Here is a 56546-nt window from a genome sequence, read left to right as displayed (position 1 = left end):
CGTCCGGGGAGAGCTGGTCGAGCACGACCAGGAGGGCGATGCTGACCGAGTCGGCGAGCATCGCCCGCTCGGCCGGGTCCTGGGTGCCCGTGTGCAGGTTGCCGGTGTCGTCGAGCACGACCGTGGGTTCTGGCAGCCGGTCTTCGAGCGACAGCTCGCCGCGGGTCTTGCGCGAGCGGAGCATGTTGAGGGAGACCCGTGCGACCACGGTGGTCAGCCAGCCGCCGATGTTGTCGATCTCGTCGGCGTCGCTCCGGCTCAGCCGGAGCCAGGCGTCCTGGACGGCGTCCTCAGCCTCGGAGGTCGATCCGAGCATCCGGTAGGCCACCCCGAACAGGTGCCTCCGCTCCTCCTCGAAACGCTCGGCCAGCCATTCCTGCTGCATCATCGGTCCTCTCGATCGGGGCAATCTTCCTTCATGGACCCGACCCGCGAAGCAGACCAGATGTGACCGATTCGGTGAAAGAAGTTTTCTTTCACGGATCCGTCACATCCCTCCGCCTCGCCGGGTCAGGGATGGCATGAGCAACCGAATGAAGAACCCGGCAGAAGTCATCCCGCAGGCCTACAAGGGCATCGGCAACCTTCTGGCCGCCGTGGCCGACGGCGGCCTCCCCGAGACCACGACCGAGCTGATCGCGATGCGCGTCAGCTCGCTCAACGGCTGTGCGGCCTGCCTCCAGGGCCACGCCGTCCGCGTCGAGGAGGTCGGCCTCCCGATCGAGAAGATCGTCGGCCTCGCCGCCTTCCGCGAGTCGCCCTTCTTCAGCGAGGCCGAGAAGGCGGCCCTCGCGCTCGCCGACGCCGTCACCCGCCTCGCCGACTCCGAGGACGCCGTCTCGGACGAGCTCTGGCGGGAGGTCACCAAGCACTACGACGAGAAGCAGACCGCCGCCCTGGTCCTCTGCATCGCAACCCACAACCTCTTCAACCGGGTGAACGTGACGGTGCGCGAGGACGCCGAGCGCCCCTTCTGGACCCGCTGACCCGCTGACGCCGAGAAGTCAGTTGCTGACCGCGAGAGGTCGATTTCTGACGCCGAGTGGTCCACTCGGTGTCAGAAATCGACTCTTCGACGTCAGGACAGGGCGGCGGAGACGACCGCCTTGGCTTCTTCTTGGACCTTTGCCAGGTGGGCGGGGCCCTGGAAGGACTCGGCGTAGATCTTGTAGACGTCTTCCGTCCCGCTCGGACGGGCGGCGAACCAGGCCGAATCGGTAGTCACCTTGAGGCCGCCGATGGCCGCGCCGTTGCCGGGGGCCTCGGTGAGCTTGGCGGTGATCTCCTCGCCGGCCAGGGTGGTCGCGGTGACGGCGTCGGGGGAGAGCGCCGCCAGCTTGGCCTTCTCCTCGCGGGAGGCCGGGGCGTCGATGCGGGCGTACGCCGGGTCGCCGTGCTCGGCGACCAGCTCGGCGTAGCGCTCCGACGGCGACTTTCCGGTGCGCGCCAGGATCTCGGAGGCGAGCAGGGCGAGGATGATGCCGTCCTTGTCGGTGGTCCACGCGGTGCCGTCGAAGCGCAGGAACGAGGCGCCGGCAGACTCCTCACCACCGAAGCCGAACGAGCCGTCGATCAGGCCAGGCACGAACCACTTGAAGCCGACCGGCACCTCGACCAGCGGCTTGTCGAGCGCACCCGCGACCCGGTCGATCATCGAGGACGAGACCAGGGTCTTGCCGATCCGCGCGGTCGCCGGCCAGTCCGGGCGGGCGCCACCGAAGAGGTGGTCGATGGCGACCGCGAGGAAGTGGTTGGGGTTCATCAGCCCGGCGTCGCGGGTGACGATCCCGTGCCGGTCGGAGTCCGCGTCGTTGCCGGTGGCGATGTCGAACTCCGGGGTGCTCTCCAGGAAGCGCACCAGCTCGGCCATCGCGCTGGGGGAGGAGCAGTCCATCCGGATCTTGCCGTCCCAGTCCAGCGGCATGAAGCGCCAGGTCGGATCGACCAGCTCGTTGACCACGTTGAGGTTGATCTTGTGTCGCTCGGCGATCTCGCCCCAGTACGCGACCGACGCCCCACCCAGCGGGTCCGCCGCGATCCGCACCCCGGCATCGCGGATGGCGGCCAGGTCGATCACGTGGGGCAGGTCGTCGACGTAGGAGCCCAGGAAGTCGTACGCCTCGGCCTTCCGTCGCGCGGCAGCGAACGGCACTCGCTTGACGCCGGCCAGGCCGGCCCGGATCAGCTCGTTGGCGCGGGCGGCGATGACCTTGGTCGCGTCCGAGTCGGCGGGGCCGCCGTGGGGCGGGTTGTACTTGAAGCCGCCGTCGGAGGGCGGGTTGTGCGACGGGGTCACGACGATCCCGTCGGCCAGGCTTCCAACGGAGGTCGAGCCTGTCGAGACCAGGCGGCCGGCGTTGGCACGGAGGATCGCGTGCGAGACCGCCGGCGTGGGCGTGTAGCCGTCGCGGTCGTCCACCAGGACGCGTACGTCATTGGCGACCAGCACCTCCAGCGCGCTCGCCCACGCGGGCTCGGAGAGGCCGTGGGTGTCGCGTCCGATGAACAGCGGACCGTCGATTCCCTGCGAGGTCCGGTAGTCGACGATCGCCTGGGTCGTGGCCCAGATGTGCGTCTCGTTGAAGGCCGACCTGAGCGAGGATCCGCGATGCCCCGAGGTGCCGAAGACGACCTGCTGGGCCGGATCCTCCGGGTCCGGCTGCAGGTTGTAGTAGGAGGCGACCAGGTGAGGTACGTCGACCAGGTCGGCGGGCGTAGCGAGCGTTCCAGCGCGTGGGTCAGCCATGTGTCCCATCATGCCTACTGCCCCGTAATGTTCTCTCCATGCCCCTCGTCACCACCGAAATCAACGACGGCATCGCCCAGGTGCGTCTCAACCGCCCGGACAAGCTCAACGCGTTGACGCTCGAGCTGCTCCAGGAGCTGGTCGAGACCGCCAAGGTGCTCGGCAAGAACCACGACCTGCGTGCGGTGGTCATCGCCGGCGAGGGGGATGCGTTCACCGCCGGTCTCGACTTCGCCTCGGTCCTGCGTGATCCGAAGAAGATCGTCGGCGCCTTCATCCCCGTGCCCTTCCGTGGCACCAACCTCTTCCAGGAGTCGGTCTGGGCCTGGCGCCGGCTGCCGGTCCCGGTGATCGCGGCCGTCCACGGCCACTGCCTCGGTGGTGGCGTACAGATCGCGCTCGGCGCCGACTTCCGCATCGCCGAGCCCGACTCGCAGTGGTCGGTCCTCGAGGGCAAGTGGGGCATCATCCCCGACATGACCGGCATCCGGTCGCTCTCCGAGGTCGTCGGCATCGACACCGCCAAGAAGCTCACCATGACCGCCGAGCAGTTCTCCGGCGAGCGCGCCTACGAGCTGGGCCTGGTCACCGAGCTCTCCGCCGACCCGGTCGCCACCGCGACCGCCTTCGCCCGCAAGCTCTCCGAGCGTTCCCCGGACCAGCTCGCCGCCGCCAAGCGCCTCTTCAACGACACCTGGTACGCCCCCATCAAGCGCACCTTCTCCCGCGAGCGCATCGAGCAGCTCCGCCTCCTCTTCGGCGAGAACACCAAGATCGCCCGCGAGGCCGCCTTCAAGCGAGAGAAGCCGACCTACAAGCCCCGCCGCTGATCAGAATCAGCCGAGTCCGCACTTTTGGCGGCCGAGTCTTCAGTTGTGGCGGCCGAATCTGTAGTTGTGGGTGACGAAAGTCGAGTTTCGTCGCCCATTTCTGCGGTTTCGGCCGCCACTTCTGCAGTCTCGGCTCGGGCTGACGCCTCGGCGTGCTTGCGGCGGCGCTTGATCTCGCCCTGAGCGAGGACGAAGGCAAGGATGACGGGCCAGATGTACTTCAGATGGTTGGCGACCCACTTGACCCATTCGGGGACCTGTACGTCCGGCAGGTCCGGCCACGGGATCGAGGGCCACGGGATGCTGGGCAGGTCGGGAAGCGGCAGGTCGGGGAGGTCGGGGAGGTCGGGGACGTTCGGGAGCGGGATGTCGATGTTCGGCAGCGAGACCCGGGCGACGATCCACGCGACGACCGCCGCGACGACGATGCCGCCGAGCACGCCCGCGGCGCCGCCGAGGGTCTCGATGAGCGCATAGCGCTTGGGGTGGTCGATCACCCGGCGTTCGTACGCAGCGGCTCGTGACCCCGGCTCCGGGGTGAGGTCGAGGCCGCCGATGCCGGCCATCCCGGCCAGGTCCTCGCCGGGCTCGAAGTAGGTCGCCCGTCGGGGCGTACCGAGCGCGGAGTGGATCACGAGCAGGCTCCCGTGATCCTTGCTCTCGAGCCGGGCCCGGTCGTCGGCGGTCTTCTTGGTGAGGACCTCCTCGGCGTCGACCGTCCACACGAACCTACGGACGATGTCGCCGGTCACCTCGAGATGGTGGGTGTGCCCGGAGATCGCCCGCGACCAGATCTGGACCTTCTTGCTCACCCTGCTGAATCTAGGATCAGACGCACTGCCGGGGCATCGGCCGGAGGTAGCGACCGGAGTCAGACTTTGGTCAGGGGTAGGCGATGCCCGTGGTCTGCTCGGAGAGCTCCCACAGCGCCCGGGCCGCCTCGGGATCGCGGGCGAGGCGCGACGGGGAGACCGGCTTCGGCACGCCGCGAGCCTCGAAGGCGTCGCTGGGCCCGACGTACGTCCCGGGCTCCAGCCCCGGCTGGGTCGCCGCCATCAGGGCAGGCCAGGCGCCCGCCTCGGGGGTCTGCGCCATGGCATGGACGGCGGCCTCGCTGATGCTTGCGATCGGCGCGATCAGCCTCCTGGACGTACCGTTCGCCATCAGACGTGTCGAGGCGAGCCCCGGGTGGGCGGCGTACGCAGCGATCGGCAGCCCCGCCTTCTCGAGGCGTCGCTGGAGCTCGAAGGTGAAGAGCAGGTTGGCGAGCTTGGACTGCGAGTAGACGTTCCAGGGCGAGTAGCGCCCGACCTGCACGGTCGGGAACCCGAGCGGTGCCTTGCGAGCCAGCTTGTGCATCATGCTCGACATGGTCACGATCCGGCCCTCGCCGCTCTCGGCCAGCGGCTCGAGCAGGAGCCCGGTCAGCAGGAACGGCCCGTAGTGGTTGGTCGCCATCTGCAGGTCGAGGTCGTCCACGGTCCGCGACTGCGGCGTGGCCATCACGCCGGCGTTGTTGACCAGCAGGTGCAGCGGCCCGCCGCCCTCGAAGGTCGCCGCCGCGATCGCCTCGGCCCCGGCGCGCACCGCCTGGAGTGAGGAGAGGTCGAGCGCGACCCGGTCGAGGCTGGCGCCCGGAACCTCCTCGGTGAGCGACGCGGCGGCCGCGTCGAGCTTCTCCCACGAGCGCCCCGCCAGGATCACCCGCGCTCCCGCGGCTGCGAGACCGCGCGCGACGAAGTACCCGATCCCGCCGAGCGTCGGGCCGGTCACCACGGCGTTCTTGCCGGTCAGGTCAGGAATGTCGGAGGTCGTCCACGGCATGCGGCCACACTAGGCCGCCGGTCAACACAATGGACGGATTTGAAAGTCGGCCGGGCCGATCAGCCCAGTCCGCCCAGCGCGAGCCCACCGGCGATCGCGAGCATCGTGCACCCGATCAGACTGTCGAGCACCTGCCAGGCCCGCCGGCTGGCAAGGAGCGGCCCGAGGAGCCGGGCGCCGTAGCCGAGCCCGGCGAACCAGATGATGCTGGCCAGGCACCCACCGATGGCGAACCCCCACCGAGCCGAGCCGTACGTCGCCGCGATCGACCCGTGGAGCACAAGTGTGTCGATGTAAACATGCGGGTTGAGCCAGGTGAAGGCGGCAGTCTTGGCGATCACGCGGGGGAGCGCCTCCCGAGGCGCATCCGCGGCATCCAGCCCCGAGGGTCGCAGCGCCCGCCGGAACGAGCCGATGCCGTACCAGCCGAGGAAGACCACCCCGAACCAGCGCAGCACCTCCACCACCCACCCGGCGCTCTCGACGACCGCCCCCATCCCGGCGACCCCGGCGCAGATGAGGAGGAGGTCGGAGACCGCGCACACGGTCACCACGGCGAGCACGTGCGAGCGCAGGATGCCCTGCCGCAGGACGTACGCGTTCTGGGACCCGATGGCGATGATGAGGCTGAGCCCGGTCAGGAGGCCGGCGAGGCTGGCGTGGATCACACCGGCGACGCTAAGCAGCCACGAACCTGCAGACCAGCGAAAGAATCTTACCGAAGATGAGCCACACTTAAGTCATGCCCGCTCTCGACCCGACCCAGCTCGAGACGCTCGTCGTGATCGCCGAGGAAGGCACCTTCGACGCCGCGGCGCGACGTCTCCACATCACCCCGAGCGCCGTCAGCCAGCGGATCCGGGCGCTCGAGCGCGCGGCCGGGCAGGTGCTGGTGCGGCGTACGACTCCCTGCACGCCCACCGAGGCCGGCGAGCCGCTGATCAGGCACGGCCGCCGGCTCCGCCTGCTCCTCGCCGAGGCCGCAGCGACCCTGAGCACGGGCGACACGGACGACGACACCGTCGTCGACCTCTCGGTCGTGGTCAACGCGGACACCCTCGCGACCTGGTTCCGTCCGGTGCTCGACGAGGTGGCGACCTGGGACCGGACGGCGCTGCGGATCACCGTGGAGGACCAGGGCTACTCGGCCGACGCGCTCAGGCGCGGCGAGGTCCTGGCGGCCGTCACCAGCGAGCCGAAACCGGTCCAGGGCTGCACGGTCGAACCGCTCGGGCGGCTCCGCTACACCCCCGGCGCGACCCCGGTGCTCGTCGAGCGCCACCGCAAGGGCAGGGGCATCGACTGGGGCGCGATCCCGATGATCGTCTTCAACGAGAAGGACCACCTCCAGGACGAGGTGCTGGCGGCGCACGGGGCCACCCGGCCGCCGGTCGTCCACCGGGTCCCGAGCAGCCACGACTTCCACGAGGCCATCAGGCGCGGCCTCGGCTGGGGGATGCTCCTCGACGCTCAGGCCGAGGCCGACCTGGCCGGCGGGACGACGGTCCCGCTACCCGGCGCGAAGCCGATCGACGTCCAGCTCTTCTGGCAGCGCTGGCGCCTCGACTCGATCGCGCTGGACGACCTGAGCGAGGCCGTACGCCGCGCCGCCCGTGACCAGCTGCGCCCGACGCGCGGCCGGCGAGCGGCTCAACCGCGCTCGGGCGGGTAGCCACCCCCGTTGGGGCCGTTGGGGTAGCCGCCCTGCGGCGGATACTGCCCCTGGGGAGGCGGGTAGTGACCCTGCGGTCCGCCCTGGTAAGGGCCGGCGTCGTACTGGCGGTGCTCGACGGCCGTGGTGTGCTGCGACCGGTTGACCGACAGGAGGACCCCGATCCCGATGGCGAGTCCGCCGGCGATGACGAGGATCCAGCCCAGCGGCTCGCTCGCGATCGCGTTGGCGACGTCGTCGGGCAGGTCGACCGCACCGGTGAGCAGGATGAGTCCGAGGACCAGCAGGATGATCCCTAGGCCGATGGTCATGAGAGAAGCTCCAGACGTGTGGGGACTGGCGCGCCACGCTACCCAGCCGATTCAGGCCCCCATACCGTCCCCCGCATCACCGCCTCGGAGCGGTCAGGACGTACGCCGCGACCCGGCCACCCCTCGAGCGGCGACCCCGAGCAGCACCAGCAGGAGCGCGCCGAAGGCGATCACGGCAGGGCCGGTCGCGACGTACTGCACCAGGATCCCCAGCAGCACCACCGGCACCGTGATCCCCACATAGGCCATCAGGAACAGCCCGGCCAACGCCTCGCCGCGGCTCTCCGCCGGTGCCACCGAGATCACCGTGGCGATCGCCGCCTTGAACGACATCCCCGAACCGGCGCCGGTGACGACGGCCCCGACGACCAGCACCCAGAACGTGCCGGACAGGAGGGCCCCGACCACGAGCAGCAGCCCGGCGGTCAGCGCGACCAGTCCGGTGACGTACAGCCGACGTCGCGGCCAGCCCCCGGCCAGCACCTGGAAGAGCGCTGCCGCCCCGAAGATGGAGAACCCGACCAGGCCCGCGACCGCGTGCGAGCGGAGGGCGAGCTCGTCGGCGAGGAACGACGGCACCAGCGAGGTGAAGAACCCGAACATCGCGAACGCCACGAAGCTCGCCATCCCCGCGGCGAAGTACGCCTCGCGCGCGTCGGCCGGCACCCGCACCCGCTGCGGCCGGTACGTCCACCCCGGCTGGTCGGTGTCGACCGTCTCCGGCGCGGCGACGACGGCGAGGAGCCCGATCACCATCAGGAAGGCGAAGACCGCGTACGGCGTGTAGAGCGGTCGCGGCGCCCACTCGGCCAGCACGCCGGCGACCAGCGGGCCCAGCCCCAGACCGCCGATGTTGGCCGCGGTCGCGACCACCTCGGCCCGGGTCGCCGGCGCCTGCGGCCGCGCGGTCCGGTGCAGCTCGGCGAGATGGGCCGTCGCGGTCGCGGTCAGCATCCCGACACCCAGCCCGGACAGCAGCCGCGCCAGCAGCAGCCAGCCCAGCTCGTGGGTCGAGAGGAAGATCAGCGCGGCGAGCACGTTGAGCAGGACCGCCGGCGCCACCACCCGTCGCCGCCCGAACCGGTCGGAGAGGTGGCCGGCGAGGAAGAGCGAGGCCGCCACCCCTGCGCCGTACGTCGCGAACACCACCGTGATCACGAACGAGCCCCACCCCTGCTCGGCGACGTAGAAGACGTAGAGCGGGGCCGGCACGGCCGCGAAGGCCATCGTCACCGCGAACAGGAACGCCACCGACCAGAACCCGCGGACGTGGTGGTGCCGCTTGGTGACGGGGGCTGCCTGCATCGTTTTCATACGTCCATGCTCGCCGATCTTCAGGATCATCTCCAACGAATCTTGTCGAAGGCAAGGATCACGATCTGCGATAGTGAGGCGCATGCAGCCGCACCAGCTGGAGTACTTCGTCGCCGTCGCCGAGACCGGCAGCTTCACCGCCGGCGCGAACCGGGTCGGTGTCGTGCAGTCCGCGGTCTCCGCAGCCATCAAGCAGCTCGAGCGCGGGCTGGGAGCGCCGCTGATCGAGCGTGGCTACCACCGCCTCGCGCTGACCGCTGAGGGTGAGGCGCTGCTCCCGCGCGCCCGCGAGGTGCTCGCCGGCATCGAGGCTGCTCGGGAGGCGGTCGACGGGGCCCGTGGCCAGGTGGTCGGCACGGTCCTCTTCGGCACGCTCTCCTACACCGGCCGCTGGAACATCGCCGAGGTCCTGCAGGGCTTCGCCGCCCGTCACCCCGGCATCACCGTGCGCCTGCGCCAGACCATCTCGGGCAGCGCCACCAGCGAAACAGACGTACGCTCCGGGGCCCTCGATCTCGCTCTGGTCTCCACAGCTGCGACCTCGCTGCCCGGGCTGACGCTGACCCGCATCCACCGTGACGAGCTCGTCTTCGTCTGCGCCCCCGGCCACCGCCTGGCGCGGGCCGGCGCGGTGGCACCCGCCGACCTCGCGGAGGAGACCTGGGTCGACTTCCCGACCGGATGGGGCAACCGTACGGTCGTGGACGCCGCGTTCGCCGCCGCCGGCGTCCCGCGGACGGTCCGCACCGAGGTCACCAGCTTCGAGCTCGCCCGCAACCTCGTCGGCCGCGGTCTGGGCGTCTCGGTCGTGCCCCGAGCGTCGATCGAGGGTGACCCCGGGGTCGTCGCCGTCCCGATCGGCCTGGAGTGGTCCTTCCAGCTCGCCGTCGCGAGCAACCGACGGATCTCTGCCGCCGCTGCCCGGCTCGCCGAGGCGGTCACGGCCTCCGCGATCTGAGCAGCGGACGACGGAACGGCCCGCCCGGAGAACCGGGCGGGCCGCAGCGTACCTGCAGATCAGAACCTGAGGATCAGAAGGCCGACTCGGGCAGGTCCATGATCGAGTTGTCGATCGCCTCGGCGATGGCCCGCTCAGCGGTCAGCTTGGGCAGGTTGTAGGAGGCGAAGAACTTCGCGGCGGCGACCTTGCCGGTGTAGAAGTCCGTGTCCTTGCCGGCGTCACCGGCCAGGGCGGCGAGAGCGATCTCGGCCTGGCGCAGCAGCAGCCACGCGACCACGACGTCGCCGACGGCGAGCAGCAGGCGCGAGGTGTTCTGGGCGACCTTGTAGATGTTGGTGATCTCCTCCTGGGAGGCCATCAGGTCGTTGAACATGTGGCCGACGATCGCGTTGACGTCCTCGAGCGCGGTCGCGAGCAGGGCACGCGACTCCTTGAGCTCGGCGGAGCCCTCGTTGTCGAGGAAGGCCTGGATCTCGCCGGCGATCTGGCCGAGCGCGGCGCCCTGGTTCTTCACGATCTTGCGGAAGAAGAAGTCCTGGCCCTGGATCGCCGTGGTGCCCTCGTAGATCGAGTCGATCTTGGCGTCGCGGACGTACTGCTCGATCGGGTACTCCTGCAGGAAGCCCGACCCGCCGAAGGTCTGCAGCGACTCGGTGCCGAGCAGCACCCAGGCGCGCTCGGAGCCGTAGCCCTTGACGATCGGCAGCAGCAGGTCGTTGACCGCGGCGGCCAGCTTGTTCTCGTCGGAGCCGTCCTCGGTGAGGACGACCTTCTCCTGCCACGAGGTCGTGTAGTAGACCAGCGCGCGCATGCCCTCGGCGAACGACTTCTGCACCAGCAGCGAGCGACGTACGTCGGGGTGGTGGGTGATCGTGACGCGCGGGTCGGTCTTCGCGGCGGCGACCAGGTCAGCGCCCTGGACGCGGGTCTTGGCGTACTCGAGCGCGTTCAGGTAGCCGGTCGAGAGGGTCGCGATCGCCTTCGTGCCGACCATCATCCGAGCGTTCTCGATGACGTCGAACATCTGGCGGATGCCGTCGTGCACCTCGCCGAGCAGCCAGCCCTTGGCGGGCTCGCCGCCGCCGACCTGCGGGTCGCCGAAGGTGAGCTCGCAGGTGTTGGACACCTTGATGCCCATCTTGTGCTCGACGTTGGTGACGTACGCACCGTTGCGCTCGCCGGTGAGCTCACCGGTCTCGTGGTCGAAGTGGTACTTCGGCACGAGGAAGAGGGAGAGGCCCTTGGTGCCCGGGCCGCCGACGCCCTCGACGCCCTTCGGGCGGGCGAGGACGAGGTGCATGATGTTCTCCTGCAGGTCCGACTCGGCGCTGGTGATGAAGCGCTTGACGCCGGTGATGTTCCAGGAGCCGTCCTCGTTGGGCGTGGCGAAGGTCTTGCCGGCGCCGACGTCGGAGCCCGCGTCGGGCTCGGTCAGCACCATCGTGGAGCCCCAGAGGCGCTCGACCATGATCTTGGCGATCTGCTTGTCGCGGTCGTTGCCGTTCTCGTAGACGACCTTCGAGAAGAACGGGCCGGCGGCGTACATCCAGATCGCCGGGTTCGCCCCGAGCAGCATCTCGGCGGTCGCCCACACGAGCGAGTTCGGGGCCACCTGGCCGCCGATCTCCTCGGGAGTGTGCAAGCTCCAGAAGCCCGAGTCCATCCACGCGTCGTACGACTTCTTGAACGCGGCCGGGACCGGAGCGGTGTTGGTCTTGGGGTCGAAGACCGGCGGGTTGCGGTCGGCCTCGACGAACGACTCGGCGAGGTCCTCACGCGAAAGACGCTCGACCTCGGCGAGGATCTCCTTCGCGGTGTCGACGTCCAGGTCCGCGAACGGACCGGTACCGAGGACCTTGTCGGTCCCGAAGACCTCGAACAGGTTGAACTCGATGTCGCGGAGATTGCTCTTGTAGTGGCTCACTGATCCACCTTCATAACCTTTGTCGGATGTACCAGTTGCGGGAGCGCCGATCGGCACGCACTACTGGCGGGTAACATCAAGAATAGGCTCGCCCTCCAGGGGTGGCAAGCCCGGGGCTACTCGCAGGTAGGGTTCTTCGTCACAACGGCACGCCAGGGAAGCAGTCCGCAGGAGAGCAGAAGTACGCCGCCGGCCACCGCGATCGCGGTCCGAGGGCTCGTCGCCGCGGCCAGTGCGCCGGCCGCCAGGACGCCGAGCGGCTGGGCGACCTTCATCGTGATCGACCACGCCGCCTGCATCCGCGCCATGTGGTCGTCGGCGGTCTCGCGCATCCGGTAGGTGGCGAAGGTCGGGTTGAAGACGCCGGCGCAGAGGATCAGCCCGAAGTTGGCCGCGGTGAACCACGTGAAGCCGAGCGGGCCGCTCGGGGTGAAGGCGATCGGGATGGTCCACAGGGTCCGCGCGACCCCGGACCCGAGCAGGACGGCCCGCTCGCCGAGCCGGTTCGTGAGGCGAGGTGCGCACATCGCGCCGAGGATGCCGCCGAGGCAGGGCACGCCCATGGCGATGCCGTACATCCACGGCTCCATGCCGAGCACGCGCAGGGTCAGCACGGTCTGCAGCGGGCTGGTCGCGATCACGCCCGAGCCGAAGAGGGCCGCGTTGAGGAAGAGTGCGCGCAGGTCGCGGCGGGCGAGGAGATAGCGCCAGCCGGCGGTCACCTCGGCCAGCCAGGGCTGCGGTTGCCGTGCCGGCGGTTGCGGTTCCGGCGTACGGATCGAGCGGATGCCGAGCGCGGAGAGCAGGTACGTCACCGCGTCGACGAGCACGGTCAGCGTCGGACCGAACGCCGAGACGAGCGCGCCACCGACCGGCGGGCCGGCGGTGAAGGTGGTCCAGAACGTCGCCTCCAGTCGGCTGGTGGCGGCCAGCCTGGCCTCCGGACCGACCAGCGCCTTCAGGTGGGCGCCGGAGGCCGTGGTGAAGGCGAGCTCACAGGTCGCGGTGAGGATGCCGACGACGCACAGCTGGGCGTAGCTGATCATCTCGAAGATCCCTGCTGCCGGGATGCTGAGCATCGCCGTGAACCGGATCAGGTCGGCGCCGATCATCGTCGGTCGCTTGTGGCGATACTCGATCCACGGCCCGAGCCGCACCCCTGCTGCCGCGGCCGCGAACCCGGACAGTGCCGCCAGCAGCGACACCTGGAAGGTCGAGGAGCCGAGCACCAGCACCGCGACCAGCGGCAGGGCGCCGTACGCGATGGTCGACCCCGCCTGGCTCGTCGCCGTCGCCAACCAGAGCCGGTCGAAGTCCCGCCCTGGTCTCGCCGTCCTTCGATCGGCCTCCGAGACGGTCACCCGGCGACCCTATCCAGGCGAGACTCGGTGACTAGGTAGAACACGTTTCAGTTTCGGCGTACGATCTGCCGCATGATCACCTCCGACGCCATCACCTGGAACGCTCCCGACGACGAACACCCCGCACGTACGGCCGGGCAGCGCTCCTATGCCGCCGTCGCCAAGGGTGACCTCGACGAGTGGCTGACGATCTACGCCGAGGACTGCGTGCTCGAGGACCCCGTCGGGCCCTCGATGTTCGACCCCGAGGGCAGGGGTCACCACGGTCACGAGGGCCTCAAGGCCTTCTGGGAGAAGGCGATCGCCTCGGTCCACAGGTTCGAGTTCGAGATCAACGACTCCTTCGCCAACCCCGAGGGCAACACCTGCGCCAACATCGGCCGCATCAAGACGAGCTTCCCCGACGGCAGCCACACCACCACCGACCTGATCATGGTCTACACCGTCAACGATGAGGGCCGCATCAAGTCCATGAAGGCCTTCTGGGAGCCCGAGCGCACGATGGCGAGCTTCACTGCGGCGGGCTGAGCGCACGAGTGGGTGGAAGCGGTAGCCGATCCAGTCCAAACCTGCCACTTTCGCCCACTCGCAGAATTGATCAGATCGTCGGATAGGCGGTGCCCACCGGCGGGTACGACTGCAGACCGCCGATGGTCACGCAGGAGTACGTGGCGCCGGCCCCGGGCTCGGGCGCGCAACGGTCCTTGCCGGACTGGCCTCTGACGACATCGGCGTCGGCCCCGCCGACAAGCTGATCCCGGTCGTCCCCGCCGAAGATGCGGTCGCGCCCTTCGCCACCCGCGATCGAGTCGCGTCCGATGCCGCCGACCACGTAGTCGCTGCCGCCGTAACCCTTGATCCAGTCCGGCCCGCTGCCACCGTAGAGACCGTCGTTGCCCGACTGGCCGCTGATGCTGTCGGGCCCGGTCCCGCCGTACGCTTGGTCGGCGCCGCTGCCGCTGTAGACGCCGTCGCTCCCGCTCCCGCCGTAGAGTCGGTCGTCGCCGCTGTCGCCGTGGACGTGATCGTTGCCGAGACCGCCGGACACGGCATCGCTCCCGGCCGAGCCGAAGACGTTGTCGGATCCGCCTTCGCCATAGACGCGGTCGTTGCCTCCCTGGCCTTCGATGAGGTCGTTGCCATCGCCACCGTAAAGCGTGTCGCCGGCGTCGGTCCCGCTGGCCGAGGAGATGCCTGGGGCGTAATGGCCATGGATTCGGTCATTGCTGCCGAGCCCCCAGATGACGTCCGAACCGGAGCCTCCGCGGAGATCGTCTCCTCCGGACGTGCCGTGGATCCGGTCGTTGCCCGATCCGCCGTCGGCCTGGCGGGACCAGATCTCATCGTTGCCGCCCTGCCCGAAGACGTAGTACGCCGCACTGATCTTGTCGTCGCCCTCGCCGCCGCAGACGACGTCGTTGGAGTCGGCGTGGATGGTGTCATTGCCCGGCGTGCCGAGGATGACGTCCTCGAAGGAGGAGGTCTGGGGCTGCTGGCCCCGGTTCATGTCGATGGTGACCGGGGAGCCGCCGCAGGTCGAGGCTGCGGTGCCGGGGCCGGCGGTCACAAGAATCGCCGGGATGATCAGGAGCGATGCTGCGCCGGCGAGGGGGATAGAGGTACGCACGGCGCACACCGTAGTGGGTATGGCGTATTCGCGTGCGGGCAATTCGCCGGTTCGTGCACATTCCCGCCATAACGGGAAGGTGCTCCGCTCCAGGTCCCGGCCCGCGCAGCTCACGCCACCGCGTGCTCGGCGATCCACTCGACCAGGGGACGTACGGCTCGCCAGTCCTTCTTCACTTCGCCGACCAGGTCGGGGGTGTGGATGATCGGCTCGAAGCCGATGGTGCGGCCGAGGTGGATCGACTTGTGGCGGAGCAGCTCGATCTTGGGGTGGTTCTTGTCGATCCCGCGAGGCGCGGTCTTGAGGCGGTCGCCGGTGACCTCGTACCCCTTCTTCTCCGCGACGGCGAGGCGCTTCTCCAGGTCGGCGCCGTAGTGGTCGTGGACGATGGCGTCGCGGAAGGCGGCCAGGCGGGGCGGCTCGAACCAGTAGCAGCCGCCGCCGGTGCGGATCCCGCGCGGGGAGACCTCGACGTAGTAGCCGGTCTGCGGCGCCACGGCCACGAAGGCTCCCTGGTGGGTCTTGTAGGGGAGCTTGTCCTTCGAGAAACGTACGTCGCGGTAGGGCCGGAAGATCTTGGCGCTGCCGAACTCCTCGGCGAGCTCGTCGGTGAGCGCCTTCATCGGCGCGTGGACCGACTCCTTGTAGATGTGTTTGTGGGCTTCCCAGAACGACTTGGTGTTGTCGACCTCGAGGTCGTCGTAGAAGTCGAGCGCTGCCACGGGGAAACCTTCGAAAGCCACGTACGCAGCCTATCGACGTCGGTGCAACGCCAGCGTCAGACGGCGGGGATCTGGATGGTGTCCGCGACTCGGCGGGCGTGCTCGGCCATGGCGCGCGCGATGTTGGCGGACTCGCCGAGGTGACGGCACGGGTCGAGCAGGTCGGCGATCTCGTCGCGGCTGAAGTGGGCCGAGACCTCGGGGGAGGCGGCGAGGAGCGAGGCGAAGTCGATGTCGTCGACCGCAGAGCGCTGGGCCAGCTCGAAGACGACGTCGTGGGCGACCTGGCGGCCGATGCGCTCGCCGAGCTCGAGCATCAGCGACTCGGAGCCGATGAGACCGCCGGACAGGGCCAGGTTGGCGCGCATCCGGTCCTCGTCGAAGGTCAGGCCGGTGAAGATGACGACCAGGCGGGCCAGGACGTCGCCCGCGAGCCGCGAGGCCTGGGCGACCGCGTCCTCGAGGATGCCGGTCATGGCGCCGTTGGCCTCGTGGTCGTGGAGCATCGACTCCATCGCCGGGGCGACGAGCCCACGCAGCTGGGTGGCGGCGGTGATGACGTCGAGGGTGAGCTGCGGGTTGCGCTTGTGGGGCATCGTCGAGGAGCCGATGGTGCCCTCGGGGATCGGCTCGAAGGCCTCGCCGAACTCGGGCTGCATCATCGAGTAGACGTCCTTGCCGATCTTGCCGGCGGTGCCACCGAGCATCCCCAGGATCGAGACCCACTCGACCATGCCGTCGTTGATCGCGCGCGAGGGGACCGGCATCGAGCCCATGTCGAGCCGGGACGCCGTCTCGGTCTCGATGGCGCGGGCGTGGGACCCGAAGGAGGCCATGGTGCCGGCGGCTCCGCCCATCAGGAGCCGGAAGACACGGTCCTCGACCGAGCGGAGCCGGTCGACGTGGGCGGCGATCTCGTCGATCCAGATCGCGACCTTGAAGCCGAAGGTGATCGGGACGGCGTGTTGGGAGTGCGTACGCCCGGGCATCGGCACCTCGGCGCCGGCCTCGGCGACCTTGGACAGCGAGCGCAGCAGGTCGCCGAGCAGGTCGAGGATCTTGTCGTGCGCCTGGCGCATCAGGATCAGGTCGGCCGTCTGGGTGATGTTCTGCGTGGTCGCGCCCCAGTGGACCCAGCCGCCGTGCTTGGTGCCGACGACCCGGGAGAGCTCCTCGACCAGCGGGGTCAGCGGGTGGCTGTGCTCGGCGGTGGCCTTCTCGATCCGGTCCAGGTCGAGCTTGTCCAGGTCTGCGGCCTCGGCGATGGCCTCGCCGGCCTCCGCCGGGATCACCTGCACGGCCGCCTCGGCCTCGGCCAGCGCCGCTTCGACGTCGAGTCGCGCCTGGAGACGTGCCTCGTAGGTGAACAGGTCTCCGATGCCGTGGTCGGGGACTCGTCCGTCGGTGAATCGGCTGCTCGAGCCCGCGGGCATGGCGCGTGATCCTTTACGTGTCGTTCACACAATAATGGGAAAACAGAAACCCAATCTTAATGGACGCACGGCGCAAACACCCGCGATCGTGTGCTGCGTCACTTGGATCGTGCAAGTGAACTGAAACAGACCGTGCCAAACGGCACGGCCCGGATCGTTGGAGCGGACGACGAGATTCGAACTCGCGACATCAACCTTGGGAAGGTTGCGCTCTACCAACTGAGCTACGTCCGCAGGTGCGACCAGGATGTTACCCCACACTGCCGGCCAGGTGTGAACCGGTTCAGGAAAGTCGTGTCATCCGGGGATAGCGGGCTGTCAGCCCGTCGCCGGCGGGGCCGCGGAGCACGCGGCGTACGGCCCAGGGGAGTGCCCGGACGGCCAGCCGCCGGACCTCGCGGATCGGGCCGGCCAAGCCGTTCGGGCCCGGCTCCTCGATCACGGCCAGCGGTTTCGGGGTGGGCAGGTGGTGGCGTACGCCGAGGGTGTCGAGGACCTTGATCGCCATCAGCTGGTGGCCGGGGGCTCCCAGGAAGCCGTGGCCGTCCCAGTAGCCCGCGTCGTCGTACTCGGTCATCCGCCAGAAGTCGACCAGCGTGGCCCCGCGCCGCTGCGCGATCTCGCGTACCGCCTCGTTGTAGACCGCGAACCGCCCGCGCATCAGTCGCCCGACGGTCGTCGCCCGCGCGCCGTAGGCGGTGAAGACCAGCACCTTCGCGCCGGTCTCGGTCAGCTCGCCGATCGCCGACTCGTAGGTCGCGAGCAGCTCGTCGATGTTCACATGTGGCCACATCAGATCGACCGACCCGCCGTAGATCGTCACCACGTCCGGCTCCAGCTCGAGCGCCGGCCCGACCTGCTCCTTGACGATCCGGTCGATCCCGCGTCCACGGACGGCGAGGTTGGCGTAGCTGAACTCGGGGGTTCGCTCGGCCATCACCTCGGCGACCCGGTCGGCCCAGCCGCGTACGCCGTTCGGGCGCCGCGCATCGCTGTCGCCGACGCCCTCGGTGAAGGAGTCGCCCAGCGCGACGTACCGGCGGTAGCCGCCGGGGATCAGCGCATCGAGTGCCATGCGCCCGATTCAACCGGGTTTGCGTCGGGACGTACGACTCTGCCGGGGAATCTGTGACGGATGGGGTAGGGGTGATCCGAGGGACGCCACCAGGGGCAACGCAGGGGCGGTGACCAGCGCCCGGCTGCGTTAGGTTTGCCTCGTGCTGCTGAGCGACAAGGATATCCTGACCGAGATCCACGACGGACGGATCGTCATCGACCCCTGGGACGAGTCGATGCTGCAGCCGTCGTCCGTCGACGTACGCCTGGACCGGTTCTTCCGGGTCTTCGACAACCACAAGTACGCCACGATCGACCCGGCCGTGGACCAGTCCGAGCTCACCCGGCAGATCGAGACCGAGGGCGACGAGCCGTTCATCCTGCACCCGGGCGAGTTCGTGCTCGGGTCGACCTACGAGACGGTCAGCCTCCCCGACGACATCGCCGCGCGCGTGGAGGGCAAGAGCTCGCTGGGGCGTCTCGGGCTGCTCACCCACGCCACCGCCGGCTTCGTCGACCCGGGCTTCTCCGGCCACGTGACCCTCGAGCTGGCCAACGTCGCGACGCTGCCGATCAAGCTCTACCCGGGCATGAAGATCGGCCAGTACTGCTTCTTCAGGCTCACCTCGCCCGCGCAGAACCCCTACGGCAGCGAGAAGTACGGCAGCCGCTACCAGGGCCAGCGCGGCCCGACCGCCTCGCGCAGCTTCCAGAGCTTCCACCGCACCAAGATCTGAGTCGGCTGTCGGTGGTCGCCGCTAGGGTCGGGTGGATGAGTGAGACACCGTTCCTGGCGCCCGATGGTCAGACGCGCTGCGCGTGGGCCGGCGGGGCGCCGGAGTTCCTGGACTACCACGACACCGAGTGGGGTTTTCCGGCCGGCGGTGACGTACGGCTCTTCGAGAAGATCTGCCTGGAAGGATTCCAGAGCGGGCTGTCGTGGCGCACGATCCTCAACAAGCGGCCCGCGTTCCGTGAGGTCTTCGCCGACTTCGACTTCTACAAGGTGGCCGAGTTCGACGAGGGCGACGTCGAGCGCCTCCTGCAGGACGCGAGGATCATCCGCCACCGCGGCAAGATCGAGGCGGCGATCAACAACGCCCGCCGCGCGGTCGACCTCGTCGAGGAGCGCGGGTCGCTGGCTGCGTACGTCTGGGGGTTCGAGCCCGAGCCGCTCAAGGTTCCGGAGGTGGTGGCCACCTCCGCCGCCTCGATCAGCCTCTCCAAGGACCTCAAGAAGCGAGGCTGGAAGTTCGTCGGGCCGACGACGATGTACGCGTTCATGCAGTCGATGGGGATCGTCAACGACCACTCGCTCGACTGCGTGATCCGGGATCGGGTCGAGGCCGAGCGGGCGGCGTTCGTCAGGCCCTGACCGTCCGCCGGGTTGTCCCAAACCTGGGGGGCCGATACCCCGTGGAAACCAGAATGTGTTTAGGCTGTCCTAACTAAGCATTGCCTAACCCGAGGTGGTCCCCACGTGATCCGTCGTCCCGTACTCATCGCAGTGAGCACCGCGCTTGCTGTCTCCGGCCTGGCTGCCTGCAGCACCGGCTCCACCGACTCCGCCGACTCCGGCCAGGAGTCCACCTCGAAGGCCGACTCGGGTGCCTTCCCGGTGACCATCGAGCACGCCTTCGGCGAGACCAAGATCGACGAGGAGCCGAAGCGCATCTCCGTCGTCGGTGTCAACGACGCCGACATGCTCCTCTCGCTGGGCGTCGTGCCCGTCAGCATCCCCAAGGTCACCTGGGGTGGCGACGAGGACGGCACCACGCCGTGGTTCGACGAGAAGCTCGAGGAGCTCGACGCCGACATGCCGGCGATCCTCGACCAGACCGACGCCATCCCGGTCGACGAGGTCGCCAAGCAGACCCCCGACCTGATCCTGGCGACCTACTCGGGCATCACCGAGGAGGAGTACAAGAAGCTCTCCGAGATCGCGCCGGTCGTCGCCTACCCGGACCAGCCGTGGGCGACCGCGTGGGAGGACTCCCTCGACATGGTCGGTCAGGCCACCGGCCGCAACGAGCTGGCCGACGAGGTCGAGGCCGACACCCAGAAGCTCTACGAGGACGCCAAGAAGGACACCCCGGAGATCCAGGGCAAGACCTTCATCTGGGCGGCGCTGTCCACCGCCGACCTCTCCCAGATCCCGTTCTACACGACCGAGGACGCCCGCCCGGACTTCCTCTCCGACCTGGGCATGAAGAACGCGCCGGTCGTCGAGGAGAACACCAAGAAGGGCGAGTTCTTCGCCCAGGTCTCCGCCGAGAAGGCCAGCGAGCTCCAGTCCGACTTCCTGTTCACCTACGCGGTGGAGGACACCGACGCCGAGACGTACGCGAAGGACAAGCTGATCGGCCAGGTCCCCGCGATCAAGGCCGGCCACATGTGGGCCTCGACCGACAACGCCGCCTCGCTCGCCGCGGGCACCCCGACGCCGCTGTCGGTGCCCTACGCCATCGATGAGTTCGTCCCGGGCATCGTCAAGGCTCTCGAGGGTCAGTGACCCTCACGACGACGCTCAACCGAGCCCCGGCCGCGGATCTGCGCGGCCGGGGCCGGTCATCGATGCTGCGGGTCGTGATCCTGCTCGCCGGCGTCCTCCTGGTCGCCGTCGTCGCCTCGATGCTGATCGGTGCGAAGCTCGTCTCCCCGCTGGATCTGTGGCGTGAGGGCAGCGTCGGCCAGGGCATCCTGGAGACCCGGATGCCGCGCACGGTCCTCGGGTTGATGGCCGGTGCCGCGCTGGCGCTCGCGGGCGCCTGCCTGCAGGGCCTGACCCGCAACCCGCTGGCCGACCCGGGACTTCTCGGGCTCAACTCCGGCGCCACGTTCGCGATGGTGCTGGCGGTCTCGGTCTTCGGCATCGGCTCGCTCAACGCCTACCTCTGGTTCGGCTTCGCCGGGGCCGCGATCGCCGCGGTTCTCGTGCACACGGTCGCCTCCTTCGGGTCGGGTGGCGCGACCCCGGCCAAGCTCGTCCTCGCCGGTGCCGCGCTCGCCGCCGGGGTCACCTCGTGGACCACCGCCGTCCTGCTCACCGACAAGGCGACCTTCGACGTGATCCGGCTGTGGCAGGTCGGCACCATCGGTGGCCGCGGCTGGGACATCGTCCTGACCGGCCTGCCCTTCCTGGCCGTCGGCGCGGTGCTGACCCTGGCCGGCGCCCGCACCCTCGACACGCTCGCCCTCGGCGACGACCTCGCCCGCGGGCTCGGACGGCGCACCGGCATCGACCGTGCCGTCATCGGTCTCGGCGTCGTGCTCCTCACCGGCACCGCCACCGCGCTGTGCGGACCGATCGGCTTCGTCGGCCTGATCGTCCCCCACATGGTCCGGGTCATGGTCGGCTCGGCCTACACCCGGGTCCTCCCTCTCTCGGCGGGCTTCGGCGCCGCCCTCACCCTCCTGGCGGACGTCGTCGGCCGGGTCGTCTGGCCGCCCTCGGAGATCCAGGTCGGTGTGATGGCAGCCGTCGTCGGCGTACCCGTCTTCGTCTTCTTCCTGCGCCGCGGACGGATGGCTGGCCTATGACCGTTCAGTCGATCAACCCCACAGGGGTCGTACGCAGAGCCCGGCGCATCCCGCAGCGGCGGCTCGTCCTGGTGGCCGGTGGCCTGGGCGCGGCGCTGTTCGGGCTGTTCGTGCTCCGCGTGCTCGCCGGCGACTACATCATCACCCTGCCGGACTTCTTCCGGATCCTGGGCGGCGAGGAGATCCCCGGCACGACCTTCATCCTGATGGAGTCGAAGCTGCCTCGAGCGGTTCTGGGTGTGCTGGCCGGAGTCGCCTTCGGTGCCGCCGGCGCGATCTTCCAGTCGACCCTGCGCAACCCGCTCGCCAGCCCCGACATGCTCGGCATCTCGCTCGGGGCGAGCGCGTCGGCTGTCTTCGCCATCGTCGTCCTCTCGCTGAACGGCTCGGCGCTCTCGCTCGCCGGGATCATCGGTGCGGTGCTCACCGCCGTCCTGATCCGGCTGGTGGCCGGCAGCGACGGTGGCTACCGCCTGGTGCTCGTCGGCGTCACCGCAGCCGCGGGCCTGGTCGCGGTGATCCAGTACCTCTTCACCCGCGCGAACGAGTACGACGCCCAGCTCGCGCTGCGCTGGATGACCGGTAGCCTCAACTCGGCCTCCTGGCCGACGATCCGGATCCTGCTCGTCGCCTTGGTGATCCTGCTCCCGCTGGTGGCCTGGACCGTGAAGTCGCAGCGCGTGCTCGAGCTCGGTCCGGACGTCGCCAACGCACTCGGCGTCACCCACCGCTACGCCGACCTGCTGCTCCTCCTCGCCGTGCTGCTGTGCGCGCTGGCGGTCGCCGCGACCGGCCCGGTCGCGTTCGTCGCGTTCGTCGCCGGGCCGATCGCCCGGGTCCTCAACGGCGGGCGTACGACGATCCTCGGTGCCGCGCTGGTCGGCGCCGTCGTGATGGTCGGGGCCGACTATGTCGCGGCCTATGGATTCCCCGACACCAACCTCCCGGTCGGTGTCGTCACCGGTGCGTTCGGGGCGCCGTTCCTGTTGTGGTTGCTCGCCAGCGGGCGGGCTGGAAGGCGATGACATGAAAGAGGCCCAGATGAGACTCGCTGCGGAGAGCGTGAGCCTCGGCTACGGCGCCGACCCCATCGTCGACGAGGTCTCCCTGGAGATCCCCGACGGCCTGACCACCGTGATCGTCGGCGCCAACGGCTGCGGGAAGTCGACCCTGCTGCGCGGGATGGCGCGGCTGCTCCGGCCCATCTCGGGGCAGGTCGTCCTGGACGGCAAGGCGGTCCACAAGCAGCCCACCCGGGCGGTGGCCAAGACGCTCGGGCTGATGCCTCAGTCGCCGATCGCGCCCGAGGGGATCACGGTCGTCGACCTCGTCGGCCGCGGTCGCCAGCCCCACCGTGGCGCGCTGCAGCGCTGGTCGCCCGCGGACGACGCCGCCGTCGCCGAGGCGCTCGAGCTGACCAACACGCTCGACCTGGCCGACCGGATCGTGGACGAGCTCTCCGGTGGTCAGCGGCAGCGGGTCTGGGTGGCGATGGCGCTCGCCCAGCAGACCGATCTGCTGCTCCTCGACGAGCCGACCACGTTCCTCGACGTCGCCCATCAGATCGACCTCCTCGACCTGCTCCACGGGCTCCGCTCGTCGCGAGGAACCACCGTCGTGATGGTGCTCCACGACCTCAACCTGGCTGCGCGCTACGCCGACCACCTGATCGCGATGAGCGGCGGCAAGATCGCCGCCACCGGCAAGCCCGCCGAGGTGGTCACCGCCGACCGCGTCGAAGAGGTCTTCGGTCTGGAGGCGCAGATCATCTCGGACCCCGTCTCGGGCACACCGCTGGTCGTCCCCATCGGACGTCACCACCGGCCCTCCGCTCACCCCCACGCACAAGGAGCCTGACATGCCCATCCTCGCCCGCGTCTCGGTGCGCTCCGTCGAACGCCTCTCCCCGTCCTTCGCCCGGATCGAGCTGGTCGGCGAGGACCTGGCCGACTTCGGCAACGACGGGCCGACCCTCGACCAGCGCATCAAGCTCCTCTTCCCGGCCACCCCGGGCGTGCTGCCCGAGCTGACGGCCGAGGACTGGTACACCGAATGGCTCGCCCTCCCCGAGGAGGAGCGCCCCCGGATGCGCACCTACACGATCCGTTCGATCGAGGGCGACGGCATCGAGAAGCGCCTGTACGTCGACTTCGTGCTGCACCCCGGCGCCCACGGCCCCGGCTCCGACTGGGCGGGCGTGGCCGAGCCGGGCGACGAGATCCTGGTCGCCGGGCCCAAGCTCGGCGAGCCCTACGGTGGGATCGAGTGGCTTCCCGGTGAGGCGACCCGGCTGCTTCTGGTCGGTGACGAGACGGCCGTCCCGGCGATCGTCTCGATTCTCGAGGCGCTGCCGGCGGACGCCACCGGATCGGCCTTCCTGGAGGTGCCGGTCGCTGGTGACGTACAGGATGTGTCTGCGCCTGAAGGGCTGCAGGTCAGCTGGCTGCCGCGTGACGGTGGGCCCGTGGGCGGTCCGTCCCTGGCCGCCGTCGGCGGTCTGCTCGGCTTCACGGCGACCCCCGAGGACGTGACCTCGGTCGAGGTCGAGGACCCCGACCTGTGGGAGACGCCCGTCTACTCCTCCTCCGGCGAGGCGGTCGCCGCGAACGGAGCCGACGGAGGCGAGGACGGGCGCTATGCCTGGATCGCCGGGGAGTCCCGGATGGTCACCGCACTGCGCCGCCATCTGGTCAACGAGCTCGAGATGCCGCGCAAGCAGGTCGCCTTCATGGGCTACTGGCGAGAAGGCGTGTCGATGAAGGGGTGACCCGGCGCTTTTTCGGGGCGTCCGCGTGGTTAAGTTTGATGCGCCCAATCAAATAGAAGGGTCTCGGAATGCAAGCAAGCATCCTGGCCGCGGACACCCTGATCCAGGCCAACGCGGTCGACTATCTCCTGATCGCGATCTACTTCGCGTTCGTTCTCGGCATCGGCTTCCTGGCCAGCCGTGGCATGTCGAGCTCGGTCGACTTCTTCCTCTCGGGTAGGTCCCTGCCCGCGTGGGTCACCGGACTCGCATTCATCTCAGCAAACCTCGGCGCCGTCGAGATCATGGGGATGTCGGCAACGGGAGCGCAGGTCGGGCTCCCCACCGTCCATTACTTCTGGATCGGTGCCATCCCGGCCATGCTGTTCCTGGGCGTCGTGATGATGCCCTTCTACTACGGCTCGAACGTGCGCTCGGTCCCCGAGTTCATGAAGCGCCGTTTCGGCACCGGTGCCCATCTGGTCAACGCGCTCTCGTTCGCGGTGGCGCAGCTGCTCATCGCCGGCATCAACCTCTACCTGCTCGGCTCCATCGTGCACGCGCTGCTCGGCTGGCCGCTGTGGGTGGCGCTGATCGTGGCCGCCGTGATCGTGCTGTCCTACATCACCCTCGGTGGACTGAAGGCCGCGATCTACAACGAGGTGCTGCAGTTCTTCGTGATCGTCGCCGGACTGCTGCCACTGACCATCCTGGGCCTCCACCGGGTGGGCGGCTGGGACGGTCTGACCTCGAAGATCGAGAAGGCCGCGGCCGCCAACCCCGACACCATCGCGCCCGCCGCCGACCAGCTCAACTCCTGGCCCGGCACCGCCCTGACCGGCTTCTCGTCCGACTTCCTCTCGGTCGTCGGCATCGTGTTCGGTCTCGGCTTCGTGCTCTCCTTCGGCTACTGGACGACCAACTTCGTCGAGGTCCAGCGGGCGATGGCCGCCGACTCGATCAGCGCGGCCCGCAAGACGCCGATCATCGGTGCGTACCCGAAGATGTTCATCCCGTTCATCACCATTCTCCCCGGCATGATCGCGGCCGTCCTGGTCACCGAGATCGCACAGACGAAGGCGGGGGAATCGATCGCAGGCGGTGCCTCGGGTGAGGGAGTGACCTACAACGACTCGCTGCTCTATCTGATGGCAGAGGTGCTGCCCAACGGTCTGCTCGGGCTGGCGATCACGGGTCTGCTGGCGGCGTTCATGGCCGGTATGGCGGCCAACGTCTCCGCCTTCAACACGGTGGTGTCCTTCGACATCGTCCAGGAGTACATCATCAAGGACCGCCCCGACGACTTCTACGTGAAGCTCGGCCGTTGGGCGACCGTCGCGGCGACGGCCATCGCGATCTTCACCGCCGTCCTGGCCTCCAGCTTCTCCAACATCATGGACTACCTGCAGACCCTGTTCGGGTTCTTCAACGCTCCGCTGTTCGCGACGTTCATCCTGGGTATGTTCTGGAAGCGGATGACCGCGACCGCCGGTTGGGCGGGTCTCGTCTCCGGCACCTTGGCGGCGGTGGGCGTCGGCATCCTCGCCGACGGCACGCTCGGCGGACTCTCCGTCGGCGTCCTGCCGCTGTCCGGCCAGGGCGCGTCGTTCGTAGCTGCTGGGGTGGCCTTCGGCGTCGACATCATCGTCAGCGTGATCGTCTCGCTGGTGACCGCGCCGAAGCCGGAAGGCTCTCTGAAGGGTCTGGTCTATTCCGAGACACCGAGGGAGGACCTGGTGGACCCGGAGGACGCCGGCCGCCCGTGGTGGCAGCGCCCGGTGCCCCTTGCCGGCCTCGCGCTGGTCCTGGTCACCATCCTGAACGCGATCTTCTGAGGAGACTGAGATGCCTAGCGAATCGAACCCGGCCAAGACCGACAAGGGGCTGCTCGGCACGCTGCTGTCGCTCTTCGACATCCGCAACGTGATCGGGTCCCTGCTCGCGGTCTACGGCCTCATCCTGCTGCTGATGGGCCTGTTCGGCGACCCCGAGGTCGACAAGACCGGCGGGCCCAACGCCAACCTCTGGGCCGGCATCGTCCTGCTCGTCGTCGGGGGCGCTTTCATCGCCTGGGGCGTGCTCCGGCCGGTCGTGCCGGACGCTCCTCACCTCAGCAAGGAGAAGTAGGCCCCTCCCGGGCTCAGAGCCCGATGAGGGTGATGTCACCACTCACGGTGGTGGTGCGGAGCTCGACGTAGGGCTCACCCGCGGCCGGTGCGCCAGCGCTCTGGACAGTGCTGGTGCACCGGCCGGTCACCGTGTTGACGTCGGTCCACACCGGGGTGCCGTTCGGGATCCCGATGCGTACGTCGGAGGAGGCCCCCTTCACCGAGATCCGGCCCGCGCCGACCGAGTGGATCGCGAAGTCGCCGGCGCCGGTCGAGTGGCTCACGTCGCCCTCGACCTCGTCGATCTCCACGCTGCCGGAGCCGGTCTTGGTCTGCAGGTCGTGGACCGTGCCGATCCGGATGTCGCCGGACCCGGACTTGATCGAGGCACGACCGTCGAGGGTGTCGGCCTCGACGTCCCCCGAGCCGGACTCGACCTGGAACTCCTCGGTGACCCGGTCGATCCGTACGTCGCCCGACCCGGTCTGGAGCCACGCTGCCCGAAGGACGCCCTGGGTGGCGATGTCGGCGCTTCCGGTGCGGACACGGAGCTGGCTGCGGGCCGGGACCGTCACGCTGATGTCGTAGCGTCTCGAGCGGCTGAACGGACCCTTGTGCGGGTCGACGATGTTGATGGTGTCGCCGCTCTGCTCGACGACGAGACTCTCGGCATCGTCGCCGTCGACCTCGACGACCGTCTCGTCCGTGTCGGTCGCCTGGACCTCGAGGTTGCCCTTGCCGAACTCGACGAACAGCTTGGCGGGGGCGGTGGACATGAAGGTGTACGTGCTCATGGTGCTGCTCCTGAAGGGTGTGGTGATCTACCGGACCGGCCGGGCGGCCGTCCGTTGCTGCTCGTGAGGTCAGGTCAGAGCCAGCCGGTCATCCGGCGGTCGGACCTGCCGCGGTTGTTCCCATGGAACGGATCGAGGCTGCTCATCGCCTCGCTGACGATGTGGGGGATGGCGGAGAGGTCGACGTCGACGTTGACCGCGCTCTCGCGGGTCGCCGCACGGACCGCGCCGACGAGCCAGGTGTTGAGCGACTGGCCGGCGTCGGCCGCCGCCTCCTCGGCCTTCGCCTTGAGCGACTCCGGGATGCGCAACGTGACCCGGGCGAGGGTGTCGTCGCCCTCCGGCTCCGGCGGGACCGGGGGAGCGGGCGGAGTCGGGGGTGCCGGCGGCGTCGGGGGGACCGGCTCGGCGAGCTCCGGAAGCGTCACTCCGAACTCCAGGTCGCGCCCACGCAGACGTACGTCCACGTTGCCAGTCGGCAGCTCCGCCGTGATCTCCGCGGCCGCCTGGCTCACCGCCTCCATCACCGCCAGCCGAGCGGCCGGGTCGAGCGCGTAGGTGAGCCGTTCCGCGGTCTCCCGCGCCTCCGGCCCGGATGCGTCGGCCGCGGCCAGCAGGTCCCGTCGCAGGCTGTCGATGTACGGCGTGATGTCCATGTGCACCACTATGACATCACAATGACGTCATTACAACCCCAATCTGACATCACGTGACGTCAAGCTCTCGACCTAAATGACGATGACACCTTGTGAATCGCTCACAAGGTGTCATCGGCTGGTGCTGCGGACCGCGGGGGTCAGAGGTCGAAGAGCGACCCTGCCTCGTGGATGTCGACGTCGGTACGCGGCGCGTGCGCCTCTCCGCTGACGGCCGGTGCCGGCTTCGGCTCCGGCGCGGCGGCGGCCTTCTCGGGCTTCGGCTCGGGCTCCGGCTCGGCCGGGATCTCATCCTCGACCGCCGCTTCCTCTGCAGGTGCGGTAGGTGCTTCGTCGACCATGGCTGCCGGGGCGGCCTCGGCCGCAGGAGCGGCAGGAGCCGCCGGAGCTGCCGCCGCGACCGCGCCCTCCGGGGCCTCGATGTCGAAGAGTGAGCCGAGGCTGTCGAAGTCGACGTCGGTCTTCGGCTCCGAGATCGTTCCCGAACCGGCCGCAGGTGCGGCAGGCGCGGGCGCAGCGGGCTCGGCCGGGGCCTCCGTGACCGCCTCGACCGGAGCCGCAGGCTCGGCGGCCTTGGCCGTTGTCGCCTCGGGCTCGCTGGCCGGGATGTCGAAGAGCGAACCACCAGCACTGAGGTCGATGCTCGACTCTTCGGCAGCCGGTGCCGGAGCCGGGGCGGGTGCCTCGGGCTCGGCGGCGGGTGCCGGTGCGGCCTCCTCGGCGGGTGTGGCCGCGATGTCGAAGAGCGAGCCGCCCCCACCGAGGTCGACAGCAGGCTCCTCGGCGGGCGCCGGAGCAGCCTTTGCCTCGGGCGCGGCAGCAGGCTCTGCCTCCTGGGCGGGTACGTCGAAGAGCGACCCACCGGTCCCGAGATCCGCAGCAGGCTCCTCAGCCGGCTTGTCGGCCGGCACGTCGAACAGCGAGCCACCCGACGCCGGGGTCTCTTCGGCGGGCACCTCCGCAGGCGTGTCGAAGAGCGACCCTCCGGAGGCCGGCTTCTCCGGCTCGGCGGCCGGAGCCGGGGTGTCGAAGAGCGACCCGCCGCCCGACGTACCTCCGGTGGCCGGCTCGGCCGGGGCGGGGGTGTCGAAGAGCGAGGACGCGTCGGCAGGAGCCTTCTCGGTCTCGGTGGTCTCGGTGGTCTCGGGGGCCGAGTCGAAGAGTGACGTGCCCGCTGCAGCGGTGGGGGCGGCCTCCTCGACGGCCGGAGCGGCCTTGGCGGCGGCACCGACCTTCGCACCCTCGCCCGGGGCCAGCTTGGTCGCCTGCTCGCCCTTCACGGATGCGAGCAGCATCTGCGCGACGTCGAGCACCTCGACCTCTTCGCGTGCGGCGCCGTTGGCCTGGGCCTTGGTCAGGCCGTCGGAGAGCATGACGCGGCAGAACGGGCAGCCGACGGCGATCTGGTCGGCACCGGTGGCGACGGCCTCGTCGGTGCGGTTCTCGTTGATCCGCGACCCGATCTTCTCCTCCATCCACATCCGGGCGCCGCCGGCGCCACAGCAGAAGGAGCGCTCGGAGTTGCGGGGCATCTCCTTGTACTCTGCCCCCGGCATGATCTGCAGCAGCTCGCGCGGCGGCTCGTAGACGCCGTTGTGGCGACCGATGTAGCACGGGTCGTGGTAGGTGATCGAACGCGTGTGGGCGCCCGCGCCGTCGGCGACCGGGGTCAGCTTGCCCTCGCGTACGAGACGGTTGAGCAGCTGGGTGTGGTGGACGACCTCGAGCTCGATGCCGAACTCCTTGTACTCGTTCTTCAACGTGTTGAAGCAGTGAGCACAGGTGGTGACGGCCTTCTTGACCTTGAACTCCTTGAACGTCTCGACGTTCTGCTGAGCCAGGCCCTGGAAGACGAACTCGTTGCCGGCGCGACGGGCGGAGTCACCGGTGCAGGTCTCGCCGTTGCCGAGTACGCCGAAGGAGACCCCGGCCATGTCGAGCAGCTCGGCCACGGCGCGGGTGGTCTTCTTGGCCCGGTCCTCGTAGGCGCCGGCACAGCCGACCCAGAACAGCCAGTCGACCTCTTCGAGCGACTCGATGTCCTTGCCGACCTCCTTGACGTCGAAGGGCAGGTCCTTGGCCCAGTCCATGCGCGCGTTGGCGTTCATGTTCCAGGGGTTGCCCTTGCCCTCGAGGCCCTTGAAGAGGCCGTTGAGCTCGGAGGGGAAGTTGGACTCGACGAGCACCTGGTAGCGGCGCATGTCCATGATGTGGTCGACGTGCTCGATGTCGACGGGGCACTGCTGGACGCAGGCACCGCAGGAGGTGCAGGACCAGAGCACGTCCTCGTCGATGACGAAGCCGCCGTCCTCGGGGTTGTAGAACCAGTCGAGCACCTCGGCGTTGCCCTCGGCACCCGCCGGGGCGCCGTCGGCCTTGCCGATGAGGGGCTTCTCCTTGAGGTCGCCGTCTGCGGCCGCGGCGTACGCGTGCTCACGCAGGCCCATCATCAGCAGCTTCGGAGAGAGCGGCTTCTCGGTGTTCCAGGCGGGGCACTGCGACTGGCAGCGTCCACACTCGGTGCAGGTGGTGAAGTCGAGGATGCCCTTCCAGGAGAAGTCCTGGATCGAGCCGACACCGAGGATGGCGTCCTCGGGGATCCGGTCCTCCTCGACGTCCTCGAGGGTGACCGGCTTGCCGTCGATGAGCATCGGCTTGATCGCGCCGAGCGCGGTGCCGAGCGGGCGGGCGCCGTCAGCAGCAGACGTACGCGACCCCGGCTCGCGCTTGAACCAGATGTTGAACCAGGCGGTGAAGCGGTGCCAGGCGACACCCATCGTCAGGTTGGACGAGATCACCATGAGCCAGATCAGCGCGGAGAGGATCTTGAAGGCCGCGATGAGGTAGATGATGTTCTCCAGCGACCCGATGGCGTCGTGGCCGGTCGGGTAGAGGCCACCGAAGAACTGCGAGATCGGGAAGTGGAAGCCGGTGGCGTGCTCGGCGTGCTCGCCGCCGTGGGCCAGGGCCAGGTTGTACTCCGCGCCGCGGATGAACAAGATCGCGATCGACTCCAGCAGCACCATCGCCTCGACGAAGAACGCCTGCCACATGACCGAGCCGTAGAACCGTGTCCCGCGGCCGAGCTTCTTCGGCTGGTGCAGCAGCCGGTAGATGATCAGCGGGATGATGCCCAGGGCGCCCAGCAGGCCCAGACCCTCGGCCACCCACTCGTAGAGGAAGAACTTCCCGATGAAGGGGATCGTCCAGTCTGCGGAGAAGAGCTGGAAGTACGCCGAGCCGACGGCGGTCGAGAGCACGATGAACGCCGCGAAGGCGAACCAGTGCAGGATGCCGACCCAGGTCCACTGCAACATCCGCGTGTGGAGGACGGTCTCTTTCAGCATCGTCAGGGTGCGGGCCAGCGGCTGGTCGACGCGGCTGATCGGCGTGCCGATCCTGATGACCGCGAGCATGGACCTGACCGCCTTCGTCGTCAGATAGACGGCGGCGACCGTTGTCGCGAGGCACACGACGATGGTGATGATCTGCAACATGCCTAGGCGCTCCTCATCAGCGGGCAGGACTGCCGGAATGCAACCGAGCCTAGTGCTTGTGGTCGGTTCGGTTGCGCAAGGGTGGGTTGATACTACCCGTGAGTAACTTCAGAATGAAGAAACGGCCCGCGACCTGGTCAGGACGCGGGCCGTTTCTTAGGACAGCCTCAGTGGATCAAGGCCTCACGCGTTCGAGTTCACCTTGAACTTGGCGTGACCGATGTTGACAACGGTCTTGGTGCCCTCGGTGGCGTCGAGGAGCGTCAGCCGCAGGGCGACGACCTCGATCAGGTTCTTGCTGCGCTCGACGACGACGTTGGTCTCGATCTTGGCCAGGCCGGGGATGTCGACGCGGGAGAGCGCCGACCCGAGCTGGGCGAGGGAGACCTTCTTGTCGTTGATGAAGATGTCGCCGAACTTGGTGCCCGAGGTGGACGTCGAGGCGCCCTTGCCCTTGACGAACTTGGCGTTCGCCTGGGCGCGGATGGCCTCGATGCGGATCGCACCGTCGCCGATGTTGACGCCGGCGACCTCGGCGAAGGTGTAGCCCTCGGCGGTGGTCTTGGTCTGGTTCGAACGCTGACCGCTGGTCAGGCCCTTGACGTCGACGACGCTGCCGGCCTCGCCCAGCGGAACGCCGGCGATGGACTTGGTCTTCAGCTTGCCCTTGGTGCCGGCGCAGGAGGCGTTGGTCAGCGGGTTCTTGCCGACCTTGGCGACACCACCGAGCGCGGAGGCGTCGACGCCGTTGGAGAAGCCACGGAAGGTCGCGGAGTAGGCCTGACCGTTGATCTCGGCGCGCGAGCGACCGACGATGACCTCGGAGTCGGTGCCGTGGAGCTTGATCCAGATGCCGTTGGCGTAAGCCTCGGCGCCGTCGGCGTTGGTCTTCTCGACGGTGTTGCCCAGACCGATGGTGGCAATGCCCGGGATGACGAGCGGCTTGTCACGGCCGGGGATCGGAAGGTCGATCTTCTGGCCGGGACCGGCCGGGTCCAGGACGACGTGAGCGATCTTGGCCTTCGAGTCGGCCTTGTAGGCCTTGCCGTCCCACCAGGCCTGCGAGACCGAGCTGAGACCCTCGACGGTGACCTTGCCCAGCGGGCTCTTGTCGAGCACCACGTCGGCGATCTTGTGCTCCGAGATGGACTTGACCGTCGCGCCGGACTTGACCGTGCGCTGCTTGGTCGTGGTCGCGCCGATCGTGCCGACACCGGGCACCTTGGCGCCGGCGGTGTTGTTGTTGACGTCGTAGCCAGCCTTACGGGTGCACCCGATGGTCTGGTATCCGAGGTCTCCCGAGTTGGCCGGGATGTTTCCACCGGTCACGCGGGTGCCGAAGCCGCTGGCGAACAGCCCGAACGAGGTGTTCGTCAGTGCGGCCTGTGAGGGCGCCGGCACAACCAGAACTGCGCCGACGACGGCGGCAGCGGCTGCGGACAGCGCGAGCGTACGGATGCTTCGCATTGTTGGTTGGACTCCGATTCTGCGGTGGGGATCCCCCAAGATCCCCGCAACGGGGTCGTGCCACCTGCCAGATCCGGGGGAACCTGGCGCGCTCCCGAGTTAAGGGGTGGCACATCGCTCAAACGAGAGAAAACCACGGAAGTTATCGGGACGGAGGTCCTATTTCTATATGGCCCGTCCTTGTCATGAGTAACCCACCCGGGCATGCGCAAACGGGCCGTGACCTCGGAGAGGTCACGGCCCGTTGTGGGTCAGTAGTCGATCAGGGGGTCAGGTCGAGCTGAATTCCGGTGAGACCGTCGACGACGCTCGTCACCGTATCGAGCACCGGGGCGACCACATTCTTGCCCAGCGACGGCTCGGTCGGCCCGGGGGTCGGCGCGGGTGCGGGCTCGGGAGCAGGCTCGGGCTCCGGCGTCGGCTCGGGAGCCGGTTCGGGAGCGGGAGCCGGTTCCTTGTGCGACAAGGTGTCGCCCTCGACCGGAGCGGAGATCGTCCCGCTGGAGGAGTGAGCGCCGCCATAGGCCTCGGCGGTGGGTGGGGCGTCGTAGTTGCCGTTGGAGTGCTTCCCTCCGGAGGTGGTGCCTGGGGCCGAAGGGGAGAACGGAGACGCCTTCTCCGGCGTGATCACGCCGGGGGCGTCGATGACCTTCTGCTCGGCGATGTCGACCACTGGTACGGCGTCGTACTGGCCGGCATGCGCCTTGACCTGCTGGGTCTCGACGTCCGGGGCGACGTTGGTCTGGGCGAAGGCGCCGATGCCGGCCGAGGCGATCGCCATCGCGGCGAGCGGTAGCAGCACGGCCTTCTTGTTGCGGGCGTGGCTCTTCGGGGCCGGGCCCACCAGGATGGGGCCGTGCCGGGTCGGTACCTGCGCGGCGGCGTACGACGGCATCGCCGGGTTGGCGAACGTCACGGGCCCTGCCGGGTGCGGCTGGTGCGCCGTGTAGGGGCTCGGCTGGTAGGCGTACTGCGGCAGCTGCGCGTGCGGAGGCATCGGGCGCTGGTGGACGGGCCGCGGCGGCGGACGGTAGCCGGCGTCGGGGTGTCGCGGGACGAGCGCCGTGCTGGGCTGCGGCTGCGGCTGCGGCTGCGGATGCGGCGTGTACGGCGTGTGGCGAGGTCGCGCCTGCTCGGCGGTCGTCCTCGGGGTGTTGAACCACGACTCGGTCGCCGGTGACAACCCCTCGAGAGCGCGGTTGGCGATCTCGAGGGGGTCGGCCGTGGTCTCGTTCTTGGTGCGCATCTGTGGGGCGTGGTGTCGAGCCGGCGTGGGCGGGACGTTCGAGTGGTCCCCCGTCGCGGGCCGACGATTCGCTTCAGTCATCTGAACGCTGTCTCCTGAGCGCGTGTCGGTTGTGTCGCGCAGCACGTACGGAACCAGAATCTCGACTACTTGTCACCTTCTTCTCAGAAAAAAGTTACTGACAAGCCCGAATGCGCTGACGAAGTAACGAAGAAGATACGCCAGGGGGTATATCTTCCTGTGGATTACAACGCCGCGATGGCCTCGGCGATGCTCAGTGTGCGCCGCGCGGACTCGACGTGGAGGTTCTCCACCATCTTGCCGTTGTAGGTCACGACGCCGCCGTCGCTCGCCTCCCAGGTCTCGATCAGGCCTCGGGCGTCGGCCACCGCCTGCTCGCTGGGCGCGAAGCCGGCGTTGGCGCCCTCGACCTGGGCCGGGTGGATCAGGGTCTTGCCGTCGAACCCGAAGATCCGGCCCTGCTCGACCTCGGCCGCGTAGCCGTCGGCGTCCTTGACGTTGTTGTAGACGCCGTCGAGGATGATCTTGCCGCTCGCGCGCGCGGCGAGCACGGCCAGCTGGAGGCTGGTGACCAGGTTGGCGCGCGCGGGTACGTGGTCGACGTACAGCTCCTTGACCAGGTCGTTGGTGCCCAGGACGAGCACCGTCAGCCGCTCGGAGGCGGAGGCGATCTCCTCGGCGTGCAGGATGGCGTACGGGCTCTCGATCATCGCCCAGAGCTTGGTCTGCTCCGGGACGCCGGCCTTCTCGAAGGCCGCCACGAGATCGAGCACCTGCTGGGGGCTGTTGACCTTGGGGACGACGATCGCGTCGGGGCCGGCCTTGGCGGCGGCGGCCAGGTCGTCGGCGTGCCACTCGGTGTCGGTGCCGTTGATGCGGATGGTGAGGTACTTGTTGCCGTACTCGCCCGAGGTCACGGCGGCGGCCGCGTTCTCGCGGGCCTCCGGCTTGGCGTCGGGAGCGACGGCGTCCTCGAGGTCGAGGATCAGCGCGTCGGCGGTGATCGTCTTGGCCTTCTCGAGGGCGCGGGTGTTGGAGCTCGGCATGTAGAGGACCGAGCGCAGGGGTCGGCTGTGCTTGATCTCTGGGGTTGCGTCAGTCATCTCAGTCCTCGATCTCGATGGTGTCGTAGAGCTCCTTGAGCTTCGGGTCGATGGCGGCCAGCTCCTCGGCCAGGTCGACGAGGACCAGGCACTGCTTCAGGCTGGCGTCGTCCTCCATCTTGCCGTCGAGCATGACGGCGCCGGTGCCGTCGCCCATGGCGGCGACCACGCGACGGGCGTGCTTGATGTCCTCGACGCTGGGGGAGAAGACGCGGTTGGCGATCTCGATCTGCTTGGGGTGCAGGCTCCAGGTGCCGACGCAGCCGAGCAGGAACGCGTTGCGGAACTGGTCCTCGGCCGCGACCACGTCGGTGATGTCGCCGAACGGGCCGTAGTAGGGGTAGATCCCCGCGGCGGCGCAGGCGTCGACCATCTTCGCGATCGTGTAGTGCCACAGGTCCTGCTGGAAGACCGTGCGGTTGCCGTGGATGTCACCGTCCACCGGGTCCTGGCGGACCAGGTAGCCCGGGTGGCCGCCGCCGACGCGGGTGGTCTTCATCTTGCGGTCGGCCGCGAGGTCCGCGGGTCCCAGCGAGATGCCCTGCATGCGCGGGGAGGCGAGCGCGATCTCCTCGACGTTGGCCACGCCGCGCGCGGTCTCGAGGATGGCGTGGATGAGAATCGGCTTCTGTACGCCGCCCTTGGCCTCGAGCTGCGCGAGCAGCCGATCCACGTAGTGGATGTCCTCGGGGCCCTGCACCTTCGGCACCATCACGACATCGAGCTTGTCGCCGATCTCGGTGACCAGGGTGACCAAGTCGTCGAGCACCCACGGGGAGTCGAGCGAGTTGATCCGGGTCCACAGCTGCGTCTTGCCGAAGTCCGTCTCGGAGGCGATCTTCACCAGGCCTTCGCGTGCGGCGACCTTGTTGTCGGCCTTGATGGCGTCCTCCAGGTTGCCGAGGAGAACGTCGACGGTGCCGACCATGGCAGGCACCTTGGCCGCCATCTTCGGGTTCGACGGGTCGAAGAAGTGGATCGCGCGACTCGGCCGTGCCGGGATCTCCCGCAGCGGTGCGGGAGCGCCCACCGCCAACGGCGCGAAGAAGTCCTTGGGGCTCTTGTGACTCATGCCGGTCACCCTAACGGCCGGTGGTTACCGGCCGGTAGGTGTCTCGGCTTGTAACGATCACGACCGGCGGCGGGAGGGATGATCCTTCGGGACCTGGGCCCCGTGACGGATCCGAGCGCCGGCGTCGAAGCCGGCGAGGACGGAGCGGACGGTGGTACGGACGGTGGTGTGGGCCTTGCTGGTGGTCTTCCTGTTGTTGGTCATGGGTCCAGCGTGCTCGCGTGGAGCGCTTCGGAGGAGTGGCAGGATTGACTAAGAGTGATAGATTCTTGCCATGCTTGCGAAGCCGTCCATCGCCGTCCCGATCGTCGAGGGGATGACCCTCTTCGAGATCGGGATGCCGCTCGAGGCGCTCGGCTACGACTGGGACCACGACGCCAGCCCGCTCTACGACGTGGTGCTGTGCGGAGACCTGCGTGGGGTGCGCGTCCACGGCGGGCCGAGGCTGACCCCACAGCGGCCGATGACCGCGCTGGCCGAGGCCGAAACGGTGCTGGTGCCGGCGATCCGGCCGGGCGAGCCGATCAACTCGACCCTGGTCCGGGAGCTCCGCCGGGCCGCCGCGGGCGGCGCCCGGATGGTCTCGCTGTGCACCGGTGCCTTCGCCCTGGCCGAAGCCGGGCTGCTCGACGGTCGCCGAGCCACGACCCACTGGCGGTGGGCGGAGCTGTTCCGGCGTACGTTTCCGCGGGTCGACCTCGACCCGCGGGCGATCTATGTCGACGACGGCGTGCTGACGAGCGCGGGTTCGGCCGCCGGGCTGGATCTGTGCCTCCACCTGATCCGCACCGACCACGGCCAGCACGCCGCCAACACCATCGCCCGCAACCTGGTCATCGCCTCGCACCGCGACGGCGACCAGGCACAGTACGTCGCGGCCGACCCGCTCACCGAGCAGGGTCACTGGCTCGACGAGCTGCGCACCTGGCTCCGGGCCAACCTGCACGAGGACGTCACCCTCGAGCGCCTGGCGGCGGCGGCCGCGGTCTCGCCGCGCACCCTGGCCCGCCGTTTCGAGCGCGACCTCGCCACCACCCCGATGCGCTGGGTGGCCGCCGAGCGGATCGCGGTCGCCAAGACGCTCCTGGAGACCACCGACCTGCCGATCGAGCGGGTCAGCCATGAGGCGGGCTACTACTCCCCGGTGACCTTTCGGGCCGGGTTCACCTCGGAGGTCGGGGTGACTCCGGGGCGCTATCGGATGCGGTTCTCTCGGCGCGATCTCGGTGTTCGGGGTGGGAAGCTCGGTTCGACGCGCTGAGCTGGCTGTTCTTTTGTGGCTGGTGTTTGCCGCCGACCCTTGCTTGGAGGGTGTTCTCGGCGACGGCCGGAGTAAAGGACGGCCTTCGGCCGCCGGCTGACGCCGGTCGCCTTCGGCGATCCTTGACACCGGCCGTCGCCGAGAAAAGAGTTGGCTGGCTATCGGGCCGGCGGCAGGGGTTTGGCGCGGTGATGTGGGTTGGGTAGGGGCTTGGGGTCTGAGGGTGAACGAATTTTCGTTCACGCCGATGCCGCTGTGGGCCGGCGCCGCTGTGGGGCGGTGCCTAGCTGGGGTGAACGAAAATTCGTGCGGCGAGGTGGGGTGAAGAAACTTTCGTTCACCCCGGGGAGCGTCGACGTCTGCGGGGGTGAATGAACTTTCGTTCCCCGTGGGGCGTCCACCTCCCGAGGAGCGATTACCGTGGGCCACACTGGGGCCGCCGCCCCTGATAGCCAGCCAAATCTTTCTCGACGTGCTCCGGTGTCAAGGATCGCCGCAGGCGACCGGCGAAGCCGGCGGCCGCAGGCCGTCCTTTACTCCGGGGCAGGGCGAGAAACACTCGAGGACAGGGTCGGCGGCCCAAGACCAGCCACAAACAACAGTCGCTGACCGCGGTCTTTCTCAGCCGCGACCGCTCAGCGGCGCCACCAGCGCCGTCTCCGCGGCGGCTGTTCGCGACGTACGTTCTTGGCCGCCTCCACCCGAGCCGCACGACGCTCACGCCAAGCGGCCAGAGTCGCCTCGACGTCGCGGGGCATGGTGATCAGCGGCGGGCCCTCGGGTGCGCCGTAGCGGGCCGCGATGACGCGCTCGTTGAACTCCTCGACGATCCTGCGGGCGCCGTCCTCGGTGGTCTGGGTGTCGAGGAGGCCGTCGAGCTCGGCGTCGTCCTTGCGGAGCTGGACAGACCGCGGAAGCACCACGATCTGCTCACGCTCGACCAGCTGCTTGACCCACCAGTCGGGATCGTGGTCGCGGTCGAGGTTCTTGATCGGCTTGCCGGCGCCCGGCAGGTTGTCGAACTCGCCGCGCTGGATCGACTGCTGCACCTGGAGGTCGACCCACTTGGTCTGGTTCTCGATCCGGGCGGCGGCCGCCGCCTTGCTTGCAGCGTCGGAGAGCGGGGGCGCCTGCGTCTCCAGGCGCTCCTCGGGCCGGTCCTCGCTCGTGGGCACGTGATCACCTCCAGCGCGGGAAAGTTTACCCAGCGGTGGTCGTGCGGCGGGGCAACAGGAGCAGCAGCCCGGCGACGAGAGCGGTGATGCCGCACACCGCCCACACCGTGAGGTAGCCCGACAGCGGTGCGTGCGCCTCCCCTGAGATCGATCCGTCCGCCGCGAGGGCGATGGCGAAGACCGCGGAGGCGATGGCACCGCCGACGGTCTTGGTGGCGTTGGTCATGCCGGTCGCGAACGCGGTGCGCGAGGACGGTGCGGCCGCGGCGGCGGACGCGGGCAGTGAGGCGACCAGGGCACCCGAGCCGAGCCCGACCACCGCCATGTTGAGGAGTCCCTGGCCGGTGGAGTCGTGGAACGGCAGCCACATCAGGTAGCCGGCAGCCACCAGGAAGCAGGCGACCGCCTGGGCCCGGACCGGCCCCAGGAACCGAGCCCACAGCGGCAGGGTGAAGGCGGAGACGGCCATCGCGATGACGTACTCCGCGATCAGCAGCGACACGAACGACGCGTCGGCGCCGAGCCCGAAGCCGGCCTCGGCGGGATCGGTGCGCGCGAAGGTCGACAACGGGATCTGTGCCCCCAGGACCGACATCCCGAACAGGAACGCGGTCAGCTGGATCGGCCACTGCGCGCGCGAGACCAGCAGGCGTACATCGATCAGCGGCTCGCGCCCACCCGCATCCTCCAGCGCCGTCTCGATCCGCCAGAACGGGAACAGCGTGAGCAGGCCCAGGACCACGAGGGCCCAGGCGAGCAGCGACCCCGCGCCCAGGACACGTACGCCGACCAGACCGGCCATGACCAAGCCGAGCACGAGGGTCAGCACCGCCAGCCCGAGCCAGTCGAAGGCGCCACCACTGGTGCCGGAGTCGGGCTCGATGCCGACCGCGATGACGACGAAGACCGCGGTCACGGCCACCGCCGGGAAGGCCAGGATCGCGGTCATCGGGAGCACCCCGACGAGCGCGCCGGCGGCGATCGCGCCGATGATCACCGAGAGCTGCAGCGCGCCGACGAGCACACCGGCGGCCCGACGGGTCAGGGCGTTGTCTCCACCCGTGCGCTTGTGGACGATGGCGACTTCGAGCGGCAGCCAGATGACGTAGGCGCCCTGGATCGACCAGGCGACAAGGAACGAGCCGAAGTCGGGAGCGACCACGGTCCACCAGGTGGCGAGCGCGGTGATCCCGGTCGCCAGCAGGAGCACCTTCTTGTGGCCGATCAGGTCGCCGAGCCGGGCGAGCGGCGGCACGCACAGCGCGGAGACGATCAGCTGCCCGGCCTCGAGCCAGTTGAGATCGGCGTCGGAGACACCGAGGTGGTCGGCGAGGTCGGAGAAGATCGGGGTGTAGTAGCCCTGGAGGATGCCGCTGGCGAACTCGACGGCCACCAGGAAGCCGACGATCACCCAGATCCCGCGGGCGGCCTTCTCGACGCCGGTGCTGCGCTGGCGTTCGGTGGTCACAGCGACTCGATCAACCTTCGGTAGAAGCGGATCCCGTCGAGGTAGTCATCGACCCCGATGTTCTCGTCGGCGGCGTGGATGGTGGCCCGCTGGGCGGCGGTCATCCGGAACGGCGCGAACCGGTAGACCCGGTCGCTGATCTCGTAGAAGAAGCGCGAGTCGGTCGCGGCCATGACCGTGTAGGGAGCTGGTACGGCCTCGGGGAAGATCTCCGCGATGGTGTCGGTGACCAGGGAGAACGCCTCGTCGCGAGGGGAGACCGGCGACGGCTCGCCGGCTCGGACGACCTCGATCTCGACGTGCTTGTCGCCGATCGCGGCCCGCAGCCGCTCGACGACCTCGGCGACCGTCTCGCCGATCATGATCCGCAGGTTGACCCCGGCCGAGGCGGCCGAGGCGATCACGTTGGCCGCCGGGCTGCCCTCGAGCGTCGTGATCGCGACGGTGGTGCGGGTCAGCGCGGCGGGCTCGGGTCCGAGCCGGGTCAGCACCCGCGCCAGCGACGGCGCGAGCCGGCCGGCGTTGGCCAGCACGGGCCGCATGGGCTTGGCCGCGTACGGGGCGATCTGCTCGAACATCTCGACCGTCGGCGCCGGCAGCCGGACCGGCATCGACATCCGGTCGAGCCGGGTGATCGCGCGGGCCAGCCGCGCGGTCGGGCCGTTCTGGCGTGGGGTGGAGGAGTGGCCGCCGTCGCCGGTCACCCGGAGGCGTACGTCGGTGGTGCCCTTCTCGGCGACGCCGACGACACCGATGGGAGCGGTGACGCCCGGGAAGGCGTCGAACGCGACCGCGCCGCCCTCGTCGAGCACGAACCACGGCGCGACGCCCTGGGTCCGCAGCTCCTGGACGGCCGCCCGTGCCGCCTCGCCGGTCGTCTCCTCGTCGGACCCAAAGGAGAGCCACACGTCGTACGCCGGCTCGAACCCGTCCGCGAGCAGTCCTTCGACCGCGGCGCAGATGGCCACGAGCTGGCCCTTGTCGTCGAGGGTGCCACGCCCGTGGATCACGCCGTCGACGATCTCGCCGCCGAACGGGTCGTGGGTCCACTCGCCGGCGATCGGGACGACGTCCTGGTGGGCCATCAGCACGACCGGCTTCGCGGCCGAGGCGCCGGGCCAGCGGAAGAGGAGCCCGTGCCCGCCCACCGGGGTGAGCTCGAGCGTCGAGTGGAGCAGCGGAAAGTGTTCGCGCAGTGCTGCGTGGAGCTGCTCGAACGCCTGCGCCGCGGCGCCGGAGCCGTCGTTGACGGTCGGGGCCCGAAGTGCGGCCTGAAGAGCGGCAACGGGGTCGAGTGTCATGACCGAAACCTAACCCGGTCGCCGCGGTGCAGATCACCGTGTTGGCGACTCCGTCACCAGTTTGTGGCGCTCCCGGGCAGCCTCACGTCGCGCGGGTGGATGACGTAGGTGATCCCGTCGGTCGAGGTCTGCCAGACCCGCTCGAAGTTCTCGCGGGTGTAGACGTTGCGCACCCCGTCGTTGGAGCGGTGGTTGGGGTCGTAGACGATCGGGTCGCCCGCGGCGGTGAAACCGCCGACGACCAGCAGGTGGCCGTCGGTGCCGTAGCCCGCCTCCGGCATCTCCTCGAGCTCCCAGCTGGCCGAGACGACCAGCGGGAAGCCCGCCGCCACCAGGGTCTCGGCCTCGGCCAGCGACCGCAGTCGGGTCACGAACCCGTCCATGCCCCAGCGGCCGGCGTACGCGGTGTTGAACGGCCAGTTGCCGGAGCCCTCATAGGCGTAGTCCCAGGTGTTGATAGCGGCGTAGGCGACCTGCGGGTCGCCGTTGGGCGCCTCGATGCCCGCCAGCTCGCGCGCCGGGACCTCGTGACCCCAGTGGTACTGCACCATCGTCGTCGACGTCGGTGAGCACCAGACCTGGCCGCCGCCACCGAACTCCGGGTATTCGCCGCGGTGGATGTTCTGGCTGAACGGCGGGACACGGAGGTCGATCGCGCTGTCGAGGGTCGGCGCGCTGGTGCCGGGGTAGGCGGAGTCGGGCAGGTATTCGTTGGTCAGCGTCGAGACCGTTCGCAGGCTCGGGGAGACGGTCGCGCCCTCGGGGCGCAGCAGGGTGACCCTGGTCTGGAACGCCTCGGGCTCCTTGCCGGTCCGAGCGACGTAGGTGTCGGTGTAGAGCCCCGCGTCGGTGTCGCTCTGACCCTCGACGGAGGTGCGGTGGATGTCGCCGGCCGCGAAGTCGTCGCCGGCCGTCCAGCGACCCATCACGAACCACTTCGTCCAGGTGCCGTCCGCCTTCCGGCCGCGGAACCGGATCTCGACCCAGGTGCCGGTCGGGGTCTCGACGTCCCAGGAGGTGACCGACTCGTCGATCGGGTATCCGGTCCTGATCACGGGCGAGGTCCAGGTGCCGAGCTCGTACGTCCTCGCGGTGCCGTCGCCGAAGGGGTCGGTGTAGGTCGTGGTCTCGCTGCCGCGGCCGATCCGGAGGGTGCCGTGCCGGTCGGGGCGCAGGTTGCTCGACCTGCCCTTCGCGAAGTCCTCGAGGCTGTTCCACCGGGTCAGGGTGATATCGGTGGGCCGGGTCTCGGACCCGGCCGCGTGGACCGGAGTCGTAGGCGCTACCAGGACGGTTGCGACGGCGAGAGCGGCGACGTACGCGAGGCAGGACCGAGGGCTCATGTCGGAACGCTATTCCTCCTGCGAGCGCGCGGCCACGACATTTCGTCGGTGCCGACTGGCATCCTTGGTCGACGTGAACAACTTCGCATCCGACGGCTGGTTCAAGGACGAGTTCCACAAGAGGTACGCCGAGTCGTCCAAGGAGATCGGCCGGTTCAACCTCGCCGTCTTCGGCAAGACCGGGGTAGGCAAGTCGACGCTGGTCAACGCCGTCTTCGGGGCGGAGGTGGCCAGGACCGGGATCGGTGAGCCGGTGACGAAGGAGTCGACGCTCTACCTGCACACCAGCGGGTTCTTCGGGCTGCTCGACACCCAGGGCCTGGAGATCGGCGTCGAGGGCGACCGGGTGATCAAGGACCTCGCCAAGCTGATCCAGGAGCGCCGCCGCAAGCCGCAGTCCGAGCAGATCCACGTCGCCTGGTACGCCGTACGTTTCGCCGACCGCCGCTTCGAGGAGACCGAGGCCGCGTTCATCCGCAAGCTGGCCGACCTGGGGCTGCCGGTCGTGCTGGTGATGACCCAGGTGCCGACGTCCCCGACCGGGGCCTACCACCCGGACGCGGTCGAGTTCGCCCAGCAGATCGACGCACGCGGGCTGCCCGTGCACGGCGCCCGGGTCTACCTGACCAACGCCAAGGCCGACGACTTCTCGGGCCAGCAGGTCCACGGACTGCAGGAACTTGTTGATGCCACCTTTCGATGCGCGCCTGCAGGCGTCGAGGAAGCTCTCACCGCGGCGCAGAGGGTGGATCTCAAGCGGAAGCAGGAGCAGGCGAACACCGTGATCGCGGGGGCCGCGACCGCGGCCGGAGCCGCCGGCGCGACCCCGATCCCGTTCTCCGACGCGGTCGTCCTGGTGCCGATCCAGCTCGGGATGATGGCGCGCATCTCGGCGATCTACGGCATCGAGGTGGACAAGGCCGCGATGGCCTCCATCGCGGCCACCGCGGCCGCCACCCAGGCCGGCCGCTCCGTCGCCGGCAACCTGCTCAAGTTCATCCCCGGTTTCGGCACCGTCGGTGGCGGGGCGATCAACGCCACCGTCGCGGCCGGCTTCACCGCCGCCATCGGCGCCGCCTGGTCGGCCGTGTGCATCAAGCTCGGCGAGGGCAAGCTGCGTGGCGTCAACGGCGCCCTGGACACCGAGGGCATCCGGTCGCTCTTCCTCGACGAGCTGAAGAACCAGATCTCGAAGCTGAAGCTCCACGGCAAGGAGAAGTGAGGCGGCCGCTCACCCCGCCATCGCCGCCTCGTACGCCGCGGCGAGCTGCTCGCTCGCGCGCGGTGCGTCCGGATCGGGTCGGAGCGTGCCCAGGTGGAGCTCGCGCAGCTCGTCCATGAACGACTCGACCATCTCGGGGCCGGCGTCGCGCAGCAGCTCAGCGCGGACCCGGAGCTGGCGGGTGCCGTCGCGGTGGGCGAGCCCCCAGTTTCCGAGAGCGACCATGATCGGCAGCGTCTGGATGCCTGCCTCGGTCAGCGCGTAGGCCGCCTTCTGGCCGCGGCCGGCCTCCTCCTTGGTCAGCAGGCCACCTTCGACGAGCTTCTTCAGCCGGCTGCTGAGGATGTTGGAGGCGATGCCCTCCTCGGAGCTGGTGAGCAGCTCGCGGAAGTGACGTCGGTTTCCGAACATCACGTCGCGAAGCACGATCACCGACCAGGGGTCCCCGAAGACCTCCACGGCTGCGTTGATCGGGCACCCCGACCTGGGCTCGCTCACTCCGCTGCTCCTGCGCTCGAAATAGTGGTTGCAATCTGCAATTGGGAAGTCTACTCTCGACGCCAGTGATTGCAAATTGCAATCACTCTGGATCGCGAGGAGATCGCACATGTCACTCGTACGTGCTCACAACATCGGCATCTCGCTGGACGGCTTCGCCACCGGCGACGGTCAGAGCCTGGAGGCGCCCTTCGGCCACGCCGGCGTGCGCCTGATGGAGTGGTTCTTCCCGACCACGACCTTCCAGGGAGCCAGCGGCGACCGGGAGCGGGTGGACGTCGACCCGGCTGCGGAAGCCGACGACGTCTTCGCCAGGCGCGCCTGGGAGGGCATCGGCGCCGAGATCATGGGGGCCAACAAGTTCGGTCCTCCGGGATGGCAGGACGACGCCGACTGGACCGGGTGGTGGGGCGAGGAGCCGCCGTTCCACACGCCGACTTACGTGCTGACCCACCAGCCCCGTGAGTCGATCGAGATGAAGGGCGGCACCACGTTCCACTTCCGCAACGCGCCCATCGAGGAGGTGCTGGCCGAGGCGCAGGAGGCGGCCGACGGCCAGGACGTACGCCTCGGCGGTGGCCCGTCCTCGATCCGGGCCTACCTGGCGGCCGGTCTCGTCGACCACCTGCACGTGGCCGTCACCCCGATCGTCCTGGGACGCGGCGTACGGCTCTGGGACGGGTTGGAGGCGCTGGAGGACGGCTACGAGGTGGCGTCGACCACGACGCCCAGCGGCGTCACCCACGTGACCTTCGACCGGAAGCCGGTCTCGTGATGGCCGGCAAGGTGCTGTGGCACCTCTCGATGTCGCTCGACGGGTTCGTCGACGCCCGCGAGCCGAGGATGGCGTGGTTGGGCGATGTCACCGGACCGCCGGGGGTCGCGGAGGCGTACTCCTCGCAGCTGGGTGCCGTCCTGGGCGGCCGCAACGGTCACGACGCCTACCCCGACGCGATGCCCTACGGCGACTGGGTGGGTCCGGTCTTCATCCTGACCCACCATCCCGAGGACGCCCGCCCGCAGGAGCACATCACCTTCCTCAGCTGCGACGTCGGTGAGGCGCTGCGGATCGCCGTCGAGGCGGCCGACGGGAAGAACGTCGAGGTCTACTCGGCCGACCCTTCGACAAGCTCAGGACATCGCATCGGCCGCCAGCTCCTCGAGCGCGGCCTGATCGACCAGATCGACCTGCACGTCGCGCCTGTTCTCCTCGGCGACGGCATCCGCCTCTACGACAACCCCGGCGGCGACCCGATCCGCCTGCACAACCTGATCGGCGAGGATCCCCACCTGGAGGTGGACCTCCGCTACTCCCCGGTGTGTTCCTGAGGCCCTAGGGTGCAGGCGTGGTCAGCCTGTTCTCGCTCCCGCTCCTGCAGACACCCCGCGCCCGCGTCGCCCGCACGCTCCGGGCGGTGACCGGCGGCCCCAGCCCCCTCGACGGGCGGACCGTGCTGATCACCGGCGCCAGCTCGGGGATCGGTGAGGCGACGGCGTACGCCGCGGCGCGACGGGGCGCGCACGTGCTCCTCGCCGCGCGCCGGGCCGAGGAGCTCGAGCGGGTGCGGACGACCATCGAGGAGAGCGGCGGGCGAGCGTCGACGTACCTCGTCGACATGGCCGACGGTGACTCGATCGACGCGCTGGTGGAGCAGCTGCTCGCCGAGCACGGGGCGGTCGACTACCTGGTCAACAACGCGGGCCGGTCGATCAGGCGGTCGCTGGAGCTGACCCAGGACCGCTTCCACGACTTCGAGCGGATGATGGCGGTGAACTACTTCGGTGCGGTCCGGCTCACGATGGGCCTGCTGCCGGCGATGCGCGCCCAGCGGTTCGGACACGTGGTCAACATCGTCACCTGGGGCAACCAGATCAAGGCGCCGAAGTTCGCCGCCTACATCGCCGCGAAGTCGGCGCTCGACGTGTTCGGGCGGATCCTGAGTCGCGAGGCCTACTTCGACAACGTCACCTGCACCAACATGCGCGTCGCGATCGTGCGGACACCGATGATCGCGCCGACCGCGGAGTACGCCGGTCGCGGCGAGAGCCCCGAGGAGTGCGCCGAGCGGGTCGTCCGCGCGCTCGAGGACCGGCCGGTGACGGTCGACGGCGCGTTCGGCTCGGTCTTCGAGGTGCTCAACATCCTCACCCCGCGGCTGGCCGACCTCGCGATGGCGGTCTCGCACGTGCGTACGCCGGACTCTGCTGCGGCCCGTGGAGTGGATGTTCATCCAGGTACGCAGCGGAGCATCCACTTCCCTAGTGGAACTCCGCGAGGGGAGTGATGGTTCGTCTGCGTACCTAGACGAACATCCACCCGGATCACCCCGCCCGGCGCATCGCCCGAAAGAGCCGCTCGATCGACTCGGCGGGGCGGTCGTAGTCGGACCAGATGAATCGGATCATCACCGACCTGGTCAGCTCGCGCAGCTCGTCCTCTCGGCGCTTCTCCTCGAACACGACGTCTCCGGCGTTCTGGCCGGGCTCGAGCAGCCTGCCGTACTTGATCTTTCCGTCGAACTCGCCGAGCAGCCCGTATTGCGGCCATGCCCAGTCCGTGATGCCGGCGAGCGTGCCGTCGGGGCGGCGCACCTCGTACTGCAGTTGGGGCCGGGGGACGCCGTAGCGTTTGAACATCGCCGTGCCTCGCGACTCACCGACCGAGCCCGACCGCCTGTCGGCGTAGGGCAGCACCGTCCCCACGCGGCGCATGAAAGGCCAGTGCTCCATGATCGAGTATGCCGCGTCGAGCTGTTCCCGGTTGAACCTCTTGCTCCGCAGACCTGAGTCGAGCAGACACCACGCCGCCTCGGTGTCGATGCGTGATGCTGTCTCGAGTACGCACCGTTCCGGGCGCACCACCTGCTGACCTTCCACCTCGATGATGTCGTCGTGACCGGTGAACCCTTCATGGTGCACAACATCACCCTCGATCCGGCCCGGGCCTCCGTCGAGCCGGGTGACGTGCACGCGGTCGAGCGGGACCCGCCAGAGGTCGATGTCGTGGCGTACGACTCCTGAGGCGTGACTCAACGCCACCTTCGGTCCGAGCGCGTGGAGCACGGCGCTGGAGCGCACGCGGTGACGGCCGACGTCGTCGAGTTCCGCCCACACGGCCGCTGGGGCGTAGGCGCCCCTTCTGATCCGGTGCCACTCCCTGCGCCGAACCATCTTGGTGATCTCGCGGTCGGCGTAGCCCGCCGCCTTGGCGTGTTGTGTCGTGAAGAAGCCGGCTCGTTCGACGGCAAGGTCCAGTTCATCCATGGCCCGACCGTCGCCCGGTCGTGACTGCATTTCCAGCCCGACCCGGCCGCGTGTGGATAACCCGTGCGTGAGATGCCCATGTGGATGGTCAGCGGCCCGGGGGATGTTGGTCTAGGTACGCAGCCGAACCGTCACTTCCCGCGTGGAACCCCACTAGGGAAGTGGATGCTCGTCTGCATACCTAGACGAACATCCACCCACCCTCACCACCGCCCGCGGTGGACGACGTCCTCGAGCGGGGTCCGCTTGCGGCGGGTGGGGGAGCCCTTGGCGCCGCCGGAGGCGGGGTGGCCGATGGTGACGGCGCCGATGGGGTCGAAGGCGTCGGGGATGTCGAAGGCCTTGCGGACCGCGGCGTCGGACTCCGGCGGGATGCCGAAGTAGAGGGCGCCGAGGCCTTCGTCGACCACGGTCTGCAGGATCAACATGGTCGCCATCGCGGTGTCCATGTGCCAGAACGGCATCGGCCAGTGGGCCTCGTCGCGGTCGGTCCAGCCCTTGTCGGGCTGGGCGTAGCGGTCCAGGTAGGCCGCCTTGGAGGAGCACGGGATCACGATCACCGGGGCCGTCATCATCCCGGTGAGCCAGCTGTCGGGGTTGTCCACGTCGGCCGTCGCCTCCCAGTAGCGGCGTACGTCCTCAGGGGTGTCGAGCACGAGGAAGGCCCAGCCCTGGGAGAAGCCCGCCGAGGGCGCCCGGGTGGCGTTGTGCAGGATCTTGTCGATCACCTCAGGGTCCACCGGATCGCCGGTGTAGCTGCGGACCATCTTGCGGCGACGTACGACCTCGGAGAACTCCATAGGCCCAGTGTCCCGTCTAAGGCGCTCAGGTCGGGGCCGAGGCCGGAAAGTAAGGCGCGCGACCGATCCGGGTGCCTACCTCAGCAGAGGAGTCTTCTCGATGTCAGCAGGACATCCCCGCAGGACATCCCAGCAGGACAAGCCAGCAGGAGATCGAGATGTACACCACCGTAGGTTACGAAGCAGAGGTCAAGTACCGCCGCCAGCAGATCCAGAAGGACCTGGCCAAGCGCCAGCGGGCCACCGAGGCTCGTCAGACGCGACGCAACCGCACCCGCTGATGCGGGCGCCCAGCGGCAGTCACGACCAGCAACGCCGAGCAGGAGAGATCCGGTTCGGCGTTGCTTCACGTCCGGGGTTGGCGGAGGGCGCGATGATTGCGCCCATGGCGCAGAGTGCCGAGAGGCTGGTCGGGCGTGACACCGACCTGGAGACGCTGGCGGGGCTGGCGGGGCTGGCGGGGTTGGCCGGGCCGGCGGGCGCCCAGCCGGGCGGAGGCAGGCATGTCCTCCTCGCGGGCGACGCCGGTGTCGGCAAGACCCGGATCCTGCGCGAGCTCCGCGGCCGGGCCGCGGCCGACGGCAGGCAGGTGCTGGTCGGGCACTGCCTCGACTTCGGCGACAGCGCCGAGGCGTACCTGCCCTTCACCGAGATCCTCGACAACATCACCACCGCGCTGCCCGACGTGGTCGCGCAGGTCGCCGACGTACATCCGGCGCTCCTGCGGATGGCGCCCGTGGCCCGTGCGCTCGGTGAGGCCGACACCGCCGTCCAGGAGGCGCTCGACCGGGGCAACCTCTTCGCCGCGATCCACGCGCTGCTGGAGCGGGCGGCGCAGAAGGCGCCGCTGCTGGTCGTGGTCGAGGACACCCACTGGGCCGACCAGTCGACCCGGGACCTGCTGACCTTCCTCTTCACCCGGCCGTTCGACGGGCCGGTCACGATCCTCGCCTCCTACCGCGCCGACGACCTCCACCGCCGCCACCCGCTGCGCCGCCAGCTGGCCGAGTGGACCCGGCTGCCCTCGGTCGAGCGGTTCCACCTCGGGCGGCTCTCGGACGATGACGTACGCATCCTGGTCGGTGAGCTCGCCGGAGACCTCGAGGGCCACGAGGACGGGATCGACGTGGAGAGCGTCGTACGCCGCGCCGACGGCAACGCGTTCTTCGTCGAGGAGCTGGTGCAGGCCGCCGGTGCCGACGAGCTGCCCTGGGACCTCGCCGACCTGCTCCTGATCCGGCTCGACCAGCTCGACGCGACCGCCCGCGAGGTGGTCGACACGGCCAGCGCCGCCGGGCGCGACGTCAGCGACGAGGTCCTCGAGGCCGTCGCCGGGCTCGACCGCGCCACGCTCGACGCCGGGCTGAGGCAGGCGATCGAGCGCGCGATCCTGGTCCCGCGCGAGGACGGCTACTACGTCTTCCGGCACGCGCTGCTCGGCGAGGCGGTCTACGACGACCTGCTGCCGGGCGAGCGGGTCCGGCTCCATCAGCGGTACGTCGAGGCGCTGGCCGGAGACCTCACGACCGGCAGCGCGGCCGGGCTCGCCCGTCATGCCCGGCTTGCCGGCGACCACGAGACCGCGCTGAGCGCCGGGATCGCCGCCGGTGACGAGGCGGCCGCCGCCGGTGGTCCCGACGAGGCCTCGCAGCACTATCAGCAGGCGATCGCCCAGCTCGCCGGTCGCGCCGACTCCGACCACGACACCCAGCGCCTCGTCGACCTGGTGGTCAAGGCCAGCGACGCGATGGTGGCCGCCGGACACGCCGACCGGGCCGGGAAGCTGGCCCGTGAGCAGCGGGAGTCGCTCCCGGCCGACGCACCCGGGCTGTGGCGCGCGCAGCTGCTGACGGTCGAGATCGAGACCAGCTTCGCCTACGTCAACGATGTCCGGGTGGGGGCGCTCGCGCAGAAGGCGATGGCCGAGCTCCCCGAGGACGCTCCGCCGCTGGTGCGCGCGCGGCTGCTCGCGGCGTACGCCCGGTCGCTGATGATCTACCGCCGTCACGACGACGCCGAGAAGGCAGGCCGGGAGGCGCTGGCGCTGGCCGAGGAGCTCGGCCGGACCGGTCTCGCCGCGGAGGTGGCGGCGACGCTGGCCGGTTCGTGGGGCCGCCCGCCGCAGGCCTGGATCGAGCCGCTGCGCGAGGCGGTGGCCAGGGCCGCCAAGGTGGGTGCGCTGCACCCGGAGCTGCGCGCCCGGCTCCAGCTCGCCTTCGCCCTCGACGCGGCCGACCGTCTCGAGGAGGCTGGTGAGAACTACCGCAGCGCCTTCGAGCTCAGCCTGGAGCGGGGCGTCCCCTGGGCGCCGTACGCCTTCGACGCCCGGATCGCCTGGCTCGACCACCTCCACATCACCGGCCGGTGGGACGAGGCGCTCGCGCTGACCGAGGTGTACGGCATCCCGCCGGTGCTGTGGCCGTGGCTGGAGTCCAAGCGGCTGATGATCGAGCAGGCCCGCGGCGCCGACGTCGGTGCCGAGGCTCGGCGGCTGCGGCCGTCGTGGAAGCAGGAGGTGGCCACCGCGAGCGAGTCGGCACCGGTGGAGATCTGGGCGGCTGCGGGTCGTGGCGACATCGACGGTGCGATCGAGGCCTACGACGCCGGTGTCGCGGCCCTCACCGCCGGCTGGGGAGAGTGGTTCGGCGCCCATGCCCGGCTCTCGGCGATCGCCGTCGGCGCGATCGGCTCGGCCGTCCCGGCGCTCCCGGTCGGTGCGCGTCCGCAGGTGATGGCGCAGGTGGACCGCATCCACGAGGCGGGCACGCGGCCCGTCGGGACGGAGCAGCCGTGGGGACTGGAGGGTCAGGCGTGGTCGGCGCGGCTGCGGGCCGAGGGGCTCCGTGCCCACTGGCTGGCCGGTCTCGCCGTGCCCGACCAGGCAGATCTCGTCGAGGCGTGGCGCGAGACCGTGGCCGCCTTCGAGGCCTTTCCGCACGTCCACGAGCTCGCCTGGTCGCAGGTCAGGCTGGCCGAGATCCTCCGGGCCGGGGGCGACACCGCCGGGGCGCGCGAGCTGGCCGATCAGGCCCGGGAGACGGCGAAGCGGCTCGGTGCCCGACCGCTGCTCGACCACCTGCTCACCCTCGGCACCACACCGCAGCGGTCGACGGCCGGACCCTCCGGTCAGCTGACCGCCCGGGAGAGCGAGATCCTCGCCCTGGTCGCGGCCGGGAGGAGCAACGGCGAGATCGGCAAGCAGCTGTTCATCTCGACCAAGACCGTCTCGGTCCACGTCTCCAACATCCTGGCCAAGCTCGGCGCCTCCGGCCGCACCGAGGCAGCGGCCATCGGACGTCGCCGCGGGCTGGTGGAGTGACGTGGATCACGGTCGAATGAGGCACCTCTGACCGGCTCCTAAGGCAGGCGCCTCATGCGTGGCGCTACCTCAGGAGCCGAGGCTGGAGGCATGACTTACAGCAACCAGATCAGCTACGACGCCGAGCTGGCCTACCGCCAGCAGACCATTCGCCGTGCGACCGCGGCCGACCGCCTCGCCCGCCAGGTGAAGCGACGCCGTCCGCGCCGGATGGACTCGATACACAACTGAGTCCCCGGAGGACGGTAATGCGGGAGAATCCCGGGCCCGGAGGCGCGATGATAGGGGACATGGCGCAAAGTGCTCGGTCATTCGTAGGTCGCGACCCGGAGTTGCGCACCCTCACCGGGCTGCTCGGCGTCGCCTCGACCACCGACGCCCGCCGCCAGCACGTGCTCCTCGCCGGCGACGCCGGTGTCGGCAAGACGCGCCTGCTGACCGCGCTGCGCGACCGTGCCGTGTCCGACGGCTGGCAGGTGCACGCGGGACACTGCGTCGACTTCGGCGAGAGCGCCGTGGCGTACATGCCGTTCTCGGAGATCCTCGACCGCATCGTCGCGGACCTGCCCGACGTCGTCGAGCGGGTGGCGGCCGACTATCCCGCGCTGGCCAGGCTGAGGCCCGTACGCCGGGTGATGGGTGCCAACCAGGGGGCCGCCCCCACCGGCACCGACCGGGGGCAGCTCTTCGATGCGGTCCACACCCTCTTCGAGGCGGCCGCCGAGAAGGCGCCGCTGCTGGTCGTGGTCGAGGACACCCACTGGGCCGACCAGTCGACCCGCGACCTGCTGACCTACCTCTTCACCCGGCCCTACGTCGGCCCGGTCGCGATGGTCGCCTCCTACCGCGCCGACGACATCCACCGCCGGCACCCGCTGCGCCGCCAGGTCGGTGAGTGGGGCCGGCTGCCCGACGTCGAGCGGATCGTGCTCGAGCCGCTCTCCGACGACTCGGTGCGACTGCTGGTCCACGAGCTCGCCTCCGGCAAGGTCGACGCCGAACGAGTCGTACGCCGCGCCGAGGGCAACGCCTTCTTCGTCGAGGAGCTCGTGCAGGCGGGCTGCGACGAAGATCTCCCGGTCGACCTCGCCGACCTGCTGCTGGTGCGACTGGACCGGCTCGACGGCTCGGCCCGGAGCGTGGTCCGCACGGCGAGCATCGCCGGGCGCCGGGTCACCCACGAGCTGCTCGCCGCGGTGACCGAGATGAAGACCGACGAGCTCGACGACGCGCTGCGCACCGCGGTCGAGCAGAAGGTGCTCGAGCCGACCGGCTCGCGCTACACGTTCCGCCACGCGCTGCTCGCCGAGGCGGTCTACGACGATCTGCTGCCCGGCGAGCGGGTCCGCCTGCACGCCCGGTTCGCCGAGGTGCTGAAGGAGACGCCCGGACTGGGTGCGGCCGCGGAGCTCGCGCTGCACGCCAAGCACGCAGGCGATCTTGCGACCGCGCTGCGGGCTCGCATCGCCGCGGCCGAGGAGGCCCGTAGCGTCAGTGGCGTGGGCGAGGCCGCCCACCACTACGAGAAGGCGCTGGGTCTCGCCGCGGACCCGAAGGTCGCCAAGGCGGCCGCGGTCAACCTGGACCGGGTCTACGAGCGCGCCGCCGACACACTCATCCTCGCCGGGCTGCCCTCGCGGGCCGACGCGATCCTGGCCGAGCGGCTCGACGCCATCCCGGCCGGCCCGTCGGTGGGCCGGGCGCTGCTGCTGGCGACCCGGGCCGAGGCGGCCCTCGCCATGGAGAACGGCGACCCGCTCACCCATTCCCACGACGCGATGCTCGCGCTCCCGGCCGACGCGGAGCCCAAGGCGCGGTGCGCGGTGCTCGCCGTGCGCACCCGGACGCTGGTGACCTTCCGCCGCAGCGAGGAGGCCGAGGCCGTCGGGCTGGAGGGCATCGAGATCGCGGAGCGGCACAGTCTCTCCAAGCTCGCTTCCGACATGGCCACCAGCCTGTCGATGCTCAAGGTCCGCACCGGCCGGGCCGGCGGTGACAAGGTCGAGGGCTTCCGGCAGGTGCTGCGCGAGACGATCGATCAGGCGCGGCAGGTCGGGTCGACCTACGCCGTCAGCCGGGGGCTGTTCACGCTCGGCCGCTCCTATGACGAGGCCGGGGACTACGCGGCGGCACTGCGGTGGTTCCGGGCGGTGATCGACGACGCCGGTGGCGAGTCGCTGCAGTGGTCGCCCTACGCCGCCGCGGCCCGTGCCGACATCGTCCGGATGCAGATGGTCCTGGGGGAGTGGGACGAGGCGCTCGCGCTCGCCGGCGGCAACCTGCCCGACGCGCCGCCGGTGCCGGTCGCGCTCCTCGACTCGCTCCGGCTGATCATGGAGCAGGCGCAGGGGGCATCGGTCGGGGAGGACGCCAAGGCGCTGCGTCCGTTCTGGACCCAGGAGGGGCTGATCGCCCTCAACGGCTCGATCGTGGAGATGACCGCGATGGCCCGCGCCGGCGACGCCGAAGGGGTGCTCAGGGTCTACGCCGACGCGGTCGAGACCCTCTCCCAGTTCTGGACCGAGTGGTTCGGCGGCCGCGTGCGGCTGGCGGTCGTCGCCGCCTCCGGGATCGCGCAGATGCTGCCCTCGCTGCCGGCGGCGCGGTGGCCGGCGCTGGTCGAGATCGTCGACGGGCTGCACAGCGACGGCGAGCAGGTGGTCGCGCAGTACGAGCCCGGAGAGTGGGGGCCGGAGGGACGGGCCTGGACCGCCCGGCTGGAGGCGGAGGTGCTCCGCGTCCACTGGCTGGCCGGGATCGACGCCCCGTCTCAGGAGTCGCTGCTGGCGGCGTGGGAGCGTGCCGAGCAGCAGGTCGAGGCCTACGGTGACGTCCCGGGTCTGGCGACGGTCCGGACCACGTACGCCGCCATCCAGCGGGCCATGGGGGACGTGGCCGGCTCGCGGGTGACCGCAGACAAGGCCCGGGAGACCGCGAAGCGGCTCGGGCTGCAGCCGTTGCTCGACGAGCTGAGGTCGCTGGGTGCGACGACGGTCAAGCAGCAGCAGGCGACGTCGACGTCGCTGACGCCGCGGGAGAGCGAGATCCTGACGCTGGTGGCCGCGGGACGCAGCAACGGCGAGATCGGCAAGCAGCTGTTCATCTCCACGAAGACGGTCTCCGTGCACGTCTCCAACATCCTCGGGAAGCTGGGCGCCGGGAGCCGCACGGAGGCGGCCGCCATCGCCCGCCGCCAGCAGCTGATCAGCTGAACCGGTGGTGCTCGGTGGGAACGTGTGGCTGAATTGTCACCATCACCACGGGCGGGCGGGCGAGGAGCAGATGTGAAGCAGGGCGGGCAGCACCCGATCGCAGCCGGAGTCACGGCTCTCGTCGCGGTCGCGGTCGGAGTGGGGCTGATCGTCGGGATCGGGATGTTCGTCGGTGCCAACATCATGGGCCTGGGTGGCGGCGGTGCCGCCGACGACCAGGGCACCGACCCCGACGCGGGCGCCTCGCTCTACGCCCCCTCGCCGAAGCCGACCAAGACCGCGAGCGGGCCGGCGATCACGCTCAACGCCTCGCCCACGAGCGCTCCGGAGAAGCAGGCGGCCTCCACGAGCCCGTCGCCGTCCAAGACCGTCGAGGAGAAGCCGGCGAAGGAGATCACCCTGCAGGCCGGAATCGTCCAGGCGAAGCCGATGGAGCGGATCGACCTCAGCGGGATCTACCCGCGTGGCGAGGGCGCCATCCTCCGCCTGGAGCGCAACGACGGCCAGGGCTGGGAGGAGTTCGGGATCCCGGACGTACCGGTCAGGGGCGAGCAGTTCTCCACCCCGATCCAGTCCGGCCGGGTCGGGAAGCACAAGTTCCGGATGAAGGACATCGACACCGGCACCTACTCCAACGTGGTCACCGTGACGATCGGCTGAGATCGAGCCGGGGATGGAATAGGTCATCGGACGCTTGGTTGTATGGGGACATGACGGTTCCCACGATCAAGCTCAATGACGACACTTCGATCCCGCAGTTCGGTCTCGGCGTCTGGCAGGTCCCTCAGGACGAGACCGAGCAGGTGGTGAGCCAGGCTCTCGAGGTCGGCTACCGCCACATCGACACCGCGCAGATGTACCAGAACGAGGCCGGAGTCGGCGCCGCCCTGAAGCGCGCCGGACTCGCCCGCGAGGACGTCTACGTCACCACCAAGCTCAACAACTCCCAGCACGACCCGGCCAAGGCCAAGGCGTCCCTGGAGAGGTCCCTGGAGCTGCTCGGCCTGGACCACGTCGACCTGTTCCTGATCCACTGGCCGCTGCCGACGCAGTACGACGGGACGTACGCGAAGACGTGGGAGGCGCTCGTCGGCCTCCGCGAGGCGGGCCTGACCACCTCCATCGGCGTCTCCAACTTCCAGCCCGACCACCTCGACAAGATCGTCGCCGAGACCGGCGTCGCCCCCGCGGTCAACCAGATCGAGGTCCACCCCTACTTCACCAACGAGGCCGCTCGCGCCGCGACCCTGGCCCACGGCGCGAAGGTCGAGTCGTGGTCCCCGCTCGGTCAGGGCGGCGGCGAGCTGACCGACCCGGTGGTCGCCGAGATCGCCTCCGCCCACGGCAAGTCGCCCGCCCAGGTCCTGCTCCGCTGGCAGATCGACCGGGGCGACATCGTCTTCCCCAAGTCCGTACGCCGTGAGCGGCTCGAGGAGAACCTCGCGATCTTCGACTTCGAGCTGAGCGCCGACCAGATCGCCGCCCTCGCCGCCCTCGACAAGGGCGAGTCCGGCCGCTCCGGCCCCAACCCCGACACCTTCGACTGGATCCCGTCCTTCTGAGTGTCCAACCTCCCGCCGCAGCGTACGGATCCGGCGGTAGTCGGGCCGGAAGTCATGCCCCCAGTCGGAGATGCAGTGGGCCTCGTCGAC

The 56546-nt window shown here is 69.6% G+C and carries 53 protein-coding genes and 1 tRNA gene (1 of these 54 running past the window's edge); 25 read left to right on the top strand and 29 right to left on the bottom strand.

Going from position 1 to position 56546, the window contains the following annotated elements; translation table 11 throughout:
• Positions 1–385, bottom strand: the 5' portion of a protein-coding gene (locus ABZ796_RS22605; protein WP_357339950.1) for a sigma-70 family RNA polymerase sigma factor. 518 nt of this gene lie to the left of the window's left edge; the window shows 385 of its 903 coding nt (coding positions 1–385); its start codon is at positions 383–385; its stop codon lies off the left edge, out of view.
• 136 nt (positions 386–521) lie between these two features.
• Between ABZ796_RS22605 and ABZ796_RS22600 the strand changes: the two genes are divergently transcribed.
• Positions 522–986, top strand: coding sequence for a carboxymuconolactone decarboxylase family protein (locus ABZ796_RS22600; protein WP_357339948.1), 465 nt, complete (start codon positions 522–524; stop codon positions 984–986).
• Between the two features lie 92 nt (positions 987–1078).
• Here the strand turns inward: ABZ796_RS22600 and pgm are convergent, their stop codons facing one another.
• Positions 1079–2746, bottom strand: a complete 1668-nt coding sequence (pgm, locus tag ABZ796_RS22595) for a phosphoglucomutase (alpha-D-glucose-1,6-bisphosphate-dependent) (RefSeq protein WP_357339946.1) — start codon at positions 2744–2746, stop codon at positions 1079–1081.
• A gap of 38 nt (positions 2747–2784) precedes the next feature.
• Between pgm and ABZ796_RS22590 the strand changes: the two genes are divergently transcribed.
• Positions 2785–3576 (top strand): crotonase/enoyl-CoA hydratase family protein, encoded by a 792-nt coding sequence (locus ABZ796_RS22590; protein WP_357339944.1) that lies wholly within the window; start codon positions 2785–2787, stop codon positions 3574–3576.
• Here ABZ796_RS22590 and ABZ796_RS22585 read toward each other — a convergent pair.
• The 3 genes from ABZ796_RS22585 to ABZ796_RS22575 all read right to left on the bottom strand — a co-directional run bounded on the left by ABZ796_RS22585 (position 3558) and on the right by ABZ796_RS22575 (position 6068).
• Positions 3558–4388, bottom strand: coding sequence for a hypothetical protein (locus tag ABZ796_RS22585; RefSeq protein ID WP_357339942.1), 831 nt, complete (start codon positions 4386–4388; stop codon positions 3558–3560). The genes ABZ796_RS22590 and ABZ796_RS22585 overlap by 19 nt on opposite strands.
• 70 nt (positions 4389–4458) lie before the next feature.
• A complete protein-coding gene (locus tag ABZ796_RS22580; RefSeq protein WP_357339941.1) occupies positions 4459–5400 on the bottom strand; it encodes an oxidoreductase in 942 nt (313 codons plus the stop codon).
• A gap of 59 nt (positions 5401–5459) precedes the next feature.
• Positions 5460–6068: a LysE/ArgO family amino acid transporter gene (locus ABZ796_RS22575; protein WP_357339940.1), complete on the bottom strand. Its 609-nt coding sequence runs from the start codon at positions 6066–6068 to the stop codon at positions 5460–5462.
• Between the two features lie 74 nt (positions 6069–6142).
• Between ABZ796_RS22575 and ABZ796_RS22570 the strand changes: the two genes are divergently transcribed.
• Positions 6143–7072 (top strand): ArgP/LysG family DNA-binding transcriptional regulator, encoded by a 930-nt coding sequence (locus ABZ796_RS22570; protein ID WP_357339939.1) that lies wholly within the window; start codon positions 6143–6145, stop codon positions 7070–7072.
• Here the strand turns inward: ABZ796_RS22570 and ABZ796_RS22565 are convergent.
• Both ABZ796_RS22565 and ABZ796_RS22560 read right to left on the bottom strand, forming a co-directional pair.
• On the bottom strand, positions 7051–7383 hold the full coding sequence (locus ABZ796_RS22565) for a hypothetical protein (RefSeq protein WP_357339938.1): 333 nt from the start codon (positions 7381–7383) through the stop codon (positions 7051–7053). The genes ABZ796_RS22570 and ABZ796_RS22565 overlap by 22 nt on opposite strands.
• 93 nt (positions 7384–7476) lie before the next feature.
• Positions 7477–8697, bottom strand: a complete 1221-nt coding sequence (locus tag ABZ796_RS22560; RefSeq protein WP_357339937.1) for an MFS transporter — start codon at positions 8695–8697, stop codon at positions 7477–7479.
• 82 nt (positions 8698–8779) lie between these two features.
• Here ABZ796_RS22560 and ABZ796_RS22555 point away from each other — a divergent pair, with 82 nt between their 5' ends.
• Positions 8780–9655, top strand: coding sequence for a LysR family transcriptional regulator (locus ABZ796_RS22555; protein WP_357339936.1), 876 nt, complete (start codon positions 8780–8782; stop codon positions 9653–9655).
• Between the two features lie 73 nt (positions 9656–9728).
• Here ABZ796_RS22555 and ABZ796_RS22550 read toward each other — a convergent pair whose 3' ends face one another.
• Together ABZ796_RS22550 and ABZ796_RS22545 are read right to left on the bottom strand one after the other, a co-directional pair.
• A complete protein-coding gene (locus ABZ796_RS22550; RefSeq protein ID WP_357339935.1) occupies positions 9729–11582 on the bottom strand; it encodes an acyl-CoA dehydrogenase in 1854 nt (617 codons plus the stop codon).
• A 116-nt stretch (positions 11583–11698) separates the two neighbouring features.
• Entirely contained in the window at positions 11699–12943 is a 1245-nt protein-coding gene (locus ABZ796_RS22545) for an MFS transporter (RefSeq protein WP_357339933.1), read from the bottom strand.
• 72 nt (positions 12944–13015) lie between these two features.
• On the opposite strand from ABZ796_RS22545, the gene ABZ796_RS22540 reads away from it, so the two are divergent.
• The gene (locus ABZ796_RS22540; protein ID WP_357339931.1) at positions 13016–13471 is read left to right on the top strand and encodes a nuclear transport factor 2 family protein; all 456 of its coding nucleotides are present in this window, start codon (positions 13016–13018) and stop codon (positions 13469–13471) included.
• Between the two features lie 70 nt (positions 13472–13541).
• Here ABZ796_RS22540 and ABZ796_RS22535 read toward each other — a convergent pair whose 3' ends face one another.
• The 5 genes from ABZ796_RS22535 to ABZ796_RS22515 form a co-directional block, all read right to left on the bottom strand.
• Positions 13542–14570: a calcium-binding protein gene (locus tag ABZ796_RS22535; protein ID WP_357339929.1), complete on the bottom strand. Its 1029-nt coding sequence runs from the start codon at positions 14568–14570 to the stop codon at positions 13542–13544.
• 110 nt (positions 14571–14680) lie between these two features.
• Complete coding sequence (locus ABZ796_RS22530) at positions 14681–15313, bottom strand: DUF2461 domain-containing protein (RefSeq protein WP_357339927.1); 633 nt, start codon at positions 15311–15313, stop codon at positions 14681–14683.
• A gap of 35 nt (positions 15314–15348) precedes the next feature.
• Positions 15349–16725, bottom strand: a complete 1377-nt coding sequence (locus ABZ796_RS22525; protein ID WP_357339926.1) for an adenylosuccinate lyase family protein — start codon at positions 16723–16725, stop codon at positions 15349–15351.
• Between the two features lie 158 nt (positions 16726–16883).
• Positions 16884–16959 (bottom strand) — tRNA-Gly (locus ABZ796_RS22520).
• Positions 16960–17008: 49 nt separating this feature from the next.
• Positions 17009–17800 carry an SGNH/GDSL hydrolase family protein gene (locus ABZ796_RS22515; RefSeq protein ID WP_357339925.1) on the bottom strand — a complete coding sequence of 264 codons (792 nt, stop codon included), beginning with the start codon at positions 17798–17800 and terminating at the stop codon, positions 17009–17011.
• Positions 17801–17942: 142 nt separating this feature from the next.
• Between ABZ796_RS22515 and dcd the strand changes: the two genes are divergently transcribed.
• From dcd to ABZ796_RS22470, 9 genes are all read left to right on the top strand, one after another.
• The gene (gene dcd, locus ABZ796_RS22510; protein WP_141794788.1) at positions 17943–18518 is read left to right on the top strand and encodes a dCTP deaminase; all 576 of its coding nucleotides are present in this window, start codon (positions 17943–17945) and stop codon (positions 18516–18518) included.
• Positions 18519–18553: 35 nt separating this feature from the next.
• Positions 18554–19156 (top strand): DNA-3-methyladenine glycosylase I, encoded by a 603-nt coding sequence (locus ABZ796_RS22505; protein ID WP_357339924.1) that lies wholly within the window; start codon positions 18554–18556, stop codon positions 19154–19156.
• A gap of 105 nt (positions 19157–19261) precedes the next feature.
• The gene (locus ABZ796_RS22500) at positions 19262–20293 is read left to right on the top strand and encodes an iron-siderophore ABC transporter substrate-binding protein (RefSeq protein ID WP_357339923.1); all 1032 of its coding nucleotides are present in this window, start codon (positions 19262–19264) and stop codon (positions 20291–20293) included.
• Positions 20290–21321, top strand: a complete 1032-nt coding sequence (locus ABZ796_RS22495) for an iron ABC transporter permease (protein ID WP_357339922.1) — start codon at positions 20290–20292, stop codon at positions 21319–21321. Before ABZ796_RS22500 ends, ABZ796_RS22495 begins: the two co-directional genes overlap by 4 nt.
• Positions 21318–22346, top strand: coding sequence for an iron chelate uptake ABC transporter family permease subunit (locus ABZ796_RS22490; protein WP_357339921.1), 1029 nt, complete (start codon positions 21318–21320; stop codon positions 22344–22346). The genes ABZ796_RS22495 and ABZ796_RS22490 overlap by 4 nt, the downstream gene beginning before the upstream one ends.
• 16 nt (positions 22347–22362) lie before the next feature.
• Complete coding sequence (locus ABZ796_RS22485; RefSeq protein ID WP_357339920.1) at positions 22363–23178, top strand: ABC transporter ATP-binding protein; 816 nt, start codon at positions 22363–22365, stop codon at positions 23176–23178.
• A 1-nt stretch (position 23179) separates the two neighbouring features.
• Positions 23180–24088: a siderophore-interacting protein gene (locus tag ABZ796_RS22480; RefSeq protein WP_357339919.1), complete on the top strand. Its 909-nt coding sequence runs from the start codon at positions 23180–23182 to the stop codon at positions 24086–24088.
• 83 nt (positions 24089–24171) lie between these two features.
• Positions 24172–25902 (top strand): sodium:solute symporter family protein, encoded by a 1731-nt coding sequence (locus ABZ796_RS22475; RefSeq protein ID WP_357339958.1) that lies wholly within the window; start codon positions 24172–24174, stop codon positions 25900–25902.
• A gap of 10 nt (positions 25903–25912) precedes the next feature.
• Entirely contained in the window at positions 25913–26194 is a 282-nt protein-coding gene (locus ABZ796_RS22470; RefSeq protein WP_357339918.1) for a hypothetical protein, read from the top strand.
• A gap of 13 nt (positions 26195–26207) precedes the next feature.
• Here ABZ796_RS22470 and ABZ796_RS22465 read toward each other — a convergent pair whose 3' ends face one another.
• The 8 genes from ABZ796_RS22465 to ABZ796_RS22430 all read right to left on the bottom strand — a co-directional run bounded on the left by ABZ796_RS22465 (position 26208) and on the right by ABZ796_RS22430 (position 36235).
• On the bottom strand, positions 26208–26969 hold the full coding sequence (locus ABZ796_RS22465) for a DUF4097 family beta strand repeat-containing protein (protein WP_357339917.1): 762 nt from the start codon (positions 26967–26969) through the stop codon (positions 26208–26210).
• Positions 26970–27043: 74 nt separating this feature from the next.
• Complete coding sequence (locus ABZ796_RS22460) at positions 27044–27625, bottom strand: toxin-antitoxin system HicB family antitoxin (RefSeq protein ID WP_357339916.1); 582 nt, start codon at positions 27623–27625, stop codon at positions 27044–27046.
• A 140-nt stretch (positions 27626–27765) separates the two neighbouring features.
• Entirely contained in the window at positions 27766–31122 is a 3357-nt protein-coding gene (locus tag ABZ796_RS22455; RefSeq protein WP_357339914.1) for a (Fe-S)-binding protein, read from the bottom strand.
• 183 nt (positions 31123–31305) lie between these two features.
• Positions 31306–32589, bottom strand: a complete 1284-nt coding sequence (locus tag ABZ796_RS22450; RefSeq protein ID WP_357339912.1) for a choice-of-anchor P family protein — start codon at positions 32587–32589, stop codon at positions 31306–31308.
• A gap of 262 nt (positions 32590–32851) precedes the next feature.
• Complete coding sequence (locus ABZ796_RS22445; protein ID WP_357339911.1) at positions 32852–33835, bottom strand: hypothetical protein; 984 nt, start codon at positions 33833–33835, stop codon at positions 32852–32854.
• Positions 33836–34080: 245 nt separating this feature from the next.
• Positions 34081–34959: a CoA ester lyase gene (locus tag ABZ796_RS22440; protein WP_357339910.1), complete on the bottom strand. Its 879-nt coding sequence runs from the start codon at positions 34957–34959 to the stop codon at positions 34081–34083.
• A gap of 1 nt (position 34960) precedes the next feature.
• Positions 34961–36031 (bottom strand): CoA ester lyase, encoded by a 1071-nt coding sequence (locus ABZ796_RS22435; protein ID WP_357339909.1) that lies wholly within the window; start codon positions 36029–36031, stop codon positions 34961–34963.
• A gap of 57 nt (positions 36032–36088) precedes the next feature.
• Complete coding sequence (locus tag ABZ796_RS22430; protein WP_357339908.1) at positions 36089–36235, bottom strand: hypothetical protein; 147 nt, start codon at positions 36233–36235, stop codon at positions 36089–36091.
• 70 nt (positions 36236–36305) lie between these two features.
• On the opposite strand from ABZ796_RS22430, the gene ABZ796_RS22425 reads away from it, so the two are divergent.
• Positions 36306–37292: a helix-turn-helix domain-containing protein gene (locus ABZ796_RS22425; protein WP_357339907.1), complete on the top strand. Its 987-nt coding sequence runs from the start codon at positions 36306–36308 to the stop codon at positions 37290–37292.
• A 635-nt stretch (positions 37293–37927) separates the two neighbouring features.
• Here the strand turns inward: ABZ796_RS22425 and ABZ796_RS22420 are convergent.
• From ABZ796_RS22420 to ABZ796_RS22405, 4 genes are read right to left on the bottom strand one after another with little or no spacing between them, the layout of a single operon-like run.
• On the bottom strand, positions 37928–38467 hold the full coding sequence (locus tag ABZ796_RS22420) for a DUF1992 domain-containing protein (RefSeq protein WP_357339906.1): 540 nt from the start codon (positions 38465–38467) through the stop codon (positions 37928–37930).
• Between the two features lie 25 nt (positions 38468–38492).
• Positions 38493–39935 carry an MFS transporter gene (locus tag ABZ796_RS22415; RefSeq protein ID WP_357339905.1) on the bottom strand — a complete coding sequence of 481 codons (1443 nt, stop codon included), beginning with the start codon at positions 39933–39935 and terminating at the stop codon, positions 38493–38495.
• Entirely contained in the window at positions 39932–41236 is a 1305-nt protein-coding gene (locus ABZ796_RS22410; RefSeq protein ID WP_357339904.1) for a M20/M25/M40 family metallo-hydrolase, read from the bottom strand. Before ABZ796_RS22410 ends, ABZ796_RS22415 begins: the two co-directional genes overlap by 4 nt.
• 53 nt (positions 41237–41289) lie before the next feature.
• Positions 41290–42579 (bottom strand): C39 family peptidase, encoded by a 1290-nt coding sequence (locus tag ABZ796_RS22405; RefSeq protein WP_357339902.1) that lies wholly within the window; start codon positions 42577–42579, stop codon positions 41290–41292.
• A 73-nt stretch (positions 42580–42652) separates the two neighbouring features.
• On the opposite strand from ABZ796_RS22405, the gene ABZ796_RS22400 reads away from it, so the two are divergent.
• Positions 42653–43801 (top strand): DUF697 domain-containing protein, encoded by a 1149-nt coding sequence (locus ABZ796_RS22400; protein WP_357339900.1) that lies wholly within the window; start codon positions 42653–42655, stop codon positions 43799–43801.
• 9 nt (positions 43802–43810) lie between these two features.
• On the opposite strand, the gene ABZ796_RS22395 is transcribed toward ABZ796_RS22400, so the two are convergent.
• The gene (locus tag ABZ796_RS22395) at positions 43811–44299 is read right to left on the bottom strand and encodes a helix-turn-helix domain-containing protein (RefSeq protein WP_357339898.1); all 489 of its coding nucleotides are present in this window, start codon (positions 44297–44299) and stop codon (positions 43811–43813) included.
• A gap of 109 nt (positions 44300–44408) precedes the next feature.
• Here ABZ796_RS22395 and ABZ796_RS22390 point away from each other — a divergent pair, with 109 nt between their 5' ends.
• The 3 genes from ABZ796_RS22390 to ABZ796_RS22380 are packed head-to-tail and all read left to right on the top strand — an operon-like array spanning position 44409 to position 46584.
• Positions 44409–45074, top strand: a complete 666-nt coding sequence (locus ABZ796_RS22390; protein ID WP_357339896.1) for a dihydrofolate reductase family protein — start codon at positions 44409–44411, stop codon at positions 45072–45074.
• Positions 45074–45628: a dihydrofolate reductase gene (locus tag ABZ796_RS22385; RefSeq protein WP_357339894.1), complete on the top strand. Its 555-nt coding sequence runs from the start codon at positions 45074–45076 to the stop codon at positions 45626–45628. Before ABZ796_RS22390 ends, ABZ796_RS22385 begins: the two co-directional genes overlap by 1 nt.
• A gap of 17 nt (positions 45629–45645) precedes the next feature.
• On the top strand, positions 45646–46584 hold the full coding sequence (locus tag ABZ796_RS22380) for an SDR family NAD(P)-dependent oxidoreductase (RefSeq protein ID WP_357339893.1): 939 nt from the start codon (positions 45646–45648) through the stop codon (positions 46582–46584).
• Positions 46585–46621: 37 nt separating this feature from the next.
• Here ABZ796_RS22380 and ABZ796_RS22375 read toward each other — a convergent pair whose 3' ends face one another.
• Positions 46622–47563, bottom strand: a complete 942-nt coding sequence (locus ABZ796_RS22375) for a type IV toxin-antitoxin system AbiEi family antitoxin domain-containing protein (RefSeq protein WP_357339891.1) — start codon at positions 47561–47563, stop codon at positions 46622–46624.
• Positions 47564–47766: 203 nt separating this feature from the next.
• Entirely contained in the window at positions 47767–48363 is a 597-nt protein-coding gene (locus tag ABZ796_RS22370; protein ID WP_357339890.1) for a nitroreductase family protein, read from the bottom strand.
• Between the two features lie 158 nt (positions 48364–48521).
• On the opposite strand from ABZ796_RS22370, the gene ABZ796_RS22365 reads away from it, so the two are divergent.
• From ABZ796_RS22365 to ABZ796_RS22340, 6 genes are all read left to right on the top strand, one after another.
• Positions 48522–48644 carry a hypothetical protein gene (locus tag ABZ796_RS22365; RefSeq protein WP_357339889.1) on the top strand — a complete coding sequence of 41 codons (123 nt, stop codon included), beginning with the start codon at positions 48522–48524 and terminating at the stop codon, positions 48642–48644.
• Between the two features lie 104 nt (positions 48645–48748).
• Complete coding sequence (locus ABZ796_RS22360; protein WP_357339888.1) at positions 48749–51682, top strand: AAA family ATPase; 2934 nt, start codon at positions 48749–48751, stop codon at positions 51680–51682.
• Positions 51683–51772: 90 nt separating this feature from the next.
• A complete protein-coding gene (locus ABZ796_RS22355) occupies positions 51773–51913 on the top strand; it encodes a hypothetical protein (RefSeq protein ID WP_350659948.1) in 141 nt (46 codons plus the stop codon).
• A 17-nt stretch (positions 51914–51930) separates the two neighbouring features.
• Positions 51931–54894, top strand: a complete 2964-nt coding sequence (locus ABZ796_RS22350) for an AAA family ATPase (protein ID WP_357339886.1) — start codon at positions 51931–51933, stop codon at positions 54892–54894.
• Between the two features lie 72 nt (positions 54895–54966).
• Positions 54967–55554, top strand: a complete 588-nt coding sequence (locus ABZ796_RS22345) for a hypothetical protein (protein ID WP_357339884.1) — start codon at positions 54967–54969, stop codon at positions 55552–55554.
• A 50-nt stretch (positions 55555–55604) separates the two neighbouring features.
• Complete coding sequence (locus ABZ796_RS22340; protein ID WP_357339882.1) at positions 55605–56456, top strand: aldo/keto reductase; 852 nt, start codon at positions 55605–55607, stop codon at positions 56454–56456.
• Positions 56457–56546: the final 90 nt, after the last annotated feature.

The organism is Nocardioides sp. NPDC047086 (assembly GCF_040643685.1).
GTDB lineage: Bacteria > Actinomycetota > Actinomycetes > Propionibacteriales > Nocardioidaceae > Nocardioides.
Note: the sequence above shows the minus strand (reverse complement) of the source record. Positions and strands in the feature narration are given on the sequence as shown.

What these genes read in the sequence shown, in the direction of transcription:
- ABZ796_RS22580 (WP_357339941.1), bottom strand. Translation starts at nt 5,400, where the DNA reads ATGCCGTGGACGACCTCCGACATTCCTGACCTGACCGGCAAGAACGCC.
- ABZ796_RS22425 (WP_357339907.1), top strand. Translation starts at nt 36,306, where the DNA reads ATGCTTGCGAAGCCGTCCATCGCCGTCCCGATCGTCGAGGGGATGACC.
- ABZ796_RS22385 (WP_357339894.1), top strand. Translation starts at nt 45,074, where the DNA reads ATGGCCGGCAAGGTGCTGTGGCACCTCTCGATGTCGCTCGACGGGTTC.
- ABZ796_RS22470 (WP_357339918.1), top strand. Translation starts at nt 25,913, where the DNA reads ATGCCTAGCGAATCGAACCCGGCCAAGACCGACAAGGGGCTGCTCGGC.
- ABZ796_RS22375 (WP_357339891.1), bottom strand. Translation starts at nt 47,563, where the DNA reads ATGGATGAACTGGACCTTGCCGTCGAACGAGCCGGCTTCTTCACGACA.
- ABZ796_RS22340 (WP_357339882.1), top strand. Translation starts at nt 55,605, where the DNA reads ATGACGGTTCCCACGATCAAGCTCAATGACGACACTTCGATCCCGCAG.
- ABZ796_RS22365 (WP_357339889.1), top strand. Translation starts at nt 48,522, where the DNA reads ATGTACACCACCGTAGGTTACGAAGCAGAGGTCAAGTACCGCCGCCAG.
- ABZ796_RS22440 (WP_357339910.1), bottom strand. Translation starts at nt 34,959, where the DNA reads ATGACTGACGCAACCCCAGAGATCAAGCACAGCCGACCCCTGCGCTCG.
- pgm (WP_357339946.1), bottom strand. Translation starts at nt 2,746, where the DNA reads ATGGCTGACCCACGCGCTGGAACGCTCGCTACGCCCGCCGACCTGGTC.
- ABZ796_RS22445 (WP_357339911.1), bottom strand. Translation starts at nt 33,835, where the DNA reads ATGCGCACCAAGAACGAGACCACGGCCGACCCCCTCGAGATCGCCAAC.
- ABZ796_RS22430 (WP_357339908.1), bottom strand. Translation starts at nt 36,235, where the DNA reads ATGACCAACAACAGGAAGACCACCAGCAAGGCCCACACCACCGTCCGT.
- ABZ796_RS22370 (WP_357339890.1), bottom strand. Translation starts at nt 48,363, where the DNA reads ATGGAGTTCTCCGAGGTCGTACGTCGCCGCAAGATGGTCCGCAGCTAC.
- ABZ796_RS22355 (WP_350659948.1), top strand. Translation starts at nt 51,773, where the DNA reads ATGACTTACAGCAACCAGATCAGCTACGACGCCGAGCTGGCCTACCGC.
- ABZ796_RS22350 (WP_357339886.1), top strand. Translation starts at nt 51,931, where the DNA reads ATGCGGGAGAATCCCGGGCCCGGAGGCGCGATGATAGGGGACATGGCG.
- ABZ796_RS22565 (WP_357339938.1), bottom strand. Translation starts at nt 7,383, where the DNA reads ATGACCATCGGCCTAGGGATCATCCTGCTGGTCCTCGGACTCATCCTG.
- ABZ796_RS22465 (WP_357339917.1), bottom strand. Translation starts at nt 26,969, where the DNA reads ATGAGCACGTACACCTTCATGTCCACCGCCCCCGCCAAGCTGTTCGTC.
- ABZ796_RS22490 (WP_357339921.1), top strand. Translation starts at nt 21,318, where the DNA reads ATGACCGTTCAGTCGATCAACCCCACAGGGGTCGTACGCAGAGCCCGG.
- ABZ796_RS22390 (WP_357339896.1), top strand. Translation starts at nt 44,409, where the DNA reads ATGTCACTCGTACGTGCTCACAACATCGGCATCTCGCTGGACGGCTTC.
- ABZ796_RS22540 (WP_357339931.1), top strand. Translation starts at nt 13,016, where the DNA reads ATGATCACCTCCGACGCCATCACCTGGAACGCTCCCGACGACGAACAC.
- ABZ796_RS22515 (WP_357339925.1), bottom strand. Translation starts at nt 17,800, where the DNA reads ATGGCACTCGATGCGCTGATCCCCGGCGGCTACCGCCGGTACGTCGCG.
- ABZ796_RS22410 (WP_357339904.1), bottom strand. Translation starts at nt 41,236, where the DNA reads ATGACACTCGACCCCGTTGCCGCTCTTCAGGCCGCACTTCGGGCCCCG.
- ABZ796_RS22435 (WP_357339909.1), bottom strand. Translation starts at nt 36,031, where the DNA reads ATGAGTCACAAGAGCCCCAAGGACTTCTTCGCGCCGTTGGCGGTGGGC.
- ABZ796_RS22600 (WP_357339948.1), top strand. Translation starts at nt 522, where the DNA reads ATGAGCAACCGAATGAAGAACCCGGCAGAAGTCATCCCGCAGGCCTAC.
- ABZ796_RS22405 (WP_357339902.1), bottom strand. Translation starts at nt 42,579, where the DNA reads ATGAGCCCTCGGTCCTGCCTCGCGTACGTCGCCGCTCTCGCCGTCGCA.
- ABZ796_RS22460 (WP_357339916.1), bottom strand. Translation starts at nt 27,625, where the DNA reads ATGGACATCACGCCGTACATCGACAGCCTGCGACGGGACCTGCTGGCC.
- ABZ796_RS22455 (WP_357339914.1), bottom strand. Translation starts at nt 31,122, where the DNA reads ATGTTGCAGATCATCACCATCGTCGTGTGCCTCGCGACAACGGTCGCC.
- ABZ796_RS22570 (WP_357339939.1), top strand. Translation starts at nt 6,143, where the DNA reads ATGCCCGCTCTCGACCCGACCCAGCTCGAGACGCTCGTCGTGATCGCC.
- ABZ796_RS22485 (WP_357339920.1), top strand. Translation starts at nt 22,363, where the DNA reads ATGAGACTCGCTGCGGAGAGCGTGAGCCTCGGCTACGGCGCCGACCCC.
- ABZ796_RS22555 (WP_357339936.1), top strand. Translation starts at nt 8,780, where the DNA reads ATGCAGCCGCACCAGCTGGAGTACTTCGTCGCCGTCGCCGAGACCGGC.
- ABZ796_RS22450 (WP_357339912.1), bottom strand. Translation starts at nt 32,589, where the DNA reads ATGCGAAGCATCCGTACGCTCGCGCTGTCCGCAGCCGCTGCCGCCGTC.
- ABZ796_RS22360 (WP_357339888.1), top strand. Translation starts at nt 48,749, where the DNA reads ATGGCGCAGAGTGCCGAGAGGCTGGTCGGGCGTGACACCGACCTGGAG.
- ABZ796_RS22505 (WP_357339924.1), top strand. Translation starts at nt 18,554, where the DNA reads ATGAGTGAGACACCGTTCCTGGCGCCCGATGGTCAGACGCGCTGCGCG.
- ABZ796_RS22560 (WP_357339937.1), bottom strand. Translation starts at nt 8,697, where the DNA reads ATGAAAACGATGCAGGCAGCCCCCGTCACCAAGCGGCACCACCACGTC.
- ABZ796_RS22590 (WP_357339944.1), top strand. Translation starts at nt 2,785, where the DNA reads ATGCCCCTCGTCACCACCGAAATCAACGACGGCATCGCCCAGGTGCGT.
- ABZ796_RS22480 (WP_357339919.1), top strand. Translation starts at nt 23,180, where the DNA reads ATGCCCATCCTCGCCCGCGTCTCGGTGCGCTCCGTCGAACGCCTCTCC.
- ABZ796_RS22525 (WP_357339926.1), bottom strand. Translation starts at nt 16,725, where the DNA reads ATGCCCGCGGGCTCGAGCAGCCGATTCACCGACGGACGAGTCCCCGAC.